The sequence below is a fragment of the Tsuneonella sediminis genome (genome assembly GCF_051912845.1).
In the GTDB taxonomy this organism is placed as follows: domain Bacteria; phylum Pseudomonadota; class Alphaproteobacteria; order Sphingomonadales; family Sphingomonadaceae; genus Tsuneonella; species Tsuneonella sediminis.
In genome coordinates this window covers 1-57158 of record NZ_JBNCBU010000002.1, presented here as the reverse complement: position 1 = coordinate 57158, position 57158 = coordinate 1, and the positions used below count along the sequence as shown (strand labels likewise).

48 protein-coding genes (1 of these 48 running past the window's edge) are annotated in these 57158 nt (G+C 67.5%); 24 read left to right on the top strand and 24 right to left on the bottom strand.

The features are described from left to right. Positions 1-466, top strand: the 3' end of a protein-coding gene (locus ACPV3N_RS10830) for a hypothetical protein (protein WP_440117641.1). It extends 530 nt beyond the left edge of the window; the window shows 466 of its 996 coding nt (coding positions 531-996); its start codon lies off the left edge, out of view; its stop codon occupies positions 464-466. Between the two features lie 61 nt (positions 467-527). Then, positions 528-2483, top strand: a complete 1956-nt coding sequence (gene uvrC / locus ACPV3N_RS10825; protein ID WP_440117639.1) for an excinuclease ABC subunit UvrC — start codon at positions 528-530, stop codon at positions 2481-2483. A 138-nt stretch (positions 2484-2621) separates the two neighbouring features. Here the strand turns inward: uvrC and ACPV3N_RS10820 are convergent, their stop codons facing one another. From ACPV3N_RS10820 to ACPV3N_RS10810, 3 genes are all read right to left on the bottom strand, one after another. After that, positions 2622-2924, bottom strand: coding sequence for a hypothetical protein (locus ACPV3N_RS10820; RefSeq protein WP_440117637.1), 303 nt, complete (start codon positions 2922-2924; stop codon positions 2622-2624). A gap of 82 nt (positions 2925-3006) precedes the next feature. Further along, positions 3007-5874, bottom strand: a complete 2868-nt coding sequence (locus tag ACPV3N_RS10815) for a M16 family metallopeptidase (protein WP_440117635.1) — start codon at positions 5872-5874, stop codon at positions 3007-3009. Positions 5875-5913: 39 nt separating this feature from the next. Further along, the gene (locus ACPV3N_RS10810; protein WP_440117633.1) at positions 5914-8097 is read right to left on the bottom strand and encodes a penicillin acylase family protein; all 2184 of its coding nucleotides are present in this window, start codon (positions 8095-8097) and stop codon (positions 5914-5916) included. 112 nt (positions 8098-8209) lie between these two features. Between ACPV3N_RS10810 and ACPV3N_RS10805 the strand changes: the two genes are divergently transcribed. Both ACPV3N_RS10805 and clpB read left to right on the top strand, forming a co-directional pair. Next, positions 8210-9778: a leucyl aminopeptidase gene (locus tag ACPV3N_RS10805; RefSeq protein WP_440117631.1), complete on the top strand. Its 1569-nt coding sequence runs from the start codon at positions 8210-8212 to the stop codon at positions 9776-9778. Between the two features lie 61 nt (positions 9779-9839). Then, on the top strand, positions 9840-12419 hold the full coding sequence (clpB, locus tag ACPV3N_RS10800) for an ATP-dependent chaperone ClpB (protein WP_440117629.1): 2580 nt from the start codon (positions 9840-9842) through the stop codon (positions 12417-12419). Between the two features lie 135 nt (positions 12420-12554). Here clpB and ACPV3N_RS10795 read toward each other — a convergent pair whose 3' ends face one another. Together ACPV3N_RS10795 and ACPV3N_RS10790 are read right to left on the bottom strand one after the other, a co-directional pair. Further along, positions 12555-15767, bottom strand: a complete 3213-nt coding sequence (locus ACPV3N_RS10795; protein ID WP_440117627.1) for a TonB-dependent receptor domain-containing protein — start codon at positions 15765-15767, stop codon at positions 12555-12557. 230 nt (positions 15768-15997) lie between these two features. Further along, positions 15998-16558, bottom strand: a complete 561-nt coding sequence (locus ACPV3N_RS10790; RefSeq protein WP_440117625.1) for a hypothetical protein — start codon at positions 16556-16558, stop codon at positions 15998-16000. 166 nt (positions 16559-16724) lie between these two features. On the opposite strand from ACPV3N_RS10790, the gene ACPV3N_RS10785 reads away from it, so the two are divergent. After that, positions 16725-16994: a hypothetical protein gene (locus ACPV3N_RS10785; protein ID WP_440117623.1), complete on the top strand. Its 270-nt coding sequence runs from the start codon at positions 16725-16727 to the stop codon at positions 16992-16994. A 47-nt stretch (positions 16995-17041) separates the two neighbouring features. Here ACPV3N_RS10785 and ACPV3N_RS10780 read toward each other — a convergent pair whose 3' ends face one another. The 3 genes from ACPV3N_RS10780 to ACPV3N_RS10770 all read right to left on the bottom strand — a co-directional run bounded on the left by ACPV3N_RS10780 (position 17042) and on the right by ACPV3N_RS10770 (position 23670). Then, positions 17042-18913 carry a tetratricopeptide repeat-containing sulfotransferase family protein gene (locus tag ACPV3N_RS10780; RefSeq protein ID WP_440117621.1) on the bottom strand — a complete coding sequence of 624 codons (1872 nt, stop codon included), beginning with the start codon at positions 18911-18913 and terminating at the stop codon, positions 17042-17044. A 10-nt stretch (positions 18914-18923) separates the two neighbouring features. Beyond that, positions 18924-20447 (bottom strand): putative 2OG-Fe(II) oxygenase, encoded by a 1524-nt coding sequence (locus ACPV3N_RS10775; RefSeq protein WP_440117619.1) that lies wholly within the window; start codon positions 20445-20447, stop codon positions 18924-18926. A gap of 91 nt (positions 20448-20538) precedes the next feature. Next, the gene (locus ACPV3N_RS10770; protein ID WP_440117617.1) at positions 20539-23670 is read right to left on the bottom strand and encodes a TonB-dependent receptor domain-containing protein; all 3132 of its coding nucleotides are present in this window, start codon (positions 23668-23670) and stop codon (positions 20539-20541) included. A 314-nt stretch (positions 23671-23984) separates the two neighbouring features. Here ACPV3N_RS10770 and ACPV3N_RS10765 point away from each other — a divergent pair, with 314 nt between their 5' ends. Then, complete coding sequence (locus ACPV3N_RS10765; RefSeq protein ID WP_440117615.1) at positions 23985-24788, top strand: 2OG-Fe(II) oxygenase; 804 nt, start codon at positions 23985-23987, stop codon at positions 24786-24788. Between the two features lie 26 nt (positions 24789-24814). Here ACPV3N_RS10765 and ACPV3N_RS10760 read toward each other — a convergent pair whose 3' ends face one another. Continuing rightward, positions 24815-25345: a hypothetical protein gene (locus tag ACPV3N_RS10760; protein ID WP_440117613.1), complete on the bottom strand. Its 531-nt coding sequence runs from the start codon at positions 25343-25345 to the stop codon at positions 24815-24817. Between the two features lie 307 nt (positions 25346-25652). Here ACPV3N_RS10760 and ACPV3N_RS10755 point away from each other — a divergent pair, with 307 nt between their 5' ends. Beyond that, positions 25653-28631, top strand: coding sequence for a TonB-dependent receptor domain-containing protein (locus tag ACPV3N_RS10755; protein ID WP_440117611.1), 2979 nt, complete (start codon positions 25653-25655; stop codon positions 28629-28631). 90 nt (positions 28632-28721) lie between these two features. On the opposite strand, the gene ACPV3N_RS10750 is transcribed toward ACPV3N_RS10755, so the two are convergent. Both ACPV3N_RS10750 and ACPV3N_RS10745 read right to left on the bottom strand, forming a co-directional pair. Next, positions 28722-30386, bottom strand: a complete 1665-nt coding sequence (locus tag ACPV3N_RS10750) for a tetratricopeptide repeat protein (protein WP_440117609.1) — start codon at positions 30384-30386, stop codon at positions 28722-28724. A gap of 9 nt (positions 30387-30395) precedes the next feature. Further along, entirely contained in the window at positions 30396-31136 is a 741-nt protein-coding gene (locus ACPV3N_RS10745; RefSeq protein ID WP_440117607.1) for a 2OG-Fe(II) oxygenase, read from the bottom strand. 153 nt (positions 31137-31289) lie between these two features. Here ACPV3N_RS10745 and ACPV3N_RS10740 point away from each other — a divergent pair, with 153 nt between their 5' ends. From ACPV3N_RS10740 to ACPV3N_RS10720, 5 genes are all read left to right on the top strand, one after another. Beyond that, positions 31290-32462, top strand: coding sequence for an acetyl-CoA C-acetyltransferase (locus tag ACPV3N_RS10740; protein ID WP_440117605.1), 1173 nt, complete (start codon positions 31290-31292; stop codon positions 32460-32462). A gap of 127 nt (positions 32463-32589) precedes the next feature. Next, entirely contained in the window at positions 32590-33372 is a 783-nt protein-coding gene (locus ACPV3N_RS10735) for an SDR family NAD(P)-dependent oxidoreductase (protein ID WP_440117603.1), read from the top strand. Positions 33373-33533: 161 nt separating this feature from the next. Beyond that, a complete protein-coding gene (locus tag ACPV3N_RS10730) occupies positions 33534-34406 on the top strand; it encodes a crotonase/enoyl-CoA hydratase family protein (RefSeq protein WP_440117601.1) in 873 nt (290 codons plus the stop codon). Further along, positions 34403-35281 (top strand): phosphorylase family protein, encoded by an 879-nt coding sequence (locus ACPV3N_RS10725; protein WP_440117599.1) that lies wholly within the window; start codon positions 34403-34405, stop codon positions 35279-35281. Before ACPV3N_RS10730 ends, ACPV3N_RS10725 begins: the two co-directional genes overlap by 4 nt. 52 nt (positions 35282-35333) lie before the next feature. Then, complete coding sequence (locus ACPV3N_RS10720; protein WP_440117597.1) at positions 35334-35822, top strand: MarR family winged helix-turn-helix transcriptional regulator; 489 nt, start codon at positions 35334-35336, stop codon at positions 35820-35822. A 28-nt stretch (positions 35823-35850) separates the two neighbouring features. Here the strand turns inward: ACPV3N_RS10720 and ACPV3N_RS10715 are convergent, their stop codons facing one another. The 7 genes from ACPV3N_RS10715 to ACPV3N_RS10685 form a co-directional block, all read right to left on the bottom strand. Further along, positions 35851-36852 (bottom strand): type II secretion system F family protein, encoded by a 1002-nt coding sequence (locus tag ACPV3N_RS10715; protein ID WP_440117595.1) that lies wholly within the window; start codon positions 36850-36852, stop codon positions 35851-35853. Positions 36853-36862: 10 nt separating this feature from the next. Then, positions 36863-37834, bottom strand: a complete 972-nt coding sequence (locus ACPV3N_RS10710) for a type II secretion system F family protein (RefSeq protein WP_440117593.1) — start codon at positions 37832-37834, stop codon at positions 36863-36865. 81 nt (positions 37835-37915) lie between these two features. Continuing rightward, a complete protein-coding gene (locus tag ACPV3N_RS10705; protein ID WP_440117591.1) occupies positions 37916-39196 on the bottom strand; it encodes a CpaE/TadZ family protein in 1281 nt (426 codons plus the stop codon). A gap of 4 nt (positions 39197-39200) precedes the next feature. Continuing rightward, complete coding sequence (locus ACPV3N_RS10700; protein ID WP_440117589.1) at positions 39201-39845, bottom strand: CpaD family pilus assembly protein; 645 nt, start codon at positions 39843-39845, stop codon at positions 39201-39203. Between the two features lie 14 nt (positions 39846-39859). Beyond that, positions 39860-41413 carry a type II and III secretion system protein family protein gene (locus tag ACPV3N_RS10695; protein ID WP_440117587.1) on the bottom strand — a complete coding sequence of 518 codons (1554 nt, stop codon included), beginning with the start codon at positions 41411-41413 and terminating at the stop codon, positions 39860-39862. A 68-nt stretch (positions 41414-41481) separates the two neighbouring features. Next, a complete protein-coding gene (gene cpaB / locus ACPV3N_RS10690) occupies positions 41482-42576 on the bottom strand; it encodes a Flp pilus assembly protein CpaB (protein ID WP_440117585.1) in 1095 nt (364 codons plus the stop codon). Positions 42577-42667: 91 nt separating this feature from the next. Next, positions 42668-43153: an A24 family peptidase gene (locus tag ACPV3N_RS10685; protein WP_440117583.1), complete on the bottom strand. Its 486-nt coding sequence runs from the start codon at positions 43151-43153 to the stop codon at positions 42668-42670. A gap of 3 nt (positions 43154-43156) precedes the next feature. Here ACPV3N_RS10685 and ACPV3N_RS10680 point away from each other — a divergent pair, with 3 nt between their 5' ends. Genes ACPV3N_RS10680 through ACPV3N_RS10670 form a run of 3 tightly spaced genes read left to right on the top strand, consistent with a single transcriptional unit; the run spans position 43157 to position 45532 of the window. Beyond that, positions 43157-44200 (top strand): alpha/beta fold hydrolase, encoded by a 1044-nt coding sequence (locus tag ACPV3N_RS10680; protein WP_440117581.1) that lies wholly within the window; start codon positions 43157-43159, stop codon positions 44198-44200. Then, the gene (locus ACPV3N_RS10675) at positions 44197-45312 is read left to right on the top strand and encodes an NAD(P)/FAD-dependent oxidoreductase (protein ID WP_440117579.1); all 1116 of its coding nucleotides are present in this window, start codon (positions 44197-44199) and stop codon (positions 45310-45312) included. Before ACPV3N_RS10680 ends, ACPV3N_RS10675 begins: the two co-directional genes overlap by 4 nt. Positions 45313-45355: 43 nt before the next feature. Then, positions 45356-45532 carry a YegP family protein gene (locus ACPV3N_RS10670; protein ID WP_440117577.1) on the top strand — a complete coding sequence of 59 codons (177 nt, stop codon included), beginning with the start codon at positions 45356-45358 and terminating at the stop codon, positions 45530-45532. Here the strand turns inward: ACPV3N_RS10670 and rnhA are convergent. Genes rnhA through ispH form a run of 3 tightly spaced genes read right to left on the bottom strand, consistent with a single transcriptional unit; the run spans position 45529 to position 47918 of the window. After that, positions 45529-45972: a ribonuclease HI gene (rnhA, locus tag ACPV3N_RS10665; protein WP_440117575.1), complete on the bottom strand. Its 444-nt coding sequence runs from the start codon at positions 45970-45972 to the stop codon at positions 45529-45531. The genes ACPV3N_RS10670 and rnhA overlap by 4 nt on opposite strands. After that, positions 45969-46928, bottom strand: a complete 960-nt coding sequence (gene thrB / locus ACPV3N_RS10660; RefSeq protein ID WP_440117573.1) for a homoserine kinase — start codon at positions 46926-46928, stop codon at positions 45969-45971. Before thrB ends, rnhA begins: the two co-directional genes overlap by 4 nt. Before the next feature lie 9 nt (positions 46929-46937). Next, entirely contained in the window at positions 46938-47918 is a 981-nt protein-coding gene (gene ispH, locus ACPV3N_RS10655; RefSeq protein ID WP_440117571.1) for a 4-hydroxy-3-methylbut-2-enyl diphosphate reductase, read from the bottom strand. 75 nt (positions 47919-47993) lie between these two features. Between ispH and ACPV3N_RS10650 the strand changes: the two genes are divergently transcribed. From ACPV3N_RS10650 to tatC, 9 genes are all read left to right on the top strand, one after another. After that, complete coding sequence (locus ACPV3N_RS10650; protein ID WP_440117569.1) at positions 47994-48644, top strand: hypothetical protein; 651 nt, start codon at positions 47994-47996, stop codon at positions 48642-48644. Positions 48645-48691: 47 nt separating this feature from the next. Continuing rightward, a complete protein-coding gene (gene argS, locus ACPV3N_RS10645; protein ID WP_440117567.1) occupies positions 48692-50437 on the top strand; it encodes an arginine--tRNA ligase in 1746 nt (581 codons plus the stop codon). Positions 50438-50439: 2 nt separating this feature from the next. Then, positions 50440-51117, top strand: coding sequence for an SPOR domain-containing protein (locus ACPV3N_RS10640; RefSeq protein ID WP_440117565.1), 678 nt, complete (start codon positions 50440-50442; stop codon positions 51115-51117). A gap of 81 nt (positions 51118-51198) precedes the next feature. Next, positions 51199-52215 (top strand): beta-N-acetylhexosaminidase, encoded by a 1017-nt coding sequence (nagZ, locus tag ACPV3N_RS10635; RefSeq protein WP_440117563.1) that lies wholly within the window; start codon positions 51199-51201, stop codon positions 52213-52215. Then, positions 52212-53015 (top strand): segregation and condensation protein A, encoded by an 804-nt coding sequence (locus tag ACPV3N_RS10630; RefSeq protein ID WP_440117561.1) that lies wholly within the window; start codon positions 52212-52214, stop codon positions 53013-53015. Before nagZ ends, ACPV3N_RS10630 begins: the two co-directional genes overlap by 4 nt. Then, positions 53012-53647, top strand: a complete 636-nt coding sequence (scpB, locus tag ACPV3N_RS10625) for an SMC-Scp complex subunit ScpB (protein WP_440117559.1) — start codon at positions 53012-53014, stop codon at positions 53645-53647. The genes ACPV3N_RS10630 and scpB overlap by 4 nt, the downstream gene beginning before the upstream one ends. 17 nt (positions 53648-53664) lie before the next feature. Continuing rightward, positions 53665-53931 (top strand): twin-arginine translocase TatA/TatE family subunit, encoded by a 267-nt coding sequence (locus ACPV3N_RS10620; protein ID WP_440117557.1) that lies wholly within the window; start codon positions 53665-53667, stop codon positions 53929-53931. Positions 53932-53964: 33 nt separating this feature from the next. After that, positions 53965-54360: a Sec-independent protein translocase protein TatB gene (gene tatB, locus ACPV3N_RS10615; RefSeq protein ID WP_440117555.1), complete on the top strand. Its 396-nt coding sequence runs from the start codon at positions 53965-53967 to the stop codon at positions 54358-54360. Then, the gene (gene tatC / locus ACPV3N_RS10610; protein ID WP_440117553.1) at positions 54360-55169 is read left to right on the top strand and encodes a twin-arginine translocase subunit TatC; all 810 of its coding nucleotides are present in this window, start codon (positions 54360-54362) and stop codon (positions 55167-55169) included. The genes tatB and tatC overlap by 1 nt, the downstream gene beginning before the upstream one ends. 21 nt (positions 55170-55190) lie before the next feature. On the opposite strand, the gene ACPV3N_RS10605 is transcribed toward tatC, so the two are convergent. The 3 genes from ACPV3N_RS10605 to ACPV3N_RS10595 form a co-directional block, all read right to left on the bottom strand. After that, positions 55191-55985 carry an enoyl-CoA hydratase-related protein gene (locus tag ACPV3N_RS10605; protein ID WP_440117551.1) on the bottom strand — a complete coding sequence of 265 codons (795 nt, stop codon included), beginning with the start codon at positions 55983-55985 and terminating at the stop codon, positions 55191-55193. After that, entirely contained in the window at positions 55970-57019 is a 1050-nt protein-coding gene (locus tag ACPV3N_RS10600) for an enoyl-CoA hydratase/isomerase family protein (protein WP_440117549.1), read from the bottom strand. The genes ACPV3N_RS10605 and ACPV3N_RS10600 overlap by 16 nt, the downstream gene beginning before the upstream one ends. Beyond that, the coding region (locus tag ACPV3N_RS10595) for an acyl-CoA dehydrogenase family protein (RefSeq protein ID WP_440118006.1) at positions 57016-57158 on the bottom strand (143 nt) is incomplete at its 5' end. The genes ACPV3N_RS10595 and ACPV3N_RS10600, both read right to left, overlap by 4 nt.

The window sequence follows — 57158 nt, the reverse complement described above, 5'->3', positions numbered from 1 at the left end:
TTGCTTTTTCGCGGCGGGCCTTCCCACCACCACGCTGCCAGATACCGACCTGCGCTACAGCGGGGTAGTGGATGGCATTGCCCAGATCGATGGCCGGGTCTGGCGCGTCTTCGATCCCTCGACCCACGGCGCCCGGATGGATTTCGATTTCGCCCGCGCGAGCGGCACGCTGTCGTTTCGGCTGCTGCGGCGCGCCGAGCCGTTCGGCGATTTCCAGGCCTCGTCCGCGGTCGACCTCGGTACGGTGACCGCAACCGTCGCGCTGGAGCCCGGGCAGACCACCTTTACCGCGCCGCTTGCGGGGGCGGGCTACGTGGGCACGGTCCGCGGCCGGTTCGTCGACAACGGGACAAGCAAGCTGGGCAAAGGGGTGGGAGGAGCCGGGGTGGCGCTGGTGTATGACCTGCGCTCGCCGACGGGCGATCTGGTCTATGGAGCGGTGGCCTATGCCGCCGATTTGATCTGACCCTGCAACCCGCTCGCTGAGCGTTTGCAAGCCGCGGGACCCGCGCCTATCTCCCCACGCGATGTCGCGCACCCCCGCCGGTACCCCGCCCGACCCCCGAGGCCAGGAGCGCTTTCTCGAGGAGCGCGCCACCTCGACGGTCAAGGGCGCGGGCGCGCAGCCTGACATCGAGGCCGGCGTCACCGCGATCCGCGAGACGGTGAAGACGCTGAAGCCGCGTCCGGGGGTCTACCGCATGCTCGATGCGCGCGGAGACGTGCTCTACGTCGGCAAGGCGCGCAGCCTGAAGGCGCGGGTGGCGAACTACACCCAGGTCAAGGCGCTTTCCAACCGGCTGAAGCGGATGGTGAGCCAGACCCGCCGGATGGAGATCGTCGTGACGAACTCCGAGGCCGAGGCGCTGCTGCTCGAGGCGCAGCTGATCAAGCGTTTCCGCCCCCCGTACAATGTGCTCCTGCGCGACGACAAATCGTTCCCTTTCATCCTCCTGCGCGCGGATCACGCCTTTCCGCGTATCAGCAAGCACCGCGGCGCGCGGCGGGCAAAGGGCAACTACTATGGTCCCTTCGCGAGCGCAGGGGCGGTCAACGTGACGATCAACGCGCTGCAGAAGCTGTTCCTGCTGCGATCGTGCACCGACAGCTTCTTCGCCCGGCGCGACAGGCCGTGTCTTCTCTACCAGATCAAGCGGTGCTCCGCCCCGTGCGTGGGCCGCATCGACGAGGCCGGCTATGCCGAGCTCGTCGCCGAGACGAAGGAGTTCCTCTCGGGAAAGTCTGGTGCGGTGCAGAAGAAGATCGAGACCCAGATGGCCGAGGCGGCCGAGGCGCTCGACTTCGAGCGCGCGGCGATGCTGCGCGACCGGCTCCGCGCGGCGACCGCGATCCAGGGCAGCCAGGCGATAAACGCGAGCGGGGTAGGCGATGCCGACGTCTTCGCGCTGGCGGCAAAGGGTGGGCAGATCGGCGTGCAGGCGTTCTTCATCCGGGGCGGGCAGAACTGGGGCCACCGCACCTTCTGGCCCACCCACACGGCCGAGATCGAGGAGGACGAGGTACTCGCCGACGTGCTCCTCCAGTTCTACGAGGAAGTCCCGCCTCCGCGCACGATCCTTGTCGACCGCGTCCTGCCCGAACAGGAGCTGATCGCCGAAGCGCTGTGCGAGAAGACCGGCCTCGGGGTCGACATCTCGATTCCCCAGCGCGGGACCCGTCGCAAGCTCATGGCGCAGGCCCAGCGCAACGCGGTCGAGGCGCTCGAGCGGCGACTGGCCGAAACCGGCACCAAGGCGAAAACGCTGCGCGAACTGGCAGAGTTTTTCGAGCTGCCCGAGCCGCCGCAGCGGATCGAGGTCTACGACAACAGCCACATCCAGGGCGCCAAGGCGGTCGGCGCGATGATCGTGGCGGGGCCCGAGGGCTTCGTGAAGGGCCAGTACCGCAAGTTCAACATCAAATCCGCGCAGACCAACGACGACTTCGCGATGATGCGCGAGGTGTTCACCCGCCGGTTCGCCCGCGCGCTGGAGCAGGACCCCGACCGCGCGCAGAGCGGCGAGAACGGCGTCTGGCCCGATCTGGTCCTGATCGACGGGGGCAAGGGCCAGATGTCGAGCGTGAAGGATGCGCTCGAGGAACTGGGAATCGAGGATGTGCCGCTGATCGCGATCGCCAAGGGGCCGCACCACGGGCGCGAGGGGCGCGAGGTGTTCCATTTCCCCGATGGCCGGGAAAAGACGCTGCCGGTGAACTCGCCGCTATTGTTCTACCTCCAGACGCTGCGCGACGAGGTGCACCGCTTCGCCATCGGCGCGCACCGCGCCAAGCGCAGCCGTGCGATCAGCGCCTCGCCGCTCGATGAGATCCCCGGCATCGGCCCGGGCCGCAAGCGCGCGCTGCTGCTGCACTTCGGCACCGCGGGAAAGGTACGGGCCGCCGCGCTCGAGGACCTGAAGCGCACCCCCGGCATCAGCGAAGGCGTCGCGCAGAAGATCTGGGATTTCTACCACCCGGCCTGAGGGTGGAAGGAAGATCGCGAGACGAACCAGTTGTCGGCCAGCCGTTCATTGGCCTGCCGCAGAGACACCTCTGCTCCGGACGGAGTAGGGCGCCGGATCGCTCCGACGCCCCCTTGGCGATCTCGTCTGGCGGCTTCGTCAGGCCTGGCGGGTGCCCGTCATCGGCATCGAGCCGAACGCGCCGGCGTTGACCGAGCCGGTCAGCGTGTCGCCCTCGATTGTCGCGCTGCCCTCGAGCTTCATCGGCATCGGCACGGTCATGTTCATCGTCCAGGTCAGCTGGTTGCCGTCGATCTTTCCGTTCTCGACGTCCATGCTGCCCATCGCGCCGGCGTTCTTGCCGGTGAAGGTGCCGTCGCCGCAGTCCTCGACGGTGAACACGCTCTTCTGGTCTCCCATCGGGGTCCTGGTGACGCAATCGTAGCTTCCGGCAACGCCCATCTCGATATCTCCTCGTGCTTGGCTTCCGCGGCCGTTCAATCGGCCCTGCTTACACTCCTGTCAATTCCCGCCCGGGTCCCGGTCAGAACTCGCTGGCGTCGCGGTACTCGACCGGCAGGCCGAGCGCCTTGACCTGATCCTCGATCTTCGACCGGTCGCCGACGACGATGATGACCATCTCCGACGGGTCCATGAATTGCCCCGCGGCGGCGTCGATCGCGGCCTTGTCGATGCTCCCGAAAACCTGCGGCAGGGTGCGCTGGTAATCGTCGGGACGCCCGCGGACCTGGTTCTGCAGCAGCGCGCCCAGGACCTGGCCGTTGGTTTCGAACCGGTTCGGGAGGCCGCGGATATTCCCGTCGGTCACGCGCTGGAACTCGGTATCGTCGACCCGCGCGCCGCCGCCGGCGAAGGCGGTCACCTTGTCGAGAATCAGCCGGATAGAATCGCCGGTCCGGTCCGACTGGACCGGCGTCATGACGTAGAACGTGCGCGGCCCCGCCTCTGCAGTGAGCCCGCTACGCACGCCGTAGGTCCAGCCCTTGTCCTCGCGCAGGTCCATGTTCAGCCGCGAGAGGAAGCCGCTGCCGATGACCTCGTTGGCGAGGTCGAGCGGCTCGAGGCCCGGCGCGCGGCCGGTGACCGGGAGCTGCCGGCCGAGCAGCAAGACCGACTGGGGCGAATTGGGCCGGTCGATCACGACGATCCGCTGCTTGGGCGCGGGGGTCGGCGCGGCGAGGTTCTTGGCGGGAACCGGCGCGGCAGGCGCGCGCCAGTCGCCGAATGCCGCTTCGAGCGCGGGCAGCAGTTGCCCCATGGTTACGTCGCCGACAACCGTGATCGCCGCGGTATCGGGCCGCACCCAGGTGTCGTGCACCTGCTCGAGGTCGGCGCTCGTCAGGGGGCTGATCGCCGAGGCGAGGCCGGCGCCGCCGACCGCGCCGTACGGGTGCTCGGTGCCGAAGACCAGCGGACCGAGCGCGCGACTCGCGATGGCGCTGGGGTTCGCCTGCGCCTGCGCGATCGCGGCCAGGCGCTGCGCTTTCACCCGCGCCACTTCGCCTTCGGCGAAGGCGGGGTTGCGCACGATATCGGCCATGAGAGCAAGCGAGGGCCGCAGGTTCGCGGTCAGTGCGGTCATCGAAACGCTGCTGGTATCGAGCGAGGCGCCTGTCCCGATCTGCGCGCCGAGGCGTTCCTGCGCCTCGGCGATCTCGATGGCGCTGAGCGTCTCGGTGCCTTCCTCGAGCAGGCTCATCATCATCGCCTGCGTGCCGGCGCGCGCCGGGCCGTCCGCCGCAGTGCCCGCGTCGAATGTGATCGCCATGCTGACCTTGGGGATCGAGGTGCGCCGGGCGAGCTTGACCGGGATGCCGTTCGACAGCCGCGCGGTTTCGACCGCGGGGAAGGTCAGTTCACCGACGGGTGCGACCGGCGGCGCCTCGCGCGGGGGGTTCTTCGCCAGCGGCGGGGCGGGCTTCTTCGCGTCGGGAGCGGGCGGGGGGACGGTGCCCTCGTCGCCCCAGCCGCCCATCAGGGCGCCGTCTTCGGTCCGCTCGCCGGGCTTGACGACCAGCGTGTAGGACGGGCGGGTGAGCCACCGGCCGAGCGCGTCCTTGACCGCGCCGGGAGTGAGCGCGGCGAATTCTCCCAGTTCCTTCTTGTACCTGGCCGGATCGTCGGAATAGAGCAGCCCTTCGGCAAGCGTCGCGCCCTTGCCCGAGAACCCGCCGACCAGCTCGAGCGCGCCTATCCGGTTCGATATGCTCAGGTTTACGGCGCGGAGAAGCTCGTCGGCGTCGGGTCCCTCGCTGACCAGTCTGGCGATCACCTCGTCGAAGCGTTTTTCGGCCGTCGCCGGGTCGATGCCGGGCTTGACGTCCATTTGCGCCTGCAGGAACGACAGGTTCTCGTGCTGCTGCGCGTACGAAGTCACGCTGACGGCGATCTCGTCGCCCTTCACCAACGCGTTGTCGAGCCGCGAGCTGCCGAGTCCGCCCAGCACCGACATGCCCATGTCCAGCGCCACCGCATCCGGGTGATTGATGTCGGGACCCGTCCACACCCGGATCACCCGGGTGACCGGGACCTGGTCGGTCATTTCCTCGCGAACGGGCGCGGCCAGCGTCACCGGCGGCGCGGTGACGGAGGGGACCTCCGGCCCGGACGGAATGTCGCCGAACCAGCGTTCGACCAGCGGACGCGCGGTCGCCGCATCGATGTCGCCGGTCAGCGCGAGCACGACGTTGTTGGGCGCGTAGTTGTCGGTGAACCACTTGCGCACGTCGGACAGGTTGGCCGCTTCGAGATCGGCCATCGAGCCGATCGTCGAGTGGCGGTAGGGGTGCCCGACCGGGAACAGCGCGTCGCCGATCTTGTATTCGACGAGACCATAGGGCTGGTTGTCGCCCTGCCGCTTCTCGTTCTGGACAACCCCGCGTTGCTTGTCGAGCTTGTCCTGCGTCACCGCGCCGAGCAGGTAGCCCATGCGGTCGCTTTCCATGAACAGGGCAAGATCGAGCGCGCCCGTCGGCACCGTCTCGACGTAGTTGGTGCGGTCATACCAGGTAGATCCGTTGGTGCTGGTCGATCCTGCCGCCTCGAGCGGAATGTCGAAGTTGGGCACGTTTTCGCTGCCGCCGAACATCAGGTGCTCGAACAGATGGGCAAAGCCGGTGCGGCCGCGCGGTTCGTGCTTCGATCCCACCCGGTAATAGGTTGTCACCCCGACGATCGGCGCCTTGCGATCGGTGTGGACGAGCACGGTCAGCCCGTTGTCGAGCCGGAACTGCTCGTACGGAATGTCGACCGCCGCGACCAGTTGTTCGACGGGTGCCGGCTCGGCCGATGCAGGTGCCGGAACGGGCGCGCTGGCGGTCTCGACCGGGCGGGCGGCACACGCTGTCAGCGAAAGCGCCAGCAGGCTGGCGACGGCGAAGCGACTGGTCATGAAAAAATTCCCGGATCCTCGAACGATATGGCCGGCACCTTAATCGGCGGGAGCGCGATGCGTCATCACTTTTCGACTGACTGCATTCCTCAGCGCATCGGCGCGGGTAAAATGAACCGGCTTCAGCTTGTGCTGGACGAACAGTGCGGCCTGGTCGGTATAGTGCACGCTGCCGGGCCGCGTGGTCGCCGCGCCGAACGGCTGGATCGATTCGCTCCTGACGGGCGTTCCCGCCGCCCATTCGACGAACATCACAAAGCTGTCCCCGTGCTTCACCGCCAACCGTCCGTCGGGCGCGACGTTCCAGGTGGTCGATGCGCGCAGGGTGTCGCTGCCGCCGTCGAGCGGCAGATCGACCGCGTGCGGGCCGGGACCGTGGCGGAGCCGGAGAAGCGACTGCATGGGCGGATCGAGGCGTCCGAAGTGGGTCATCAGGTGTTTCGCCGCGTCGTGCAGCAGCGTGCGGGGCGGGGTTAGCGGACGCTTGTTGTAGCTATCGGCCATGGCCGGTTTCAGGATCAGGAGCGCGAGCGAATCCGCGCGCCCCGCGCCGTCGCTGGTCATGTCCCAGTCGGCCATGATCGCCTGCGCCTGTGCCAGCATGGGGTCTCCCCGCGTGTCGAGCGCGGCTATCCCGTCGAGCACCTGCGCGACGTAATCCACCCGTTCCCATCCGGTATCGTACTTGATCCGCTCCAGCCGGGCGCGGTCGATCGGGCCTGGTTCGTCGAGCAGCCGCGCGGCGCGATAGGCCCTGTTGGTCATTCGCAGTTCCACGCCCATTTCGGGTGCGAAGTCCTTGTCCGCGAGATCGTCCGCCTTGCCCGCCGCCACGGTGGGCTTGTTGTTCGCGTTGAACACGAAACCCGAGCCCGGAGTGACCTGGTGCGGCAGGTCGCCGAACGGGACGAGCGCGTTCCAGATCAGGTCGCTCCGGTCGCCGGGCAGCACGCCGCGCCAGTCCGGGCCACTCAGCCGCTGCGGGATCGCCGCGTTGTACCACATGGCGATCGTGCCGGTCCTGTCGGCGTAGATGAAGTTGGTCGACGGGATCGCCTGCCGCGCCAGGACCGCCTGCCATTCCTCGAACGTACTGGCTTTGTTGAGGTCGTAATAGGCGTCGAGCTGCGCGATCGATCCCATGCCGCCATAGCGGAAGGCGAAGGCGCCGCGCTCGTTCATCACGACCGGCCCGTGCCTGCTGCGCCAGACCGGACGGCTGACCGGGATCACCAGCGGGCCGAAGCGGACCGGCAGGCGCACTCTCGTCTCCTCGAGCGGGAGCCACCTTCCGTCGAGGCGGTAATGTGTCCGCGCCTCGTTCAGGACGAGCTGGTAGACGTCGATCATGTCGGGCTGGTTGACGGTGTTGGTCCAGCCGAGGCTTTCGTTATGGCCGAGGAACGGGAATGGGCTGCCGGGGAAGGTCGCGCCCGCAAAGTGCCAGCCTTCCTCGCTTTCCACGACAAGCTCGTACCACGCGACACCGCCGGTCAGCGGCTGGTGGCTGTTCGACACCAGCCGCGTGACCCCGTCGCCCGAGCGGGCCGGCGCGATGGCGAAAGCGTTCGACCCCAGGTTCCCGGCCGCCTCTCGGTCGGGAAGCGGGCCGCGCAGCGCCGGTCCCTGATCGGGCAGCAGCGTATCGCCTTTCACCAGCGGCCCGATCGTGCCGTTGAGCCCGAAAAAGAACGGCTGGCGCAGTGCGAAACCGGTGGCGATGTCCTCGCCGTTCACCGGAAACAGGTTGCCGAGCTTGACCTCGCCCGGATGCGCTGCGGCGTAGTCGTTGAGGCCCATCGCATAGGCTTCGACGAGTGCGCGAGTGCGCGGGTGCAGCTTGGCATACTCGCGCCGCGCGGTGCCACGGGCGTCGAGCAGCGCCAGCGCATAGTCGAACTGCGCTCCGTCCTCGCCGGCGATCGCGCCGTACCGCCCGCGCGTCATCGCAACGACATCCTGCAGGGTGAAGAAGTCGTCTTCGGCGTGCGCCACCGCCACACCGTAGGCGACGTCGGCATCCGTTCTTCCGTATACGTGCGGCACGCCCCACTCGTCGCGTACTATCTCGGCGCGGTAGGCGCGGGAGGCGGGCGGGGCGCCGGGGGAAGCGGCGAACGGTTCCCAAGTCATCAACCCGATCAGGATCGCAACGCCCGGGACCCCCAGGATCCCGAGAATACCTAGTGCCCATTTCCTGCGCGATGTGCGTGCAGCGTCCATCAGACCCCGTTCCCCGTTCGTCGACCCGCGGCTTGCGTTGCGGAAGGCTCCCGGTCAAGCGACGCGCGACAACGGCACCCGGGCAGGTGCCAGGGCAAAGAGGGACAAAATCATGCGTTCGATTTCCGTTTCGCTGCTGCTGGCGGCGTCCGTCAGCGCGCTGCCGGCGTTCGCGCAGGACACCATCGGTCATCAGGTGGCGGCTGCAACAGCGGGCAACAGCGCCGAACGGCCCATCGCCTTCGACGGCTCCGTGCCGAACGACGCAACGCTGGTCATGTTCGCTTCCGGCGCGGAGCTGCCGCCCGGTCCCAGTCTGTCCGCAATCGAGCGGGAGGGTATATCGGCTGCGATGTCTGCCGGTGGGTTCACCGGAAAGCCGGGCGAGATCCTGTCGCTCCGCGGCATCGGAACTCGGCCACGACTGCTGGTCGTGGGGACAGGCGCCCAGCCTTCCGCAACCGCGATCCGCGACGCTGCAGGCAAGGCCGCGCAGGAGCTGAAGGGCGAGAATGCGCCCGTCGCGCTGGTTGGAGCGGGAGAAGACGCCGCGCTTGCCGAGGCCGCTCTGGGCTACGCGCTCGGCCAGTACCGATTCGACCGCTACAAGACCGAAGTGAAGGCTCCGCCGCCGGCCGCGCCGGTTACCGTTGTGGGCGCAAGAGCAGAGGGGGCGAGAGCGGCCTGGGCCGCCCGCCACCGCGGCATCGCCGAGGGCACGCGGTTTGCGCGCGACCTCGCCACCGAGCCCGCCGGTGCGGTCTGGCCCGAGCGCTTCGTGGAGCGCACGCGCGCGGCCTTCGCCGGCGTGTCCGGCGTGACCATCGAAGTGCTCGACGAAGCGGCGATGAAGCGCGGGAACATGGGTGCGATCCTCGGCGTCGGACAGGGCTCACGCCGCCCGCCGCGCATGATGCTGGTCCATTATCGCGGCGCGGGCGGCCAGCCGGTCGCGCTGGCGGGCAAGGGGATCACCTTCGATTCGGGCGGAATCTCGCTCAAGGACGGATCGGGCATGTCGCGCATGAAGGGCGACATGTCGGGCGCGGCAGCGGTCGTGGGAACGGTGCTCGCGCTTGCGACGTCGCGCGCGCCGGTCAATGTCGTAGCGGTCGCCGCGCTCGCCGAGAACATGCCGGGCGGCAATGCCCAGCGACCGGGCGACGTGGTCCGCACGATGAGCGGCAAGACCATCGAGGTGCTGAACACCGACGCCGAAGGGCGCCTCGTGCTGGCGGATGCGGTGGAATATGTCGCCGCGCGCCACAATCCGGCCGCCCTGGTCGACATCGCTACCCTGACCGGCTCGGTCGTCGGCGCTCTGGGTGACGAATACGCCGGACTGTTTTCCCGCGACGATGCGCTCGCTTCGGCGCTGGAGGCCGCCGGCAAGGCGAGCGGCGAGGCGGTGTGGCGCCTGCCGCTCCACCCCAATCACTTCACCGATCTCAAGTCGGATATCGCCGACCTGCAGAACGTGGTCGAGGGCGGTGGCCCGGGCGCCAGCCTCGGCGCGGCGTTCATCGGCAGCTTCGTGCCGGAGAACCTGCCCTGGGCCCACGTCGACATGGCTGGGACCATGTGGGCATCGAGCCCGCAGCCGACCGTGCCCAAGGGCGCAACCGGCTACGGCGTACGGCTGCTCGAGGAATTCGTGCGGAGTTACGCTGCCGGTCGATGAACCCTCTTGTGTTGCGGCTACGCAACAATATCTCTGGGTGTAACAGGAGGCTGATACACCCATGAACCTCGAGAAATTCACCGATCGCGCGAAGGGGTTCATCCAGAGCGCGCAGACCGTCGCCATCCGCATGAACCACCAGCGGATCACGCCCGAACACCTCGCCAAGGCTCTCCTGGAAGACAGCGAGGGTATGGCTGCCGGGCTGATCACGCGCGCGGGCGGCAACCCGGCGCAGGCGGTGCAGGGCATCGACGCGGCGCTCGGCAAGATCGCGGCTGTGTCGGGCGGCGGTGCGCAGGCGACGCCCGGGCTCGACAACGACGCGGTCCGGGTGCTCGACCAGGCCGAGCAGCTCGCCACCAAGAGCGGCGACAGCTACGTGACGGTCGAACGGATGCTGCTTGCTCTGGTGCTGGCGACGACCACCGCGGCGGGACAGGCGCTCAAGTCGGCAGGGCTGACGGCGCAGGGTCTGGAAGCTGCCATCACCGATCTGCGCGGCGGACGCCAAGCGCACTCCGCCAGTGCCGAGGAAAGCTACGACGCGCTGTCGAAGTACGCGCGCAACCTCACCGAGGTGGCGAAATCGGGCAAGCTCGACCCCGTGATCGGCCGCGACGAGGAAATCCGCCGCACGGTTCAGATCCTTGCCCGCCGGACGAAGAACAATCCGGTCCTCATCGGGGAACCCGGGGTCGGCAAGACCGCGATCGCCGAAGGCCTCGCCCTGCGCATCGCCAACGGCGACGTGCCCGACAGCCTGAAGGACCGCAAGCTCATGGCGCTCGACATGGGCAGCCTGATCGCGGGCGCGAAGTACCGCGGCGAATTCGAGGAGCGGCTGAAGGCCGTGCTCGACGAAGTGAAGGGCGCCGAAGGCGACATCATCCTGTTCATCGACGAGATGCACACCCTGATCGGCGCGGGGAAGTCGGAAGGCGCGATGGACGCCGGCAACCTGCTCAAGCCCGCGCTCGCCCGCGGCGAACTGCACTGCATCGGCGCGACCACGCTCGACGAATACCAGAAGTACGTCGAGAAGGACGCCGCGCTCCAGCGCCGCTTCCAGCCGGTGTTCGTCGGCGAGCCGACGGTCGAGGATACCATCAGCATCCTGCGCGGGCTCAAGGACCGCTACGAGCTGCACCACGGCGTGCGGATTACCGACGGCGCGATCGTGGCCGCCGCGACGCTGTCGAACCGCTACATCTCCGACCGTTTCCTGCCTGACAAGGCGATCGACCTGATGGACGAGGCGGCGAGCCGAATCCGCATGGAAGTGGAAAGCAAGCCCGAGGAGATCGAGACACTCGACCGGCGGATCATCCAGCTCAAGATCGAGGAGCAGGCGCTGGGCAAGGAAACCGACCAGGCGTCGAAGGACCGGCTCGCCGCGCTGCGCGACGAGCTTGCCAACCTCGAGCAGCAGTCGAGCGAGCTGACCACGCGCTGGCAGAACGAGCGCGACAAGATCGCCGCCGAGGGCAGGATCAAGGAACAGCTCGACCAGGCGCGGATCGAGCTGGAGCAGGCCCAGCGCGAGGGCGACCTCGCGAAGGCGGGCGAACTGTCGTACGGCCGCATCCCGGAGCTCGAGAAACAGCTCGCCGCCGCCGAGACCACGTCCGAGAACGCGTTGCTGCGCGAGGAAGTGACCGAGGACGACATCGCCGGCGTCGTCAGCCGGTGGACCGGCGTGCCGGTCGACAAGATGATGGAAGGCGAGCGCGAGAAGCTGCTCCAGATGGAGCAGGTAATCGGCAAGCGCGTGATCGGGCAGGAGCAGGCGGTCCAGGCCGTCTCCAAGGCCGTCCGCCGCGCGCGGGCGGGGCTGCAGGACCCGAACCGGCCGCTGGGCAGCTTCCTGTTCCTCGGCCCCACTGGCGTCGGCAAGACCGAGCTGACCAAGGCGCTCGCCGGGTTCCTGTTCGACGACGACAGCGCGATGGTACGCATCGACATGTCGGAATTCATGGAAAAGCACGCTGTCGCCCGGCTCATCGGCGCGCCTCCGGGCTATGTTGGTTATGAAGAGGGCGGCATTCTAACCGAAGCGGTTCGTCGTCGCCCTTATCAGGTGGTTCTGTTCGACGAGGTCGAGAAAGCCCACGCCGACGTGTTCAACGTGCTCCTCCAGGTGCTCGACGACGGCCGGCTGACCGACGGGCAGGGCCGCGTGGTCGATTTCTCGAACACCCTCATCATCCTGACCTCGAACCTGGGCAGCCAGTATCTTTCGCAAATTGAAGAGGGCCAGGACGTCGAGAGCGTCGAGCCGCAGGTGATGGACGTCGTGCGCGCCCACTTCCGGCCCGAGTTCCTGAACCGGCTGGACGAGATCATCCTGTTCCACCGCCTTGCGCAGGAGCACATGGCGCCGATCGTCGATATCCAGGTCGGTCGGGTGCAGAAGCTGCTCAGGGATCGCAAGATCGAACTCGCGCTGACCGACGCGGCGCGCCGGTGGCTCGGGCGGGTGGGTTATGATCCCGTCTATGGGGCGCGGCCGCTGAAGCGGGCGGTCCAGCGTTACGTGCAGGACCCGCTGGCCGAGAAGATCCTCGGCGGCGAGATTGGCGACGGCACGACGGTCACCATCGACGAGGGCGACGGCGAACTGGCCTTCGCGGTCAGCTGACCGCGCCGTTCCACCGGGGTTCGCGAGAGCGGCAGTCCGCGTCGCCTCACCGCCCTTCGTGCAGATGAGCGGACAAAAAAAAGGGGCTCCGGTTTCCCGGAGCCCCTCTTGCTTGGTGCCTAGGCCCCTACGGGATCACATGTTGATCCGGAAGCCGGCGTAGAAGTAGCGACCGAACGTGTCGTACGGATCGCCGCCACCGGTGCCGAGCTGGCCGAACGGCGGCTTCTTGTCGAAGATGTTGTCCGCCCCGACGTAGAACGAATACCGCTTGTCGTCGGTTTCCCAGTTCAGGCGCAGGTTGTGGTACGTCACCAGCGGGAACCAGGGATCCTCGAACTGGTCGTTGTTCGCACCGTCGAGCCTGGTGAGTTCGCCCGGAGTACAGGTGTTCCGCGTGAACCCGGTTGTCCCGGCGGTCGGACCCGTCGACGGGCAGCGACCGATGTACGAGTTCTGGTTCTCGTACGAGCTCTTGGTCATGCGGCCGAGCAAACGCATCGAGTACGTGATGTCGAAGTTGCCCATGTCGTAGTTCGTGTTGAACGACGCGGCCCATTCGGGATCGCCGAGTTCGCTCTTCTGGCGGTTCGGCAAGTCGGGATCGGTCGGGCTGACGAAGTTGTCGAGACGCAGGAGATACGTCGCGATACCGCGCAGGCGCAGCCGGTTCCCGTTGTCGAAGGTGTGGCTGTACTGCAGGTCGAAGTCGATGCCCTCGGTCTTCTGGCGGGCAAAGTTCACACCGCCCGAAACGACCGCCGGCTGGACGAACAGGCCGGTGGCCGGATCGCGATTGACCGTCGCGCAGAACGGATTGCCGAAGCCTTCCGGGCTGCTGTAGCACTGATTGACGATCGTCTGCGCCGAGAGCGCCGAGATCAGGTTGGTCACCTCGATGTTGTAGTAGTCGACCGTGAGGTTCAGCCCCGGGATGAACCGCGGCTCGAGCACGACACCGAGCGTGAGGCTCTTGCCGCGTTCTTCGACGAGCGAGATGTTGCCGCCCGAGACGAACCCGGTCGACGACGTGCGCGCCGTGCAGTTCGTGAACGGAGCGCCCAGCGCCAGCGGAAACGCCGTGCTGGCGCACGCGGCAACCAGCGCTGCGTTGGCAGTCGTCGGAACCCCGCCGGCCGCGCAGTTGGCGACGCGGTTGGGATCGTTGTTGATCGCACCCGTCCCGCGGTCGCACGGATCCGCCAGCTGGGTGAAGTTCTGCGAGAGCGGCGAGTAGAGGTCGCTCTGCGTCGGGGCGCGAACCGAGGTTGCGTAGGCGGCGCGGAACCGGATGTCCGAGATCGGCGCGTAGATGCCCTGCACGTTGTAGGCGTACACGGTGCCGGTGTTGGTGTTGTAATCCGACACGCGGCCCGCGGCGCTGACGGTCAGCTCGCGAGCGAGCGGCATGTCGGCGAGCAGCGGGATCGAGATTTCGCCGAACGCTTCCTTCACCTTGAGCGGCGGGGGAGCGAACGGCTGGATCGCGTTGAGGAACGTCGCCCCGCTTGCGGTAAGGGCGTCGAACTCGCTGTACGCCTTCTCCTCGCGGTATTCGCCGCCGAGCGCGAACGCGACCGGGCCGCCGGGAAGCGAGAACAGCTGCGACATGTCGCCGCTGAGCGATGCCAGCGCAACGAACTGGCTCGCCGTTTCCTTGCGGTTGCCGGTGACGTTGACGTAGTCGAGCGCGGCCTGGCTGGGCTGGCCGTAGCCGAACAGGTTGATCGGCACGCACGCCGGGTCGTTGTTGTTCGGGTTGGTGTCGGCGTTGATCCGGCAAGTCGGCACGCCGTTCACGAGAACCGCGTCGGCTGCGTTGTTGAACCCGGCGAGGCTGTTGCCGTCCTGCGAGAAGAGCAGGAGATTGTTCAACGAATTGAGGTTGGTCTTGAGCTTGCCGTAGTTCAGCGAGACCTCATAGCGCCAGTCCTCGTTGAACGTGCCCTCGACACCGCCGACGATGCGGTAGGTTTCGCGGGTGTGATATTCGCCGCGGCCGCCGAAGTCGACGTTGAAGCGCGAGAGCGGGATCGACTGGGTGTTGGTCCGGCCGCGCGAACAGATGCCGTAGCTCTGCAGGACGCCGAGCGCCTGCCCGGTCAGGAAAGCGTTGTCGCACTTGATCGACGGGCCGCCCACGAACTGCGGGCCACCGACGAAGAAGCTCGGCTGGCCTTCCTGGATCGCGTTGATGTGGACGTACTTCGCCTCGACGAACGGGCGGAACGCGTCCGAGACGTCGAAGTGCGCGAGGACGTTCGCGTTCCAGCGGTCGAGACCAGCGGCGAGCTGGCCGGTGTTGCGCAGGGTCGAGCCGTTGCCGCCCACCACGTTGCCGCTGAACGGCAGGAACTGGTCCGGAGTGTCGACGAACAGGTTGCCCTGCGGATCGAAGCGCAGGAACCGGCCCTGGCCAAGACCGCCCACGGTGCCGCCGTCCGAGATCGAACCGTTGCGGATGCCGCAGATCGGCTCGAGATCGGTCACGCCGTCCGTGCCGTAGATGCCTTCGTCGGCCTGGCTGTCACTGACGACGTTGTACTGGCAGCGGCCGCTGTAGGCGCCGGTCAGGTAGTCGCGGTCGCGGAAGTAGAGCGGGTCGGTCTTGGCATATTCTACCGCGACCGCCACATTGCCGCGGCCGTCGGCGAAATTCTTGCCGAAGGTGCCGGCCACGAAGTAGCCGTTGCGATCGCCGCGCTCGGAAATGCCCTGCTGGCCCTTGATCGAAAGTCCCTCGAAGTCGCGCTTGAGGATGAAGTTGACCACGCCGGCGACGGCGTCGGAGCCGTAAACGGCCGAGTTGCCGCCGGTGACGACATCGACGCGCTCGAGCAGGTCGACGGGTATCGTGTTGACGTCGACGAGGTAGTCGCCCGGCGAGGCGGTCACGTGGCGCTTGCCGTTGACCAGGACCAGCGTGCGCGAGGTGCCGAGACCGCGAAGGTCGAGCAGGTTGAGGCCGGCGGTGCCGATGAAGCGGGTCGAGTTGCCCTGGCTGAAGGTCGAGCGCAGCGACGGCAGGTCGTTGAGCGCGTCACCCAGCGAAAGATCGCCCTGCTCGGTCAGTTCCTCGGCGGTCACGCTGGTGAGCGGGACGGGCGAGCTGAGCGTCGGACGCGCGATGCGCGAACCGGTCACGACGATCGAGGTGCCGGTGTTGGTGGTGTTGGGAGCGACATCGTCGCACACGCCGTCGGAATTGGCATCGACGCACTCGGTGGTCGGAGCGTTGGGATCGGGTTCGTCCTGCGCCATCGCCGGCGAAGCGAACAGCGCGCCGAAGGCGACTGCCCCGGCGATTGTGGTTGAGCCGCGAAGGGCGGCCTTGAAGGTCTTGGTCACGGTCATTTGTCCCCTATGACGAAAAAAAGCCGGTGCGACCCGGCGCATTGCGTACGATCTTCCGGAATTGCCCTTGCAGAACGCGGCGGACTACCCAGTAGGCCGCCATACCTGCCAAAGGAGGTTAGCTTTCGACAAGGGCTAAGCCGCCTGTCGGCGTCTTTAACTGACACCGTTGCAAACAGGCCACAAGGTTGATGTTACGCAACCCTGCAGGAAGAGGGCTTGGCTCAGCGAACGCGGGCGGCCTTTACCCCCGGCTGGCCGTTCACCCGCACGAAATAGCTGCTGAGCGAGGCGGACCTGATTTCCATCGGCTGACCCACTTTGGGCGTCATCATCCGCCGCGGCACGTCCTTCAGTTCCCATACCGCGCCTTCGGATGTCGTCAGCAGCCAGCCCGGCGTGCGCGAATCGGTGCGCCGCACCGACGCGATCGAAGTCACGAGATTGTCGATCTTCTCCTCGTCGCGCGTGCCCTTGTCCCTGAAGATCGAGAAATCCGGCAGCGAGAACCCGAACAGCTTGCGGCGGGTCTCGCGCACTTCGGCCCGGTTGACGACGCGAAGGTCGCCCGCATCGGTGGCCGCGATGATGGCCCTTGCCGCGCGGTCGTAGCAGGCCAGGCGCGCGCTGTCCGACTGTTCGGCAAGGCACGCACGCAGCGCATCCATCTGCGGGTCCGCCGCGTCCGCCCCCTTGTCCTGGGCAATCGCCGGACCCGAAGCCGAAAGACACGCCGCGGCGAGAAGCGCAAATCGGGAGGTAAGCAGGCTTGTGCGACGCGACATTGACGACCTCCGATATCCTGTTCGAGCGAGTCTATCCGCGCGACCGTCAAATGCAATCTGCGCGGGCCGGCGGTGGGGGCCGCAGGGGCATGGCAGGACCATGTTGCGGGGATCCTCCGGCGTTGATACGCTCCAGCTATCTATCGAAATGTCCTCGGGGATTGCCATGCTGAAATTCCATGCGGCCATGGCCGCCGCGCTCGCCGTCCTTGCCGCGCCGGCGGTTGCAGGGCCCGTCGGCGAACGCGAGACGGTTGCCAACTCGCCCGACAACCCTTCGTCGGAGAAAGTGATCTGCCGCACGATCAAGGTTATCGGGTCGCGCCTGAAGGGCGAACGGATGTGCAAGACCGCCACCGAATGGGCACGCGACCGGACCGAACAGCGCAACGCGGTGGAAAAGGGTCAGAACCAGCGGACCCTCAGCGGAGGCTGAGCGCGACCACGCCGCGGCCGCTTGCTTTTCGCCCGCGGCACGCGGCATCACTCGGTCGGGTAGCCCATTTTCCGGGCCCACGGGGCGAGGATGGGAAGCACCGGGGCGAGGTGGTCCGCATAGTTGCGCCAGCGATAGCTCGCCCGTGTGTAGAGCTCTTCCCTGATCTGCGAATAGCTCGCCGTACGCACCCGCCCTCTGCCCTCGGCGGTCGCGCGATGGTCGACAATCCGGTCGCTCCACGACAGCCCCAGCCAGTCGATCACAGGCCGTAGCTCGCCCTCGGCATCCTGCACCAGGCGTTCGTAGCGCACGGCGCGGACATCGGGCGCGAACAGGTCGCAGGCGCGCTCCCAGGCACGGAATACCGCGTCGTAGGTCAGCGCGGCCTCTTCGAGCGAGGTGAAGCTGCGCATCGCGAAATTGAGCTGGAAGTTCGCCATGAAGCAACTGAATACCGCGTCATAGGGATGGCGTTCGGCCAGAATGAAGCGGGCGTTCGGGAAGATCCGGTGGATAGCGGGCACTCGCTGCATGTTGAGCGGGTGCTTGTCGACCAGCCACTTGCCGGTTTCCCAGCCGAACCCGCGCGCGATGTCGAAATAGGCGGCGCGAACCTCGGCAACGCGTTCGCCCGACATCGTCGGCAGATCGTGCTGGTCGAGCATGTCCGCGACGCGGCTCATCATCGGGCGTTCCTCCAGCACCGACAGCTCGTCCTGCCCCATCAACATGGTGTCGAGCAGCGTCGTCCCGGATCGCGGGAAGCCGACGAGGAAGATCGGGTCGCGTGTCCCGTCCGTGGACCCGGCGGGCTGCCACGAACCGGCCCAGTCGTCCGTCCAGACAGACAGTTCGTCTTCCACTTGCTGGCGGAAGGTCCTGCCGACCCGGGGCGGCGCAGCGGCGAGCGTCTCGCGGTTCATCCTTTCGAACGCGGCAAAGGCAGTCTCGTATTCGCCCAGGCGATCGGCGATGCCGCCCAGCAGGTGAAACCGCCTGCGCGGGTTGATCGTGTCGGGGATGCGCGCGGCGAGCCGGCCCGCTTCCTCGAAATCACCCTGGCGGCGCGCGGCCCAGGCGAGCAGGAAGTTCGCCTCGTCAGGCGCGCCGTCGCGGTCTACGCTTGCCGCCAGCGCCACGAGTTCATCGACCCGGTTGAGGTTCTCATACAGCAGGCCCAGTTCGACGTGCGCCTCGCTGAAACCGTTCGCCAGATCGACCGCGCGGCGCATCGCGGCGATCGCCTCGTCGGTCCGGTCGAGCCGCGCGTACACCAGCCCGAGCGCGACAAGCACGTCGCAGTTGTCGGGATCTACCCTGTGCGCATCGAGCAGCACCTTGAGGCCGGCCTCGTTGCGATCTTTTTCACGGAGGAGCTCGGCAAGATTGAGGTAGACCGGAATGTCTGCCGGGGCGAGGGTGATCGCGCGTTCGTAGGCAGCGATCGCCTCCTCGTGCTGCCCGAGCTGGACTAGGACGTTGCCGAGGTTGTTCCACGCGGCGAGATCGTTTTCGTCGGCCGCGATCGCCTGGCGGTATGACTGCGCCGCGGTCTCGAGATCTCCGATCTGCTGGCGGGCGAACCCCACGATGCGGGCCAGCCGGGGATCGTCGTGCCCCTCGGCGAGCTTAAGGGCACCGTCGGGGTCTCCGAGGGCGAGCCGGGCGTTAGCGAGGTTGACCCGGGTCGCCGTGTCGCCGGGGTTCGCGTCCAGGATCGCTTCCAGGTGCCCGACCGCTTGTCCCGGCCGGTTGAGCCGCTGGGCGGCAAGTCCCGCGATGGCGTGGAGCGGCATCGGGTCGGCCGACTTCCCGGCGAGCGCCTCCTCCGCCATCCGCAGGGCGGCCGCGTTGTCGCCTTCGCGCAGTTTCATCATTGCCGCCATGATCGCGGGCGAGGGCTTCAGGACTGTCATCGTAATCCGGCTATTGTTGTCGGGGACGGGCTATGTCGAATGCGACCGTGAGCCGCTCGCCCTCGGGGAAGGCGCGGGTACCATGCCACATCGTCGATGGGAACAACACCAGCCGCCCGGGCCTGGGTTCGACCAGGCGGACGGGAGCAAGCTGGGGGGCGAGGTCGCGGCATTCGCCCAGCGAAAGCCAGCCGGCGTGCCGTTCTCCGGAGCCGCCCTCTGGCGACTGCGACGCGGGAAGGCCGACGTAGAAGACGGAACTGTACCAGCCTTCGCTGTGGACGTGATCGGCGTGAAAGCCGCGGTCGGTAAGCCTGACCGACCAGGCGCCGGCAATCCTGCGCGGCTTGCGCCGCTCGATCAGGGTGGGGTGGCCGGATACGGCGCGCGGCAGCTTGTCCACGTGGCGGTCGAAGGCTGCGGTCAGCGCGCGGCGCAAGCGGCGAATGGGAGGATCGAGGCGCAGGAGGAGATTGCCGTCGGTTTGCGTTCCGCCCCGCACGGACTGGTCGAGGGGAGGGTGGGTCGCGAAATGCAGCGCGCGCAGATGCGTGGCCAGCGTCTCGAGGTCTCCCGCCGCCGTGCCTATGTCGTGGACGCTCACCAGGCCGGGGTCGCCTTCGAGCCACTGCCAGCGGGGATCGCCGGCCATCCGCCATGCAAGCGAGAGATAGGGCCACAGGTGATGCCCCGAATCGCGGACGATCAGCGGCTCCAGAAGCGCAGAGGCGATGGCGGGCCGGTTGGCGCGGACAAGGTGGCGGGCATACAGCGAGGCGTCTTCGGCCGAGGTGGAGCAATCGAAGCCCTCGAACATCGCGTCGGCCCGCGAAAGGTCGCCGCGCTCGGAGGCCACGTGGGCTGCCAGCAGGTCGAGCCACCGTGCGGCAGGCAGAGACGCCCGGGCCGAGGCTATGGCGGCGTCCGCGGCGTCTAGGTCTCGGGCCTCCAGCGCGAGCGTGATACGCATCCGGTGCAGGTGCTCGGAGCGGGGGGCGGAAATAATCGCCGCGTCGAGAGCGGCCAGCGGGTCCAGGCCCATCTGCCCTCGGATCCGCGCGAGGTCGCGGTGGCCGTCGAGCCATTCCGGGTTCGCGGCGACGAGGCGTTCCAGACGCTCGATCGCCTCGGCCGCGCGCCCTTTGTGGACCAGCGCCGCGCACAGGCCGAGCAGGACGCTGCCATCGGCCGGTGCGAGCGCGGCGGCACGCTCGAACAGGTCGAGCGAGGGCTCTCCCGCCTCGAGCGCGGTGCGGGCGTGGGAATGCGCGATCAGCGGATCGGCCGGAGCCAGCGTCGCGGCCTTCGCGAAGCTGTCGAGCGCGCCGCGGCTATCGCCCGCCGCGCGCGCGGCCAGCCCGGCAAGCTGGTGCAGCCGATGGTCGCGGGGGTATTTTCGGACCAGCGAGCGCGCCGCGGGCTGGAGCAGTTCGGGATAATCCTGGCGCAGGAGTTCCAGCCCGGCGGCAAATGCGGCGGACGGGTCGGACCGCGGAAGGCGGGCGAGCAGCTGGCGTGCTTCGGTTTCGTCCACTGTATCCAGCCGGGATTGCGGCGCGCGGGTTACCCCATACGAAAATGGCGGGCCTTTCGGCCCGCCATTCCGTGTCTAGGCTGACCGACGCTTAGAATTCAAGCGTCACGCCGGCGTACAGGTAACGACCGATGGCGTCGTAGACCTGCGCGAAGACGTTGCCGTTACAGAAGCCCGCGGGGCAGGCCTGCGAGCCGGTAACCGGCGGCGACTTGTCGAGCAGGTTGTTCGCACCGAGACGGAAGTCGAAGTGGTCGCCCACCTCCCAGTTCAGCGCGAGGTCGAAGTAGTCGACCGACGGGAACCCGGCGATGCCCGGACGCGAGGCGACCGAACCGTCCAGGTCGACGCCGTCGAAGTGGCGCCAGCGCACCGAAGCTCCGAAGCCGTCCTGGAAGTCGTAGCCCACGCGCATCGTGTGACGCCACTTGGGGTTCGGCGTGCCGCACTGGTTGCCGTAGAGGCCGACGCACTCGAGGTCGGGGCCGACGCCCGGGTTCGACAGCAGCTTGTCGAGCCAGGTGCCGACGAAGCTCACCGTTGCACGGCCCGGACCGATTTCGCGGGTGTAACCGGCCTGGACGTCGATACCGGCAGTCTCGAGACGACCGATGTTCTGCGCCAGATCGACCACGAAGCCGTTCGAGGTCCGCCACAGCGAGCCCGACGGGTCACGATTGACCAGGTTACAGAAGAACGGATCCGCCGTGGTGCGGTTGCACTGCGACAGGATGGTGTCCGCCCCGATGCCCTGGATGGCGCCTTCGACCTTGATGTTGAAGTAGTCGACGCTGGCGCTGAAGCCCGGCAGGAAGCGCGGGGTCAGGACCGCACCGACCGTGTAGGTGTCGGCGATTTCGGGCTGCAGGTTGGGGTTGCCGCCGATGAGGCCGTTATACTGGCTCGCCGGATTCGGCGCGACGATCTGGCCGACGCGGAGACCCGTGGCGAGACAGCCCACGTCACCCGCGGCGATCGGCGCACCCGAGCACGGATCGGTCGACCCGTCGAGCGCGACGCGCTGCGGTGCGAACAGGTCCTGCACCGTCGGCGCCCGGACCGCGCGGTTGTAGCCGCCGCGGAAGCGGATGTCGCGGACCGGAGCCAGCTCGGCCTCGATCTTGTAGGTGTCGGTCGAAGCACCCGTGCTGTAATCCGAATAGCGGTAACCGCCGGTGACGGTGAACTCTTCGAAGAACGAGTCGCGCACGATCGGCAGGCGGACCTCGGTGAAGACCTCCTTCACGTCGAACGAACCGGCGACCGGGAGCGTCGGCGCGCCCTGGCCGGCGAGGTCGCCGGTCTGGAACGCGGTGTCGGCGGAGAATTCGAGGTTCTCCTTGCGGTATTCGGCACCGAGGACGATGCCCACGCCTTCGCTGGCCCACGGCGACTGGATGCCGTAGCCGCCCAGCGCGCCCGAGAGGTACGCCGAGGCGACCTGCTCGCTGACAACGCCGCGCGAGAAGCCCGGAGTCGACAGATAGCTGGTTGCCGCCGCCGACGGGGTCGTGCCGCCCGGGTTGAAGATGTCCCACGGCACGCAGTTCGGGTCGGTGCCGTCGAGCGTCGAACGGCAGACGATGTTGCCCTGCGCATCGCGCACCGCGTCGATGGCGCGGGTGATGCGGGTCACCGAGAGGTCGTTGAAGTAGGTCTGGGCGAAGTTCGTCCGGCCGTACTGGTAGTAGGCGTCGTACGACCACTCGGGGCTGATGTCGCCCCGCATGCCCATGACCGCGCGGTAGCTCGTGTGCTGCAGGTCGTCCTGACGCGGGCCGCCTTCGACGTTCCGGCGCAGGATCTGCGCGAAGCCGCGCTGGTAGGTCCGGCCGTCCGGGCTGATGAAGTTGTACGGCGTGGTCGGGAGCAGCGGTTCGCCGAGGCCACGGGCCTGACGGGCTGCGTTTTCTGCCGCGACGTTGCCGACGACCGTGAAGGCGTCGCCCGGCAGCGGGCTGACCAGCAGGTTCTCGTTGGCGCACAGCGTCGCCAGCTGGTTGGCACCGAGGTACGGGTTGTCGCAGTTGATCGACGTGGTGTTGCCGAAGTTACCCGAGAACGCGATCTGGGCGACCGTGCGGTCGTCCATGAACATGAACTCCATGTACGGGTGCAGCGCTTCGGAGATCTCGTAGTCCGCGAACACGCCGGCGATGTAACGCTCGTCCGGACGCTGGAAGTAGTTCGTCGGCGCGAAGTTGAACGGGGTGAAGCCCGGACGCACCGTGCGGCCGGTGCCGAACTGGCCGATCGTCGAGGTGAACGAGTCGGCAACGCCGTCGCCATTCGCGTCGGTCGGGTTGCCGAACGACGAGTAGTAGAACACGGTGCCGGTCGGCGAAGTTGCCGAACCGCCGCACGAGTAGAGACGGCTGCCGCCGTTTACCGCTGCGGTCGTGTTGGCCGAAAGGGCGCACGCCGAGTAGTCGCGGGTGGCCTGGGTCACCGGGTTGATCTTGCGGTAGCCGACGTAGCCCATCGCGTGACCGCGGCCGTCGTCGAACGACGAACCGAACGCCAGCGTGGCGTCGATCGTGCCGCCGTTGGTCGACATGCCCTTCGGGTTGCCGAAGCCGCGCGCGTCGAGCGCACCCGAGATGTCGTCACCGGCGCGGTTGTTGTGGTTGTAGACCGAATACTGGGTGTCCAGCTTCACGCCTTCGAACTGGGTGTCCATGATGAAGTTGACGACGCCTGCGACGGCGTCGGCGCCGTACACCGAGCTGGCACCGCCGGTCAGCACGTCGACGCGCTGCAGCATGGCGGCCGGAATCACGTTGATGTCGGCGGCCGAGGTGCCCGGGTCACCCGGGACGAGGCGGCGGCCGTTGACGAGAACCAGCGTGCGCTCGGATCCGAGGCCGCGCAGGTTCAGCGTGGCGGTACCCGACGCGCCGTTCGAGATGTTCGAGCCCTGGGCGGCGAACACCTGCGGCAGCGAGTTAACGAGGTCCTCGACGCGGGTCGTGCCGGTGTTGGCGACTTCCTCGGAGGTGACGACGGTAACCGGGCTGGCCGATTCGAGGTTCGGCTGCTTGAGGCGGGTGCCGGTGACGATGATCGGCGCGCCGCTGGTGGTGTCGACATCAACCCCTGCGGCCGGAGTCACGGGGGGAGTCTGTTCGGTGTCGGTCGACTGCGCGAAGACCGGCGAACCGGCCAGTGCCAGGCCGATGGCCATCGGCGCAGCGCCGGCCTTGAGCAACGAAAGATGCTTCATGAGTAAGGTGTCCCTCTTCGATGACGGGGCTTCTCCGGCCCCCTCTCTGCGGAATTCAGGCAGAATCTGCGCGGTGCGCACCTCTGTGCTGATGCTGGCCGCCATGCGTAAACTCGCCTGTCCGGGCAACGCTAAAGAGCCTCCGACTTAACTTTAGGAAAGGCGCTGTGACTTACCTGCAACAGTGCTTCAAACCTATCGATCGAAACTCATTTCCCGTCGTTGCTTGACGATCCCGCGAACTGCCGCCAACGCCGGCCCGATCGCGAGGAGGCACGGGGCGAAATACGCGTGCGAGGAACTTGGTGGCGAGCATGGCCGGGAGGGGCAAAATAGAGGCGCGCGGAGTTTCCCGGCCGGCCGGCAATCGCGCGACGGGGGCACAGTCGCCGACGCGGTTTTCGCTTGGCCGGATCGAGGATTCCGCATCGCTGAAGGCCGAGTTCGGGCAAAGGGGCCGCATCCGCATCCCCGGCTTCCTCGACGGCGCTGCTGCAGACGAAATGCTGGAGTCGCTGGCCCTATCGAACGACTGGAAACTGGTTCTCAACTCGGGCGAAAAGCTGTTCGAACTGGACCGCAAGGCGCAGGCCGCGTTGACCGCGCCGCAGCGGCAGCAACTTGACGAGGCGGTTTACGCGCAGGCCCGCTACGGCTTCCAGTATCGCTATGAAACGATCCGGGTTTCCGATTCCGCCGCCGAGCGGAGCGCGCGGGGCATGTTGATCGACGAGTACGCCGAGTTCCTGTCGGGGGAACCCGTGCTCGACCTTGTCAGGGTCCTGCTGGACGAGCCGGAGATCGCGTTCGCGGATGCCCAGGCGACGGCGTATGGTCCCGGCCACTTCCTGACTGCGCACGACGACGGCGTGCAGGGCAAGAACCGCGTGGCGGCCTATGTCCTCAACCTGAGCCGGGACTGGCGGCTGGACTGGGGCGGGCTGCTGGCCTTCCACCCCGAGGGCGACGGGTTCGCAGAAGCGCTCGTGCCCGCATTCAACACGCTGAATCTGTTCGCCGTTCCGCAGCCGCACAGCGTGACGATGGTGGCCCCCTTCGCACCGCGCCGGCGGTATTCGATAACCGGCTGGTTCCGCAAAGGGCCCAGACCGGCCTAGGCGGCTTTGCCAAAGGCGCAGCGGCGCTAATCGATCCGCCGCCCCTTGACCCCGACCTGGTCGTTGATGCGCACGAAGTAACTGCCCAGCGTGGCGCGCTTGAACGACACCCGGTCGCCAGCCTTCGGGCCGATGAAGCGCGCCGGCGCTTCCTTGATCTGCCAGGTTGCATCGCCGTCCCGGATCTTGAACTGGTAGGTCTTCGCATCGATCCGGCGCGCCGCCGTGACGACCGATTCCAGCGTCTCGAGCGGTTCCCTTCCGTCCTCGCGATCGGCTTCGAACAGCTTGATCTTGGGTAGCGTGAATCCGAACAGGCCCCTGCGTGTCTCCTCGACGTCTTTGCGAGTGACGATCCGGATTTCGCCGCGCTCGGCGGCATCGACGACGTCGCCGCTGACCCGGTCCAGGCAGGCAAGTCGCTCGGTATCGTCAGGTATCGCGCGGCATTCCTTGAGCGCGGCGATACGGTCGCGCGGTCCCTCCTCCTGCGCCGATGCCCCAGTTCCGAGCATTGCCGCCCCAAGCCCAACCGCGACCCAAACCGAATACCGCATCAAGACTTCCTTCCGCTTCGCCGGGAGTAAGTGCCACATGCCGGGTGCCGTTTCGACTCCGAATCTGTGTCCGGCAAGGCGCCGGAAAGCGCGCTCCCGACGCACCGTTTAACTGCGGCAGAATTGCCACAGCGAGGGTGAAAAGCCCCTCGGGCTTAACTTTAGATGAGATTTCGCGGAGGCCCGTTTCCCCTAGCGCGGGACCAGGACCCGATCTTCGGAAAGGGGGGTCCGGGATCACCGGGCGCCGCGGCGCCCAGATACGGGTTTTAACTCCTTGATCACATTAGGGAATGGGACTTCAAACATGAGCGTCAAGTTTAGCAAGGCGTACCTGCTTGCAGGTACGGTGATGATGTCGGCGGTTGCCGCGCCTGTCTTCGCGCAGGAAACCGAGCAGTCCGCGCCGATCGCCTCGGGCGGTTTCACCGGCGGTGAAGATGTCGGCGGTGCGATCGTCGTCACGGGTTCGCGCATTCAGCGCAAGGACCTCACCTCGACCAGCCCGGTCGCGGTCGTCCAGGCCGAGGAGTTCGAGCTGAGCGGCGCGGTGAACGTCGAACAGGTGATCAACACGCTGCCGCAGGTCCTGCCCGGCGTTACCGGCTTCTCGAACAACCCCGGCAACGGCGCGGTCACGCTGAACCTGCGCAACCTCGGCTCGACCCGCACGCTGGTGCTGGTGAACGGCCGCCGCTGGATGTTCTACGATACCAACCAGGTCGTCGACCTTAACACCATCCCGCAGTTCCTGATCTCGGGCGTGGACGTCGTCACCGGCGGCGCATCGGCCGTTTACGGTTCGGACGCGGTCGCGGGCGTCGTCAACTTCCGCCTGCGCGAAGTCGACGGCATCGAGGTCGGCGCGACCTACTCGCTCACCGAGCGCGGCGACGGCGCGCGCTACTCGGCGAACGTGGCAGTCGGCACGGACTTCGGCGACAATCGCGGCAACGTGACGATGTTCGCCAACTACACCCGCCGCAAGCCGGTGTTCCAGGGCGCCCGCGACTTCTCGCGCACGGCGGCTGGCGACGGCTGCATCGTTCCGGGCAGCACCAACCCGCAGACCGAGATCGGCACGCCGTTCCCGTCGGGCATCACCGTCAGCACCTGCGCCACGCGCGGCGGCGAAGTCGGTTTCGTGCCCCAGGGTTCGGCCACCGGCCCGATCGGCACGATCACGCTGGGCACCAGCTCGTTCATCTTCAACCCGACCGGCGGCGGCGTGCGTCCGTTCCAGGACCCGGCCGACCTCTACAACTTCGCCCCGGCGAACTACCTCCAGCTGCCCCAGGAACGGTACCTCATCGGCGCCTACGGCAGCTACGAGATCACCGACGGAATCCAGTTCTACAGCGAACTCAGCTACGTGAACAACCGCGTGGCGCAGGAACTGGCCCCCACCCCCACGGGCGTTACTGCAAACCTGCAGATCGCCAGCCCGTTCTTCGATGCGGCCACTCGCACGCGCCTTCAGCAGCAGGACGCTGCCGAATCGAATGCGGCCACTCGCGGCGACGGCTACGCGACCACTCCGGTTCAGTACCGTTTCCTCTCGGCCGGCTCGCGTAACCAGGAGGCAACCCGCCAGGCGTTCCGTGTCCTTGGCGGCTTCCGCGGTGAGATCACGCCGACGCTGAACTACGATCTGTTCTATTCGTACGCCCGTACGAGCAATACCCAGATCCAGCGCGGCAACGTCTCGCGCAGCCGGTACATCAACGCCCTGCAGACCAGCTTCTCCAGCACCGGTGCCCTCCAGTGCCTCGATGCCAGCGCGCGGTCTGCCGGGTGCGTTCCGATCAACGTGTTCGGCTCGGGCCTCGCCGATCCGGCCGCGGTCCGGTACGTCCAGGTCGATTCGACCAACCTCGAGAACTCGGACCTCCAGAACATCGTCGCCTCGCTTTCGGGCTCGCTGTTCAACCTGGGCCTCGGCGCGGACGACATCGGCTTCGCGCTGGGCGGCGAATACCGCAAGATGAGCTCGCGCTACATCCCCGACACGTTCCTCGCCTCGGGCGACGTGCTGGGCTTCAACGCGGGTCAGCCGACCGGTGGTTCGTACGACGTGAAGGAAGCCTTTGCCGAGCTTCGCGTGCCGGTCATCGAAGACAACATGATCCACAGCCTGTCACTCAACGGCGCGGCCCGTTACTCCGACTATTCGCTTGCGGCGGTCGGCGGCAACTGGACCTACACCGGGGGCATCGATTTCGCCCCGATCCGCGACATCCGCTTCCGGGCGCAGTACGCCCGCGCGGTGCGCGCGCCGAACGTGCAGGACCTGTTCGGCGGCCAGTCGACCGGCTTCCCGGCGGCGACGGACCCCTGTTCGGATCGTGGCAGCGCCGCGACCCGCACGCAGACGCTGCGTGACCTGTGTATCGCCAACGGTGTGCCCGCGGCGAACGTCTTCACCCGCGCGGTGCAGCCGAACGCGCAGATCCAGGGCTTCTTCGGCGGCAACCCGAACGTGCGCCAGGAGACGTCGGATACCTACACCGCGGGTATCGTCTTCTCGCCGTCGTTCATCCCGCGCCTGAACATCACGGCGGACTACTTCGACATCAAGGTCGAGGACACGATCGGCACCCGCTTCGGCGGCCTGGCGACCGCGCTGTCTCTGTGCTTCAACACGGTCCAGAACCTGTCGAGCCCGATCTGCCAGCCGTTCATCGGCAAGCGCGGGGCGACCGGTGCGCTGGGTGAAACCGCGGGCGGCCAGAACCCGATCTTCATCCAGGACAACGTCGGTTTCCTCGAAACCAGCGGCGTCGACGTGCAGGTCGATTACAACATGCCGATCGGTCCGGGCCGGGTGAGCTTCTTCTACCTCGGCACCTACCTCGACAAGTACCGCAATACCCCGATCGCCGTGCTTCCCGAGCGGGAGACCATCGGCGAAGGCACCTTCGGTCTGCCGAAGTACCGCCACACCGCACGCCTGACCTATTCGCAGGGTCCGGTGCAGGTGTCGGGCCGCTGGCGGTTCGAGGGCAAGACCCAGGACGGCCGCATCGACAACGTCTTCAACGGACTGACCCGGATCGGCACCGACCCGGCGCTCCTGCCGAAGCCGTACCTCGGTGCGATCAGCTACTTCGACCTGTCGTTCGGCGCCGACGTGAACGAGAACCTCTCGCTCACCGCCGGTGTGAACAACCTGCTCGACAAGAAGCCGCCGGTCCTCGGTTCGGCCGCGGAGCAGGCGAACACCCTGCCGAGCTTCTACGACGTTCTTGGTCGCGACTTCTTCGTGTCGGCGAAGCTGAAGTTCTAATCGGCTAGTCCGCGAAAAAAACGGGGCGGCGGTTTGCAGAAACCGCCGCCCTTTTTTTGTCCGGCGTTCCGAACCGGGCTTCGCGCCGGGTTATGCGGTGACGTCGAACGCCACGGTCATGCGCCGCCCCGCGGCGATCGCGCGCGTGCCGTGGAACAGGGTGCTGGGGAACAGCACGCAATGGCCTTCGACGGGGCGAATGGTTTTCAGGGGCGCAAGCCCGGTCCGCATCCCTTCCGGAGGAGATCCGAGTTCCAGCCAGCCGGGCTTGTCCGCCCGGTCGATGCCGCCGGGCAAGGTGAAATAGGCCGCCGACGAAAGAACGCCGAGCGGGTGGATGTGGGCGGCGTGATGGCCGGCGCCCTGCAGCAGGATCGACCAGCTCCCGGTGATCTGCCACGGCGCATCCCGGAATGCGAGCAGGGGGTGGCGCGGGTCGGCGGGCGGCAGGCCGGCGCGGTAGGTCTCGAGCGCCGCCAGCACCGCGCGCCCGATCGCCGCGATGCCCGGTTCGGTGCGGGCGAACAACGCGCCGCGAGTCTGGCTGCCTTCCTTGACCGACTGCCCGATCGGCGGCGCCGAGTGGGCGTGAATCCGGTCGAGCAGATCGCGTGCATCGGACAAGTCGGGCAGGCCGAGCGGCAGCATCCGGATCAGTCCGTCCTGGCCATGAAGCCATGCGTGGCGCGCATCCCCGGTCATCCGCCAGGCGAGATCGCGCAGCGACCACGCCGCGACGTTGCGCAGGTCTGTCTCGGCGACCGGGGCAAGCAGCGCCTCGGCGCGCTGCGGCTCGTCCAGGCGCAGCAGGTTGCGGGCGCGTTCGACCGCCCATTCTGGCGCGGGGTCCGCCCCCCCTGCTGCAAAGAGCGCCTCAGCACGTGCGGCATCGCCGCTTTCGGCGACGGCGATGGCCTCGGCGAGCGCGAGCCGCTGGTCGTCGGCCCAGCGGCTGCGCGCGGCGGCGAGGACTTCGGCCGCGCGCGAATGCCGGTCGACCCCCGACAGCGTGTTGGCCCAAGCAAGGTAGATGTCGGGCGTCGCTCCGCTCCTGGTAGCGGCGGCGAAGTGGTCGTCGAACTGGTCCCGCTCGCCGGCGGCCCACCGCATCGATGCCAGCAGGACCAGCCCGTCGGGCCAGCCCGGTTGCCCTTCGACCAGCAGCGATGCGACCGTGCGCGCCTCGTCGTGGTGCCCCGCCTCGCGCAGCGCATGCGCATAGTCGTGGACGAGGTCCGGATCGCCCGGATTGCGGGCGAGCGCCCGTTCGTGGTCTTCCGCCGCCCGCGCCTCTCCCTGTTCGAGCGCGACGCGCGCGCGGCCCTTCAGGGCGGACGGGTGTGCGGGATCGATCCCGAGCGCGCGCGAGAAACTGGCCGCCGCCCGGTCCAGAGCCCCGGAAAGCCGCTCGGCATGTCCTCGCACGGACCAGTACTTGGGGTCGCTCGCAAGGGCGTTCTCCCGTTCGTGCAGACGCGCGGCAGCCTCGCCCGCCCGATCGAGGTGCTGGAGCGTGATGGCCGCGTTGATGGCCGCCTCGTGCAGCGCCGGATCGATGCTGAGCGCCCTGTCGAACAGGTCGAGCGCGCGCTGCGCCCGTCCGGCCTGAGCGTGGAAATTGCCCGCGCTGTTGTGCAGCCGCGCATCGGCCGGAAAGCGGCGCAGCGCGTCCTCGAAGGCGCGCTCGGCACCCGCGTCGTCACCGCTGGCGGCGAGCGCCGCGGCGCGTGAGGCAAGGGCAGCGGCCTCGGTCACGGCGAGCGGTCAGCGGTCCAGCAGCCAGCCGCTGATCGCCAGCCGCGTGGCCGGGGCGAAGGGCGGGACAAAGGTGACGGAATGCGCCTGCGGCACGCGAAAGAGATTGAGCGAATTGAACCGCGGCCTGAACCCCTCGACGATATCTCCATCGGCATCGAAGAAGACGAGGTAGCCGCCCCAGTCGGTGTACCAGTCGTCCGGAGCGAAATTAAGGACATAGGCGACCCGCCGGCCTTCGCCCGAATGTTCGTCGAGGTGGCTTGTGAGGAAGTGGCCGGGCGCAAACAGGCTCGCGTGGGCATCGGCCTTGACGATCTCCGGGATGCCCGTGAGCGCGCGCAGCGGATCGAGGAAATCCGGCGTGTTCAGGTGTTCGAGCAGGATGTCGTGGGCGCCGTCCGGGTTCCACCGGCCGAGATAGGCCTCGACAAGCGAATAGCGGGCATGGACGAACGCGAACTGCCCCGCGCCCGCCGCGCGGTGCGCCTCGCGGGCGCGGTCCGCGACGCGACGGCGAACGGCAGGGTCGGCTTGCAACTCATCCGCCCGCACCTGTTCGGGCGGGTCGGATTCGCCGGCCTGGACTGACAGGCCCCACGGCGTCCCGTCCTCCAGCAGCGACCGGATTTCCCGGGCGGCCCCGGGCATCAGGAAGTCGCGCACCTGCGCCCGTCCGGTTTGCGAAAAACGCGCGCGTGCCCCCGGCAGGTCGGCTTCCGGGTTCACCGCGAACAGCGTCTTGGACATGCGGGCGGACCCTCTCTTCCCGAGCGTTGGTCTCCGGCCTTACGGCAGCGCCCTGTCGCCGCCAAGACACCACGCGAGGGGGCGAACGGCCGATTGCCGCCCGAGGGGCGCTCCACTAGGAAACGAAGAAAGCCAGTCTGAAAGGTACACGCGATGCCCACTGCCTATATTGTCGATGCCGTCAGGACCGCAGGTGGCCGCCGCGGCGGGCGCCTTGCCGGAATTCACCCGGTCGATCTCGCCGCTACGGTCCTCGACGCTCTCGTCGAGCGCACGGGGATCGACCCCGCGAAGGTCGACGACGTCGTCATGGGCTGCGTGACCCAGGCTGGCGAACAGGCGATGCAGGTGGGAAGAATGGCCGTACTGGCCAGCACGCGCCTGCCCCGTTCATGCCCGGCGGTCACGATCGACCGCCAGTGCGGTTCCTCGCAGCAGGCGATCCAGTTCGCCGCGCAAGCGGTGATGAGCGGTACCCAGGACGCGGTCATTGCCGCCGGCGTCGAGAGCATGACCCGGGTGCCCATGGGCACGAACCTGACCTTCCACATGAAGGAGGGCATGGGCCACTACAAGTCGCCCCGGCTCGAGGAAGAGTTTCCCGGCGTGATGTTCTCGCAGTTCGCCGGCGCCCAGATGATCGCCGACAAGTACGGCATGACGAAGGAGGAGATCGACCGCTTCGCGCTGGCGAGCCACCAGAAGGCGGCGGCGGCGACGAAGGCGGGTGCGTTCGAGCGCGAGATCGTGCCGATCACCGTCGACACGCCCGAGGGGCGGGTCGAGCATACCGTGGACGAGGGCATCCGCTTCGACGCCACGCTGGAAGGCATCGCCTCGGTCAAGCTGCTGCAGGAAGGCGGCAAGCTGACTGCCGCGAGTTCGAGCCAGATCTGCGACGGGTCGAGCGCCGCACTGATCGTATCCGAAACGGCGCTGAAGGAACTCGGCCTTACCCCGCGGGCGCGAATTCACACGCTGACCGTGACCGCGGGCGATCCGGTCATCATGCTCGAGGAACCGCTGTTCGCGACGGACAAGGCGCTTGGCCGGGCTGGCCTGAAGATCGGCGATATCGACCTTTACGAGGTCAACGAGGCGTTCGCGCCGGTGCCGATGGCCTGGCTCGAGCACACGGGTGCCGATCCCGACAGGCTTAACGTCAACGGCGGGGCGATCGCGCTCGGTCACCCGCTCGGCGCGAGCGGGACCAAGCTGATGGCGACGCTGCTGAACGCGCTCCATGCGCGCGGGCTCAAGTATGGCCTGCAGACGATGTGCGAGGGCGGCGGCATCGCCAACGTGACCATCATCGAAGCGGTCTGACAAGCCAATTCACCGCGGCCCGGCACAGTGGCCGGTTGCAATCCGAGACCTGTCGGGTCATGCGGGAATGCGAGCCGCATTCACTTCGGGCCGAAGCCGCGCGGACAGTTACGGGAGTAGGAACAGCATGAAAGTCGACAGCAACACCGCAGCCGTGGTCACCGGCGGGGCATCGGGTCTGGGCGCGGCGACCGCGCGCGCGCTCGCGGCCAAGGGCGCAAAGGTCGCGATCTTCGACCTGCAGGAAGAGAAGGGCAGGGCGGTCGCCGACGAGATCGGCGGCGTGTTCTGCGAAGTCAACGTCACCGACGACGCCTCGGTCGATGCCGGTTTCGCCAAGGCGCGCGAGGCACACGGCCAGGAGCGGATCCTCGTCAACTGCGCAGGCACCGGCAACGCGATCAAGACCGCCAGCCGTTCGAAGGAAGACGGCAGCATCCGCCATTTCCCGCTCGAGGCGTTCAACTGGATCATCCAGATCAACCTCGTCGGCACTTTCCGCTGCATCGCCAAGTCGGCCGCCGGGATGCTGACGCTCGACCCGATGGACGACGGAGAGCGCGGCGCCATCGTCAACACCGCCTCGGTCGCGGCCGAGGACGGCCAGATCGGGCAGGCCGCCTATTCGGCATCGAAGGGCGGGGTGGTCGGGATGACGCTCCCCATCGCGCGCGACCTGATGGGCGAGGGCATCCGGGTGAATACCATCCTGCCCGGTATCTTCGACACGCCGCTGATGAATGCCGCGCCGCCGCAGGTAAAGGAAGCGCTCGCCGCCTCGGTGCCGTTCCCCAAGCGGCTCGGCCGGTCCGAGGAATATGCCATGCTCGCCATGTGCATGATCGAGAACGGCTATTTCAACGGCGAGGACGTGCGCCTCGACGGTGCGATCCGGATGGCTCCGCGCTGATGGACTTTCCTACACGGCCAGGCCCGCGCTAGGCCTGTGTCGATGACGAATCCGGGCGCCTTCCTTCCTGCATTTCCAAGCGGGGCGGAGGGCGCCTGTTTTTTTGATCCAGGACTGTGTGACATGTGTGACAGGGCCTGGGCGAACGGAGAGATGCGACCATGACCGGCTACACCCAGATCAGCTACGACGTGCAGGGGCCGGTGGCGCTGGTCACGCTGAACCGGCCCGAGAAGATGAACGCCTTCACCCGCACGATGATGGCCGAAATCATCGACGCGATGGACGAGGCGGACGGCGACGACCGGGTCCGCGCGGTGATCTTTACCGGCAGCGGCGACCGCGCGTTCTGCGCCGGGGCGGACCTGACGCCGGAGGGCGGGGGCCACGTGTTCTCCGACCCCAACCCGGTCGAGGATCTGTCGGACGAGCGCGTGCGCGATGGGGGCGGGCGGCTGACGCTGCGCCTGTTCGATGCGAAGAAGCCGCTGATCTCAGCGTGCAACGGGGTCGCGGTGGGCGTGGGGGCGACGATGCAGTTGCCGATGGACATGCGGCTGTGCGCGGACACCGCGCGGTTCGGCTTCGTGTTCGCGCGGCGCGGGATTACCCCGGAAGCCGCATCGAGCTGGTTCCTGCCGCGCCTCGTGGGCATGCAGACCGCACTCGAATGGTGCATGACCGGGCGGATATTCGACGCCGGAGAAGCGCTGGCGAAGGGCCTCGTGCGCTCGGTCCACCCGCAGCAGGACCTGCTCGGAGTCGCGCTCGGCCTCGCGCACGAGATCGCCGAAAACACCTCCGCGGTGTCGGTCGCGATGACGCGCGCGATGCTCTGGCGGCTTTCCGCGGCAGATCACCCGATGATGGCGCACCGGGTCGACAGCCGGGCGATCTACCGGCTGAGCCGCAGCGCCGACGCGCGCGAGGGGATCGCGAGCTTCCTCGAGAAGCGAGCGCCCGCCTATCCGGATACGGTCAGCGCCGACATGCCTGATTTCTATCCCTGGTGGGACGAGCCGGAATACCGATGACGGGCTGGCACATCGGGGTCATCGGCGGTTCGGGCCTCCATGACGGCCTTGCGCTCGACGAGGCGCAATCGATCGCCGTGCGTTCGCCGTTCGGCGAGCCGTCGGGGCCGGTGACCACCGGGCTGCTCGAAGGAGTACGGTTCAGTTTCCTCGCGCGGCACGGAACCGGACATGTCCTGCCGCCGGCGGCGGTGAACTACCGGGCGAACGTCGACGTGCTCAAGCGCGCGGGCGCGACGGACCTCGTGGCCCTGTCAGCGATCGGCTCGCTACGCGAGGAACTGGCGCCGGGCCATTTCGTGGCGGTCGACCAGTTCATCGACCGGACTACGGGCCGCGAACGCAGCTTTTTTGGCCACGGAATGGTCGCCCACGTCAGCCTGGCAGATCCGATCTGCCCGCGCCTGTCGGATTTCGTCGCAGGGGCGGGCGAGGCAGCCGGCGCCACGGTGCACCGCGGCGGCTGCTATGTCGCGATCGACGGCCCGCAATTCTCGACCCGGGCCGAAAGCAGGCTGCTGCGCGAGTGGGGCGGCGACGTGATCGGCATGACCGCCATGCCCGAGGCGCGCCTCGCCCGCGAGGCCGAACTGCCGTACGCGCTGCTCGGCATGGTCATCGACTACGACTGCTGGCGCGAGGGGCCGCCGGTCGAAGCGGCCGAAGTCTTCGGGGTGATGAAGGCGAACGCGGCGCTCGCGCGCGGGGCCATGGCGGCGCTGGCCAGGGCCTTGCCGGCCGAACGAACGGCGTCGCCGATCGACACCGCGCTCGACAACGCACTCGCCACCGCGCCTGCCATGCGCGATGGGCGGCAGATCGCCATGCTCGACGCGGTCGCCGGGCGCGTCCTGCGCAGGCAAGGGCAGGCGTAGTCGGGGTCATCGGCTTGCCACGCCAGCCGGTTTCTATAGAAACTTGTCGGCAATGACCGAGAACGCGACCAGCACCCGCCTTGCCGATTTCCTGCCCTACCTGTTGTCGGTGACCTCGAACGCGGTCTCGGGACGGGTTGCCGACGCCTATAGAGCGGCCTTCGGGCTACGCATCGCGGAATGGCGCGTGATGGCGGTGCTGGGGGATGCCGGCGCGCTCACCCAGCGCGATCTGACCGAGGCGACGCTGATGGACAAGGTGGCGGTCAACCGCGCGTGCAAGGAACTCGAGGATCGCGGTCTCGCCGCGCGCACCGCGAACGAGCGCGACGGGCGCTCGCACCATCTCGAACTCACCCCGGAGGGCCGGGCGATGCATGGCCGGATCATGCCGCTAGCGCTCGAGATGGAGGCCAAGTTGTTCGAGGGGTTCAGCGCGGGCGAGCGCGAGACCTTCCGCACCCTGCTCGCCCGCCTGCGCGCGGCGGCCGGCGATTTCGAGCACGAAGGGCTCGACGGCGGGGTCGACTACGGGTCCTGAGACCCGCGGCCGAACCCGCCCGCGATGCCTACTGGCCGGGCTTGGCGGCGAATGCGTCGCTGATCGAACACGCCGCAGGACCCAGAATGACGACGAAAAGCGTCGGCAGGATGAACAGGATCAGCGGCACGGTCATGATCGCCGGAAGGCGCGCGGCCTTTTCCTCGGCGCGCATCATGCGTTCGTTGCGAAACTCCGCCGACAGCACGCGCAGGGCGGAAGCCAGCGGCGTGCCGTAACGTTCGGTCTGCACCATGGTCGTCACCACGCCCTTGATGCTGTCGAGGTTGACCCGGTAGGCAAGGTTGTCGAACGCCATCTTGCGTTCGGTCAGGAACGAGAGCTCGATTGCGGTCAGCGCGAACTCGTCGCCAAGTTCGGGATAGGCGCGGCCGAGTTCCTTCGCCACCCGGTTGAATGCGGCGTCGACGGTGAGGCCGGCTTCCGCGCAGATCACCAGCAGGTCGAGCGCGTCGGGCAGGCCCTTGCGCACCGCGTCGGTGCGCTTGCCGGCCTTGTTCTTGAGGAAGATCTCGGGCGCCTTGTAGCCGAAACCGACCGCGGCGGTGAGGCCGAACAGCTTCTTCATGCTGCCCCATTCGGGCATCACGTTCATCACGTAGAGCGCGAGGAATGCCGTGAGGCCGAACACGATCGGCAGGACCATCCGCGCGCCGATGACGTAGACCGCCAGTTCCTTGTTGCGATAGCCCGCCCAGGCCAGCTTCTGCTGGATCGTCTCGATCTGGCTCTGCTGCAGCACCTTCATGTTCGCCAGCGCTTCGCGGACGCGATCGGTCTGGTCGGTGCGCCGGACCAGGCTGGTGCGCTTGCGGGCGTTGGTCTTGACGATCCCCGCCTTGAGCTCCTCGCGGCGGGCGTTGAGCGCTTTCACGCGCTTCGCCATCGGGTCCTTGACGGTAACCGCGGCGTAGATCGCCATCATCATCGCCAGCGCGGCCACGGCGGCGAGCAAAGTGCCGACGAGGATGACGTCGAAACCGAGAAGGGTGGGTCCTGAAGGGGTCATGTCTACCTGCTCAGATTTCGAAGCTGACCATCTTGGCCATGATGAACACGCCGATGCCCATCCAGACCATCCCGCCGAGGCCTGCGACGATCAGCCGGTCGTCGGAGAAAAAGCCGGAAAGATAGGTCGGATTGATCCACCAGATCATGAAGAACACGATGAACGGCAGCGAACCCACGATATAGGCCGAGGCCTTCGATTCCGAGCTCATCGCCTTGATCTTGAGCTTCATCTGGCCGCGCTTGCGCAGCACGTCGGCGAGGTTCGACAGCGTCTCGGCAAGGTTGCCGCCCGTTTCGCGCTGGATGGCAAGTGTGATGCAGAAGAAGCTGAATTCCGCGATGCCGAGCCGGTCGGCGGTCACCTGGAGCGATTCCTCCATCGTCCGCCCGACCTTGATCCGGTCCACGATGCCCTTGAACTCGACGCCCACCGGACCCTCGATCTCGGTCGCGACGACCGCGAGGGTCTCGGTCACGGGCAGACCTGAGCGCAGGCCGCGCACGAGAAGCTCGATCGCGTCGGGAAACTTCGCGTTGAACTGGTTCGTCCGCCGCTTGATGAAGAAATTGACGGCCATGTGCGGAATGCCCGCGCCGGCGAACAGCCCGACCCCGAGGCTCAGCATCGCCGCGCCGGACTTGAGGTAGATGATGACCATCACGACCACCGCGACGCCCAGCGAGGCGTAGAGGTAGTTCATCAGCGTCCAGTTCTTGCCCGTTCGGTCGAGCCGAACCGCGAGGGCTGCGATCCGGGACCCCGAGCCGGCGACCTTGAAGGCCTTGGGCTTGCGGGCCGCGATCGCTTTCTTGAGCTGGGATTCGACCTTGGTATCGGTGCTCTCGGAATGGCGGTAGCGCACCGCCTGGAGGCGGCGATTGCCTTCCTTCGCGGGCGATGGACCCGAGAGCGCGGAATAGCCGAGGACCATGATGGCCATCAGCCCACCGGCGAACAGCAGAAGCTGGAGAGTGCTCATCGGACCGGTCCGTCCCCTTGTACCTGTCGTTCAGCGGCCAGCACCCGGCCGCGGGAGCGCCCCGCGACCGCGTGCCGGACGTCAGGCCTCGGCTGCCGCCGGGGCCTTGGATTTCTTGGCCAGCAGCGACTTGAAGTCGAAGCCGCCGAGGAGCGATTTCTTCGCCGTCTGCTCTTCGCTCTGCGCTTCCTCGTCGGACGTGCCGATGATGCGATCGGCGAGCTGGCGGATCGTGGTGCTCGCCTTGCTTCCGCGGTTCGCGTCGGCAAAGGTCTGGCCCAGCTTGGCGGCGTTGGCCGCGGCCTTGAGATCGTACGGGATCGTGAAGTCGATTTTGCGCTCGATCGAGGCCTCGAAGTCGGCCTTACTGATCTCCGCCACGCCGGTCTGGACCTTGTTGGCGACGATCAGCGGATGGGCATGCGTCGCGTTGGTTTTCAGCCAGCTCAGGATGCGGATCGTGTCGCGCGCACTCGCCAGCGTCATCTCGGTGGCGAGCACCACGACGTTCACATCCGAAAGGAGGTGCGGAAAGTTGATCAGCATGTTCCGCGGCAGGTCGATCACGGTCATCTCGAACGCGTGACGGAACTCCTCTTCGAGCTGAACGAAGGCGCTGCCGTCGGTCATCAGCGGCGAGTTGATCGGAGCCTCGGCCGAGAGAATCGCGAGATTGTCGTTCGCGCGGATCATGGCCCGTTCGATGAACAACCCGTCGATACGGCTGGGGTTGTCGATCGCGTCCGTCAATCCGCGGCCCGGCTCGAGATCGAGCGCGAGAGCGCCGGTTCCGAAATGCACGTCGAGATCGAGCAGCGCGGTCGGCAGCTTGTGATCGGCCGAGAACATCCACGCCAGCGACGTCGCCAGGGTGGAGGCGCCCACGCCGCCACGCGTTCCGACGATCGCGGTCGAGATGTGCCGCTTGACCGCGTCGGGATCATTTGCCTTCGGGGCCGCGAAGACCGCCTGGGCCTGGGTCAGCGCGTCGCGCAGCTGGCCGGCCGACAGCGGCTTGAGCAGGTAGTCGTGGATGCCGCTCGCGAGCAGGTCGCGATAGAGGCGCACGTCGTTGACCTGGCCGACCGCGACTACGACCGTTCCCGGCTCGCAGACCTCGGCAAGGGCGTTGATGTCGTTGAGCGGGTCGCCGCTTTCCGACAGGTCCACCATGAGGATGTTGGGACTGGCCGACACCGAGAGCGACTGCACGGCGTTGCGCAGTCCGCCCTTGGCGCACTTCTCCGGCTGCCAGCCCATCTCGATGACGACCGGACGCAGCGTGTCGAGCGCGGTTTCGTCGCAGATGAAGGCGGCGAACGGATCGCGGCCACCCGGGCCTGGTTTCCAAGGGGCATTCATCGTCTTAGTTCCCTCCGCCAGTGCTGGAAGCCTTGAGCTCGCCTTCGCCCGTCGGGGCGCGCTTGCGATAGCTCTCGATGGCCTTCGTCGAACTCATGATCACGGTCTCGCCCGTGCCGGCCTGGCCTGCGATCAGATCTTCCGGATTGGCGACCATCGCCGCCAGGTTGCCGTTGATCGCGCAGCCGTAGCCGGGCGAGGTCGCGTTGGCGTAGTTCATGTCGCTCCTGCGCTCCCAGTTCGGGCAATTCGGCACCGAAGCGGTCGAACGGGTGATGACCACACGCGCCGTCCCGGGCTGCACGTGACCCTCGGTCACGGGAGCGCCGTCGGCCAGAAGGATCCCATGGCGTGCCGCGATGGCGGCAACTGCAGCCTTGGTGGCACCGCTGGCAGCGGGATCCTCGATCGATACCCGGTCGCCGTAGCGCAGGTTCATCGCGTCGAACCAACCGGCCAGACGCTGTTGCTCCGGAATCGACAGCCCGTCGTAGCCGCTGGCGACATCGAGCGTGTAGGTCGTGCGCTCGATCACCGGCTGGCGCACGCTGTTGAGGCTGGCGTTGTCCCAGGCCGGTCCGCTGCAGGCAGCGGTGGAGAGGCCAAGGCTGAGGGCGAGAGCGCCCGCGATATGGCGTTTGATGGTCATCACTCTCACCTTCCTCACTGGATGCTGAAGCCGGGCGCGGGCACGTCGGCGTCGTTCTTGGCGGTGCGGCGCTTCTTGCGCTTGCTCGATGCGTTGGGTGCAGCGTCAGGCATCAACTGCGAGATGCCGGGGGCGGCCGGAACCTGGCCCTGTACCGCGGTCGGACCTGGTCGGCCCTCTCCGGTAACCCCGGCGTTGTCCTCCATGCCGAACAGGCGGGTCGCCTCGTCCGCGGCGCGGAAACCATCGGTCGGGAGCTTGATGTCGCGTTCGTTGACCGGCTGGACAAGGTAAGGCGTCACCACGATCACCAGTTCGGTCTCGCCCTTGCGGAACGAGGTCGAGCGGAACAGGTTGCCCAGGATGGGCACGTCTCCGAGGCCCGGCGTCTTGTCGATCGAGTTCTGCGCGTTGTTGCTCATCAGGCCGGCGATCATGAAGCTCTGGCCCGAGCCGAGCTCGATCGTCGTCTCCGCCCGGCGGATCGTCAACGCGGGAATCTGGAAGCCGTTGATCGAGACCGCGCCCTGGCTCGACAACTCGGAAACCTCGGGCCGGACGCGCAGGCTGATCCGCCCGTTCGCCAGCACCGTCGGGGTGTAGGCAAGGCTGACGCCGTACTTGCGATACTCGATCGAGGTCGAACCGAGGCCCTGGCTGATCGGGATCGGGAACTCGCCGCCGGCAAGGAAGTCGGCGGTTTCGCCCGACAGCGCGGTCAGGTTGGGCTGCGACAGGGTGCTGATCAGGCCCACACGCTCGGCAAGGTCGAATGCGCTCGCGATGTCGAGGCCGAACAGCTTGCCGAAGCCGGCAAGGGTCGACCCGCTGCCGTTGCCGCGTACCAGGCTGCCGCCCTGCGGAGCGGAGGTAAACCCGACGCCGAGACCCGCCGGGCTGCCCGGCGCGTAGGTCGTGGTCGCCCCGCGACCGGTCGTCACGCCGAACTTGAAACCGCCCGTCGTATCGACGGTCTGGAGGTTCGAGCCGATCTCGCGGACGAGCGAGCGACTGACTTCGGCGAAGCGGACCTGCAGGTTGACCTGAAGCGGCGTCGCGGTCTTGAGCCGGGTGATGACGTTCGCTTCCTCGCCGACGAAGGCCTGGACGAGGCGTTCGGCCTCGGCAGCGTCTTCGGGCGCGGCGACTGTGCCGGTCAGCAGGAAGGTGTTGGTCCCCATCGTGGCGACGTTGACCTGCGCCTCGGGCATCGCCAGCGCCAGCATCTGGTCGACGCTGTCGATGTTGGAGCCCACGCGGACGTTGGCCGACCAGATCACCGCGCCGGCCTTGTTGCTGGCGTAAACGGTGGTCACCCCGCCGGACTTCCCGAAGAGATAGAGCTGCCGCTCCGACTTGATCTGGACGTCGGCGACATTGTCGTTGGCGATGAATACATCGGACATGTTGCCCGGGATGTTGATCAGTTCGCCGCGGCCGATCGACAGGTTGATGTCGCGGGTCGGTGCGATCGCGTTCTGCGCGGCCGCAGGCAGGGCGCTGATCCCGGCGAGCGGGCCGGCGGCCAGGCTCGCGAGCAGCAGCGTGGCAGTCAGTCGGCGTTTCATTGTCGTGCCCCTCGAATGGCTCGGTTCGGTGCCGGAAAAGCGGTTGCGCGTGCGCGGTGCGGTGATCATCACGGCACCATCAGCACGGCGGGAGTGGCGGCCCCGATGGTGCGGCCGGCGGAATCGACGCCCGCGGAGACACCCTCGAGCACCTGCCCGTTCTTCGAAATCGTGACCGTCGTCGACGCCTTGCCCCGGGTCACAGTCACGCTCGAGCGTGGCGGAGGCGGAGGAGCGTAGGCGCGCGGTGCATCGCCCGGTCCGCCCTGCATCTGCGTGGCGGGGGGCGCGGCCGGCATGGTCCGGCGCTGGAAGCGCGAGACGTCGCCGCCGGTCTGGTAGGTGGTCGCTCCCTGGGTGGGGCGGTTGAGCGCGGCGCGGAGGATCTTTTCCTCTTCCTGCGGGGTTACGCCCTCGGGGATCTTGACGTCGCCCTGGGCGATCGCGCGCTCGAGTTCCGACTGGCTGTCGGCGATCGAGCGGAGCGACAGGCTCAGCGTGCCGATCGTCTGCGCGACCGAGACCTGCTCGGCGATCTTCGGGGTGACCTCGAGGGTGACGGTGCTGAACTGCTTCACCACGGTCTTGCCCTCGACGGTTTCCTGCGTGGTGTTCTGGTCGGTCGCCAGCACGCGAAGGTTGCGCAGGATGGTCTCGGATGCCTTGAGGTCGCCGTCGGCACCCTCTGCCTTGACCGTCTGGGTCAGGACGAGATCGACCCGGTCGCCCGGGAAGATGAAGCCGCCGACACCGGTCTTGGCCGACACGGGCACGGTCACGGCGCGCATGCCGGGACCGAGCGCCGCGGCGAGGAAGCCGCGGTCACCGGGCTTGACGAGCGAGCCCTGGGTCACGGGTTCGCCCGCGGTCACCGGGAACCGGACGACAGTGCCCAGAAGCTTCGATACGTCGGATTCGCCTTCGATGAAGTAGGCGTCCTTGACCAGCTCCTTGGGCCACGGCTGGAAGCCGATCGCGTCCGCGGTGATGATCGTGCCGGTCGGCAGCACGCGCTGGGCGACGAGGACCTTGGGTCCCTGCGGCACGGGCGCGGCCTCGGCCTGCGGGGCGGATGCCCCCGCGAACATGCTCCGCGCCATCATGGCGGTCACGACGGCGATCACCAGAGCGCCCACCAGCAGCAGCAGCTTCTTCCTGTCCATGGCTATCAAAGCCCCCTCAAAACGCTCGCCCGATCCCACGGGCGGGAATGGTTGCCGTGGTTAAGCGGCGAACGGTTAAAATCAGGTATCATCACGCCAGCGCGGCCTTCGCGGCGGGAAAGTAGTGCGCGCCGAGCACCCACAGCCCGGCAATCGCGATCGCCACCCCGTACGGGATCGCCAGCTTGTCGCGCTGACGGCGGGCGATGTGCCAGGCGCCCATGACGAGCGTCAGAAGACCGCCCACCAGCGCCATCATGACCAGGAGCTGCAGGAATCGCTCGGGTTCGATCCACAGCGCAAGCGCCGTCAGCAACTTGACGTCGCCGCCGCCCATCCACTTCATCGCGAACATCGCGGCGAATACCGCGAAGGCCGCGATGCCGATGCCGAGCTGGATCGCGATCCCGGGCCACAGGTCCAGCCCGCTTGCCCACCAGTAGAGCGGAGCGGTCAGGGCGATCGCGGCATTCAGCCAGTTGTCGATCTGCCGCCGGCGCCAGTCGGTGAACGCCGCCACGACCAGCGCGATTGCAAGGGCAAGGAGCAGCCCGTAGTGCAGATAGTCGGCCAGCATTGAATGTACCCCCACGGTCCCCGTTGCCGTGGTGCTAGCGGGCAGTGCTTACCAAATAGTAACCAAGACCGGAGCCTGATCATTAGCCATGCACGCGAAGCCGCCGGAAGCCCTGACCGGCGCCGCGCGATCCCCGCTGGCGCGCGTGAAGGCAGGTGGTCGGCGCCGGACGGCCACGCGATCCGCCGCTTCGACTGGCCAGCGGGCCATGCGGCGGAACGCGGAGCGCTCCTGTTCCTCGGTGGCCGGGGCGACTTCTACGAGAAGTACCTGGAGGCCTTTGCCGACTGGCGGGAGAAGGGCTGGAGGGTCACCGCGATCGACTGGCGCGGGCAGGCAGGGTCGGGGCGGCTCGGCAACGACGCGGTCACTGGCCACATCGGGGATTTCTCGCAATGGACGGGCGACCTTGCAGCGTTCTGGGGCGATTGGACTGCGGAAGCGACCGGGCCGCGCGTCATCGTGGCCCACTCGATGGGCGCCCATATCGCGCTTCGCGCGGCGGCCGAAAGACTCGTCGCGCCCGATGCCTTCGTGCTCGTCGCCCCCATGCTGGGCATTGGCCGCCTGCCTCCGGCCGTGATGCAGACGGCCGCCCGCGTGATGGGCCGCCTTGGCGATCCGCGTCGCCCGGCGTGGAAGTGGAGCGAGAAGCCGGGCGAACCCCCGGCGGCACGCGGGGCCTTGCTGACGCACGACACGGATCGCTACGCAGACGAATTGTGGTGGCGGGCACAGCGGCCCGAGCTCGTCATGGGACCTGGAAGCTGGGGTTGGGTCGAGCGGGCCTACGCCTCGATGCGCGCACTCTCCGCGCCCGGTCTTCTTGAAACAATTACCATTCCTACTTTGATCCTGGCGACGACGGCGGACCGGCTGGTCTCGTATCGCGCGATCGCCGCCGCGGCCGCCCGCCTGCCGCTCTCCAAGATGGTCACTTTCGGCAGCGAGGCGAGCCACGAGATCCTGCGCGAGGCCGATCCGGTGCGCGATCGCGCGCTTGCCGCGATCGACCGATTTCTCGACGAAACGGTTTCCCCGCAATGACGCAGCGCTGTGCGATAGCCGTCATCGGCGCGGGCATGGCCGGGGCCAGCCTTGCCGCCGAACTCGCGGCGCTGGGCGCAGGGCCGGTCGTGCTGCTCGAGGCAGAGGACCGGCCAGGGTATCATACTACGGGTCGCTCCGCGGCATTCTGGGAGGAATGCTACGGCGGTCCCGACGTGGTTCCCCTGACCCTGGCCTCCGGACGCTGGCTGCGTGAGCGCGGATTTCTCAGTCCGCGCGGCGCGCTCTACGTCGGGCGGGCCGCGCACGAACAGGCGCTCGGCGCCTTCATGGAAACTTTTGCCGGCACCGGGGTGACTATCGAGCGACTGGGGCGCAGCGGGCTGGAAGAACGCCTGCCGGGCGTGCGCCCGGCCTATACCGGTGCCGTCTGGGAGCCGGCCTGCGCCGACATCGACGTCGCGGGTGTCCACCAGCATTACCTGGCAGCCGCAAAGCGAGGCGGCGTCGAGCTTCGCACGCGGTGGCGCGTGGTTTCGGCGCAGCGCGAGCGCGAAGGCTGGCTGCTCGAGAACGACCGCGATGAAACGCTGCGCGCCGATGTGGTGGCCAACGCGGCGGGCGCATGGGCCGATACTTTCGCCGCGCTCGCCGGTGCCGGTCCCCTCGGCATCCAGCCGCTTCGCCGCACCGTCACGCAATTGCGCACCGACCCCGTGCCGCCCGCCGACCTGCCGCTCGTACTCGACATCGAGGGCAGGTTCTATTTCAAGCCCGAGAGCGGGCGGTTGTGGCTCAGTCCGCACGATGAGGAGCCGTCTCCCCCGTGCGATGCCGCGCCGGAAGAACTTGCGGTGGCGCAGGCCATCGACCGGTTCGAGCGCGTCGTGGACTGGCGCGTCAGGGCGGTCGAGCGCAAGTGGGCGGGCCTGCGCAGCTTCGCGCCCGATCGCCTGCCCGTCTACGGGTTCGACAGGAGTGCGCCCGGGTTTTTCTGGTTCGCGGGGCAGGGCGGCTTCGGAATTCAGACCGCGCCGGCCGCGGCCCGCCTGGGCGCCCAGCTGCTGCTTTCCAGGCCGCGCGACGCCATGACCGAGATGCTCGACGCCCGGCTTTACGATCCGCGCCGCTTCGACTCGACAGGCGGCTGACAGAAGTTAAGCTGGTCCCGCCACGCAAACGGGAGACGCGGGGATGGGCCACCATTTCAAGATCAAGAAGAACAAGGGCGGCGAGTACGTCGCTTATTTCATGTACAATTCCGAGACCATGTTCTGGACCGAGGGCTACAGCTCGAAGGCGAGCGCGAAGAACGCCATCGAATCGATCAAGAAGAACGGGCCGGGCGCGGAAACCGTCGACGAGAGTTAGGCGTCGGCCGCGACCGCATCGGCCGCCGCGCAGGCGAGCGCATCGGCACGCTCGTTTTCAGGATGACCATCGTGGCCCCTCACCCATATCCAGCTGACCTGGTGCGGCTTGGCCGCGGCGATCAGCTCGTGCCACAGGTCCGCGTTGCGGACCGGTTGCCTGCTCGCATTCTTCCAGCCGTTCTTCTGCCAGCCGTGAACCCACTTGGTGATTCCGTCGAGCACGTATTTGCTGTCGGAATGCAGTGCAATCTCGCACGGTTCGATCAGCGCCTCGAGCGCCTTGATCGCGGCAGTCAGCTCCATCCGGTTGTTGGTCGTGTCGCGCTCGCCGCCCGACAGCTCCTTTTCGTGGCGGCCCATGCGCAGGATCGCGCCCCAGCCGCCGGGACCCGGGTTTCCCTTGCAGGCCCCATCGGTGAAAATCTCGACCTTCTTCATGATTCGAAGGCCGTTTGCCCCGCGCCCCTGTAGAAATGCAAGCGGCGCACGAAGGCCATCGGGTCCTTTCGTGTCACAAGTGCGTCGGCCGGAGTGGCGATCCAGTCCTCGGCGCGGCTGGCAACGAAACGCAGGCACGCTCCCTGCGCCAGAACGGGGAGCGCGGCGCGTTCCGCGTCCGACAGCGGCCGAACGCTCTCGTATCCCTCGACGAGCGCGGCGGCGACCGCGGGGCTGTACTGCGTGCCGTCGAGCGCGAATGCCCAGGCAGCGTGAGTGACCGCGAGGTCGTAGGCCATCGCCTCGGTGCAGGCGAAGTAGAAGTCTATCATGCCGGTGACCCGGTCGCCGAGCATGAGCACGTTGTCCGGGAAGAGATCGGTGTGACAGACTGCTTCGGGAAGGTCGCATGGCCAGGCGCTCGCCAGCCGTCGGGCGATGCTCGCGGTCTCGGGGAGTGCCGGATCGATCGCCGCCAGGGCGTCTTTGCCGCAGGCTTCCAGAGCCCGCGCGCTGTGGGCGATGTCAAGGGTGTTGGCCCGCGATGCGATGAAGTCCGCCGCCGCGAGATGGGTCTGCGCGAGCGCCGCGCCCACCGCGTGCGCCTGTGCGGGGGTGGGACGGTCCACCGAAACGCCGGGAAGGAACTCGATCAGCGCGACCGCCTTGCCCCCGACATGGCGAAAGGCCGCGCCGTCACGATCGTGGATCGTGCGCGGGACCGCGCATCCGCGCGCCGAAAGATGGTCCAGCAAGCCCAGGAAGAAGGGCAGGTCGCTTGCCTCTATCCTTCGTTCGTACATGGTCAAGATGAACCGCCCCGCGCCGGTCTCGACGAGCCAGTTCGAGTTTGAGACGCCCTCGGCGATGCCCTTGGCGGAGATCAGCTCCCCGACGTCGTAGGCGGCAATGAGCGCGGAAAGATCCTCGGCGGCAAGATGGGTATAGACCGCCACGCCTTCGCCCTAGTCGATGAGCTGGCGGGGTAGCTTGAAAACCATCTTCTCCTCGGCCGAAACGATCGTCTGCTCCTCGATTTCGCGCCACTGCGAGAGCCTGGCGACGACCTCGCGCACGAGGCTTTCCGGCGCCGAAGCTCCCGCCGTGAGACCCAGCGTACCCACGCCTTCGAGCCATGCGGGATCGATGTCGCCTGCCCGCTGGATCAACTTCGCGTCGGTGCCCATCCGTTCTGCCACCTCGACTAGCCGGAGCGAATTGGACGAGTTGGGGGCACCGATCACCAGCACGAGGTCGCTGCCCGGCGCGATCGCCTTGACCGCTGCCTGCCGGTTCGAGGTCGCGTAGCAGATGTCCTCCGCCTTGGGGCCGACGATATGCGGAAACTTCGCCTCGAGCGCGGCGACGATCTCGCGCGTGTCGTCGACCGAAAGGGTCGTCTGGGTGAGGAAGGCAAGCGGTTCGTCAGCGGCAAAATCGAGCGCGGCCACGTTCTCGACGGTCTCGACGAGTGAGATCGAACCGGCCGGTACCTGGCCCATCGTGCCAATCACTTCGGGATGACCGGCATGGCCGACGAAGACGATATGGCGTCCGGCCTCGATCTGGCGTTCGGCCTGGCGATGAACCTTGCTCACCAGCGGACAGGTCGCGTCGACCCACATCATCTCGCGGCGGGTGGCCTCGGCGGGCACGCTCTTGGGCACTCCGTGGGCGGAGAACACGACCGGGGCGCCGTCGGGCACCTCGTCGAGCTCCTCGACGAAGATGGCGCCCTGCGCTTTCAGCGAATCGACGACATACTTGTTGTGGACGATCTCGTGGCGGACGTAGACCGGTGCGCCGTAGCGTTCGATCGCGCGCTCGACGATCTCGATGGCGCGGTCGACCCCGGCGCAGAATCCCCGCGGCGCCGCGATCAGCAGCGTGAGCAGCGGCTTGCCCGCGGGCTCGGCAATCGGGCGTTCCTGAAAGGGGGCGTTCATACCCGGCCCCCTAGCGCTTCGCTGCGAGCGCCGCTAGGGCGGCGGCTCAGAGATTTGATCGGGACCGAACCTGCCATGACCACCCGCCTTCGCCTTTCCGCCATGCTCATGTTGGGTGCCGCCCTCGCGGGCTGCAAGTCCCAGGGAGAACTGGTGGTCGACCAGGGTGTGGGCATCACCGCGGTGCGGACCGCGTGTCCGGCGGTTGGCGTGCCCGATTACACCGGCGACGTGACGACCTTCCGCGTGCCCGGCGATACCTCGGCCGCGAACATGGACGTGACCGCCGCGATCACCAACGTGCGTTCGACCTGCGACGATGGATCGCCCCGGATCTACACCAACGTCACCTTCGACGTTCTCGCCCGCCGGACCGACACCCGGGGCGCGCGCACCGTGACGCTGCCCTATTACGCGGTGGTGCTGCGCGGGGGTTCGTCGGTGGTCACCAAGCGGGTCGGCGAAGTGACGCTGAGCTTCGCCGACGGTCAGGATCGCGCGCAGTCAAGCGCGCAGGCCGGCGCCTATGTCGAACGCGCCGAAGCGACGCTGCCGTCCGATATCCGCGACCGGATCACCCGGAGGCGCAAGGCCGGCGACGAGGACGCGGCGATCGATCCGCTTACCGACCCCGAGGTCAAGGCCGCGGTTGCGCGTGCGACTTTCGAGGTGCTGGTCGGATTCCAGTTGACCGAGCAGCAGCTGGCTTACAACGCGACCCGGTGATTCTTCCCGGACTTGCGCTTTGGCCCTGATGGGCTAGTCGCGCCGCCATGTCCGATCCCCAGACTCTCCACGCCGCCTTCGCGGCGCGCATCGCCGCCGTTCTCGGGGCGCTCGAGGCCGAAGGCGCGCTGCCGCCCGGGTCCGCGAGCACCGCGGTGACCGTCGAGCCGCCGCGCGATCCCGCGCACGGAGACCTTGCCACCAACGCCGCGATGGCGCTGGCCAAGTCCGCGGCGACCAATCCGCGCGCGCTGGCGGAAAGGATCATCGACCATCTCAAGCGCGATCCGGCGGTTACCAGCGCCGAGATCGCCGGTCCCGGCTTCATCAACCTTCGGCTCGCCGACGCCGAATGGCTCGGCGAACTGCGGGTCATGGCGCGCCTCGGTGCCGACTACGGGCGCTCGAAGAAGGGCGCGGGACGGCGGGTCAACGTCGAATACGTCAGTGCCAACCCGACCGGTCCGATGCACATGGGGCATTGCCGGGGCGCGGTGGTGGGCGATGCGCTGGCGAGCCTGCTCGAATTCGTGGGCCACCCGGTGACCCGAGAATACTACGTCAACGACGCGGGCAGCCAGGTCGACACGCTCGCCCGTTCGGCACACCTTCGGTACCGCGAGGCGCTCGGCGAGGATATCGGCGAGATTCCCGAGGGCCTCTATCCCGGCGACTATCTTGTGTCCGTGGGCCAGGCGCTCGCGGAGGAATTCGGCGACCGGTTCGTGGGCGCGCCCGAGGCCGACTGGTTGCCCGAGTTCAAGGCAAGAGCGGTCGCCGCCATGATGGACATGATCCGCGACGATCTTGCGCTGCTCGGCATCCGGCACGATGAATTTGCCAGCGAAGCTGCATTGCAGGCAGCGGGCAAGCCAGACGAAGCCGAGGCCTGGATGCGCGCGCACGACCTCGTCTACGACGGCGTGCTCGAGGCGCCCAAGGGCAAGACTCCCGAGGACTGGGAGCCGGTCGAGCTGCCATTGTTCCGCGCCACGAGGTTCGGTGACGACCAGGATCGTCCAATCCGCAAGAGCGACGGCAGCTGGACCTATTTCGGCGCCGATCTCGCCTATCACATGCAGAAGGCCGCCGACGCAGACGAGCTGATCGACATCTGGGGCGCCGATCACGCCGGAACGGTCAAGCGGATCAAGGCTGCGGTCGCCGCGCTCGCGGAAGGGCAGGGGCGGGCGATCCCGTTCGACGTCAAGCTGGTCCAGATGGTCCAGCTGCTGCGGGGTGGCGAACCGGTCAAGATGTCCAAGCGCAGTGGCACCTTCGTGACCCTGGCCGACGTCGTGCGCGAGGTCGGCAAGGACGTCGTTCGGTTCACGATGCTCACCCGCAAGCCTGACGCGCAGATGGAATTCGACTTCGCCAAGGTGGTCGAGGCCTCGAAGGACAACCCGGTCTTTTACGTCCAGTACGCCAGCGCGCGGATCCATTCGACTCTGCGTAAAGGGGCAGCCGAAGGGATAGAACCCGGACCGGCGGCGCTCGGCCGGCTTGGGCAGGAGGAACTGGCGCTGGTGAAGCTCGCCGCGCAGTTCCCGCGCGCGGTCGAGGCCGCGGCAGCGGCGCGCGAGCCGCACCGGATCGCGTTCTTCCTCTACGACCTTGCAGCCGCCTTCCATGCCTACTGGAACCTGGGCAACGACGCGCCGGACAAGCGGTTCATCGTTGCCGACGACCGCGAACTGACGGCGGCCCGGCTGTTCCTTGCCGCACAGATCGGGTTAGTTATCCGTAACGGTCTTGCGCTATTGGGGGTCGAGGCCGTCGAGGAGATGTGACGATGATCGCAGGCGAAAAAGACGATTACGCCGCCGACGACCAGCTAACACTGGCCGACGACGACGAGCGTTTGCCCTGGCTCGAATCGGGTGACGAGGACGACGAGGACGAGGGCGTCGACAGCGGGCGCATAATCGGCTTCGCGATCCTTGCGCTGCTGGCGCTCGCGGCTTTCATCGGCGGAATCTGGTGGTTCGGGAATCGCGGCGACACTTCCGAGGTCGTCGCCGACGGCAGCACGATCGAGGCGCCCGACAGCCCGTACAAGACCAGGCCCGCCGAACCGGGCGGCAAGCAGTTCGAAGGGACCGGCAACCTTGCCCCGGCGGTCGGCGAGGGCCGCGAGACTGAGGGCCGGATCGCGGATCGCAAGCCGGCTCCCGCTGCCACGCCCGCCGCCAGCCAGTCGCCAGCGGCCGAACCCGCAAGCGCACCCGCAGCGGCGAGCGGAACCGTGGTCCAGGTAGGCGCCTACTCGAGCAAGGCCGATGCCGAGGCCGGCTGGCAGAAGCTGCAACGCCAGACCGAGCACCTTGCCGGCGTCTCGCACCGCGTCGTCCAGGGGCAGGCCGACATCGGCACCGTGTACCGCTTGCAGGCGCTTGCAGGCGATGCGGCCGCCGCAAGCCGGCTGTGCACCGCGCTCAAGGGTGACGGGGTGGCCTGTCAGGTGAAATGAGCCGATTTCCCTTCGCGCTCGAAGGGGGATAGCGCTGCCGGTCTGCTTGCGGCGGGTTCGCTTTCCTGCGAATCTCGGGCCATGACACCGGCGATATTCGGCCTTTCGGGACTGGGACTGACCGCTGACGAGCGGGCGTTCTTCCGCGAGAGCGATCCGGCGGGCTACATCCTGTTCGGCCGCAACATCGACACGATGGACCAGGTCCGGGCGCTTACCGACGACCTGCGTTCCCTCCACGGCCGCGATCGTCTGCTGGTCAGCGTCGACCAGGAGGGCGGCCGCGTCGCGCGGATGCGCCCCCCGCACTTCAGCGCTTTTCCTGCCGGCGCGGCGTTCGACGCACTCTACGACGTCGCCCCGTCCTCGGCGATCGCCGCTGCTCGCGCCAATGCCCAGGCGATGGGGCTGGAGCTCGCCGAGGCGGGGATCACCGTCGATTATCACCCACCGCTCGACGTTCGCCATCCCGGTGCGCACGATGTGATCGGCGACCGGGCATTCGGCAGCGAGCCGCTGCGGGTGGCGGCGCTGGGCCGCGCGACGCTTGAGGGACTGGCACTCGCCGGCGTCGCGGGATGCATCAAGCACATGCCGGGACACGGGCGTTCGACGTGCGACACGCACAAGGAACTGCCCACCGTTACCGCGAGCGAAGCCGAACTGGAAACCGACATTGCCCCGTTCCGCGCATTGAAGGATGCGCCTATTGGAATGACGGGCCACCTTGTCTTCACCGCGTGGGACCCCCATCGCCCGGCAACCCAGTCGCCCACCGTGATCCGGGAGGTAATCCGCGGGAAGATCGGTTTCGAAGGACTGCTGCTGACCGACGATCTCGACATGGAGGCTCTGACCGGCAGCGTGCCTGAGCGGGCCGAGACCGCGGTGCGGGCGGGATGCGACCTCGCGCTCAACTGCTGGGCGAAGATGGACGACATGGTGGGGATCGCCGACCGCCTGCCGGCGCTGTCCCATGAGGCCGCGGCCCGCCTCGACCGCGCGCTGGCCGGGACCGGGACTAAGCCGGAAGGCGACAAGGCCGAACTGCTTGCCACGCGCGACACGCTCCTTGCCCTCGTCGGAGCGAACGCGTGACCGAAGATGCCCTGATCCTCGACCTGGGCGATCAGCCCGACGGCGACTGGAGCGGGCCGGGCGCCGCGCCCGCCGACGAGACCGCGCTCTATCTCGAACTCGACAACTGGGAAGGGCCGCTCGACCTCCTGCTCGATCTCGCGCGGCGGCAGAAGGTCGACCTGAAGGCGATCTCGATCCTCGCGCTGGTCGACCAGTACATCGCCTATATCGAGCGAGCCGAGGCACTCAGGCTCGAGCTCGCCGCAGACTATCTCGTGATGGCCGCGTGGCTGGCCTATCTCAAGTCGGCCCTGCTGCTGCCCAAGGACGAGCAGGAGGATCCAAGCCCGGAAGAACTCGCGCTGCGGCTCCAGTTGCGGCTCGCACGGCTCGCCGCGATGCGCGAGGCTGCGGCCCGGTTGATGGCCCGCGACCGACTGGGGCGCGACGTGTTCCGGCGGGGTGCGCCCGAAGGCCTCCGCACCGATCGCAGAACGCTGTGGCAGTGCGACTGGTTCGCGCTCGTGCAGGCCTATGGCCAGGTCAACGCGCGCACCGCGCCGGTCGTCCACATGGTGCGTGAGCGTCCGGTGATGACCCTCGATTCGGCTCTCGACCGGGTTTCGGCGATGCTCGGGGTCACGCTCGACTGGATGGAGCTTCGCCAGTTCCTGCCGCCGCACGCCGAGCCGCGGCTGCGCAGGTCGGCGCTCGCCTCGAGCTTTGTGGCCGCGCTGGAACTCGCTCGGCTGGGCAAGGCGGAACTGGCACAGGATACGGCGTTCGGCCCGCTACGTCTGCGTCGGGTTTCCGCGTGACCGACACCGCGCCTGCCCGGCCCGGCGAACTCGAGCGGGCGATCGAAGCGACCCTGTTCGCCGCCGAGGAGCCAATGACCCTTGCCGCGCTGGCGAGCCACCTCGGAGGGGCGGCCGCGGGCGATGTTCGCGATGCCCTGAAAGCTCTTGCCGCTCAATACGACGGGCGAGGGGTGAACCTCGTCGAGCGCGGCGATCGCTGGCATTTCCAGACCGCGCCCGATCTCGCCCACGTGCTGCGGCGCGAGCGCGAAGCGGTCCGCCGGCTCAGCCGCGCGGCGACCGAGGTTCTTGCGATCGTGGCCTATCACGAACCGGTCAGCCGGGCCGAAATCGAGGCGATCCGGGGGGTGCAGACATCAAGCGGCACGCTCGACGTGCTGATGGAAGCAGGCTGGGTGCGCGTCGCGGGCCGGCGCGAAGTTCCCGGCCGCCCGGTAATCTACGCGACGACGCCAGACTTTCTCGACCACTTCGGCCTGTCGTCGCGCAAGGACCTGCCGGGTATCGATGAGCTGAAGGCGGCCGGCCTGCTCGATCCGGTGGAAGATGCGTTCGAGGCGCTCACCTCGGGCGAAGACGAGGAAGCCGATGCCGAGGCTGGCAATGAAGCGGCCGATCCCCTAGATTAGCGCCCAAGGAGATTACCATGGGTTCGTTTTCCATCTGGCACTGGCTGATCGTGCTGCTGGTCGTCCTCGTCCTGTTCGGAAAGGGCCGGGTGGGCGACATCATGGGCGAGTTCGGCAAGGGCATCAAAAGTTTCAAAAAGGGCATCGCCGACGACGAGGCCGACGCGAACGCCAAGGCCGCGGCCGCCAAGCCCGTCCACAGCCTCGAAGGGCCGCACCACGACGCGAAGCCTGCCGGTGAGGCGACCAAGGAGCCGCACCCCGGCGCCGAACACCGCGACTGACCGGCGGCTGCTGCGCGCGCGAAAGGCTGATCCATGTTCGGAATAGACTGGCAGGAACTGCTGGTCATCGTGTTCGTCGCGGTGCTCGTGATCGGTCCGAAGGACCTGCCGAAGGCGATGCGAACCGCCGGGCGCTGGATCGGCAAGATACGCCGCACCTCGAACCATTTCCGTGCAGGGGTCGAGGCGATGATCCGCGAGGCCGAGCTCGAGGAGATGGAAAAGAAATGGGCCGAGCAGAATGCCCAGATCATGGCGCAGGTGCCGCAGGTTGACCTGTCCGATCACGAGATGAAGCCGCTGCCGGGGGCCGTCGATCCGTCGTCCGCCGGGTCGGCAGAAGCAGCGCCGACACCGCTGCTGCCCGAAGATCGCTCGGCCGGCGACGAGCCGCCTTCGAACGACGAACCCCAGCTACCGCTTCGCTGATGGCCTTCAAGCTTTCCGATATCGACGAGACGCAGGCCCCGTTGCTCGACCACCTGATCGAGCTTCGCACCCGGCTGCTGCGTGCCTTTGCGGCGTTGATCGTCGCCTTCTTCGCATGCTTCTATTTTGCGCAGGACATCCTCGCCTTCCTCGTCCAGCCGCTGCTCGACGCCGGGCAGAACAAGCTGATCTACACCAAGCTCTACGGCCAGTTTTTCGTCGAACTGAAGGTGGCCCTGTGGGCGGCCTTCTTCATCGCCTTCCCGGTGATCGCGAACCAGCTCTGGGCGTTCATCGCGCCCGGGCTCTATGCGAAGGAGAAGAAAGCCTTCCTGCCTTTCCTGCTGGCGACGCCGGTCCTGTTCATTGCCGGCGGCGCGCTCGCCTATTTCGTGGTCATGCCGACCGCGTTCCACTTCTTCCTGGGGTTTCAGGGGACGCAGGGCGGCGTGGAGATCGAGGCGCTGCCGAATAGCGAGGATTACCTCAGCCTGGTGATGCAGTTCATCCTCGCCTTCGGGCTGGCGTTCCTGCTCCCGGTGCTGCTGCTGCTGCTCAACACGGCCGGAATCGTCAGCCGGGCAAGCCTCGTCAGCGCGCGGCGCTACATGATCGTCGGCGCCTTCGTGATCGCCGCAGTCGCCACGCCGCCCGACGTCATCAGCCAGCTGATGCTCGCCGGGCCGCTGATCCTCCTGTTCGAGGGCGCGCTGCTGGTGATGCACTTCACCGAGAAGCGGGCGACCGCTGACCGGGACGGCGGTGGCATCCCTCGCGAGCCTGCGGAAGACGCCGCTCCTCCCGCGTAGGGGACATAGACCGTCAGGGGGTCAGCGCCCCTTCCACTGCCCTTCGCGCTTCTCGATGAACGCCGCCATGCCCTCGGCCTTGTCCTCGGACGCGGCGAGGATCTGGAAGATGCGGCGTTCGATGACCAGGCCCTGGTCGAGCGTGGTCTCGAACGCTGCGTTGACCATTTCCTTGTTGGCGATCGCGGCCATCGGCGGCATCGCCGCGATCGTCGCGGCGGTCTTCAGCGCTTCGGCCAGCAGATCGGCATGCGGCACCACGCGCGCGACGAGGCCGCTGGCTTCCGCCTCCTCGGCATCCATCATCCGGCCGGTAAGGCACATTTCCATCGCCTTCGCCTTGCCGACCGCGCGGGTCAGCCGCTGGCTGCCGCCCATGCCCGGCGCCACGCCCAGCTTGATCTCGGGCTGGCCGAACTTCGCCTTGTCCGATGCGATGATGAAGTCCGCCATCATCGCGAGCTCGCACCCGCCACCCAGAGCAAAGCCGTTCACCGCCGCGATCCACGGCTTGCGGGTCGCCTTGACGAGATGGCTGGTCCAGCGGGCGAAGAAATCGTCGAGGTAGAATTCGGCCGACGGCTTGTCAGCCATCTCCTTGATGTCGGCCCCGGCTGCAAACGCCTTGTCGCCCGATCCGGTCAGCACCGCGCAGCGCTGTCCGTCGTCGGCTTCGAACGCCGCGAACGCCGCGATCAGGTCCTCGAGCACCTGCGAGTTCAGGGCGTTCAGCGCCTGGGGACGGTTGAGGGTGATCAGCGTGACCGCGTCGCGCTGCTCGGCGGTGATCGTTTCGTAAGTCAAAGCGGCTTCCATTCCTCTTCGGGGGGGAGGGGGGCGAAGATTTCGTCGAGCAGCTCCTCGCTCACACCCTCCGGGGTTGCCGGGCTCCACTTCGGGTCACCGGTCTTGTCGACGATGACCGCGCGCACCCCTTCGGCAAAATCGGGACGCATCAACACGCGGCTGGCGATGCGGTACTCCATCGCCATGTTGTCGGCGAAATCGGTCATCTGCGCGCTGGTCGCTAGCTGGCGCAGCGCGACCTTGCAGGTCTGCGGGCTCTTGGTTCCCAGCGTGTCGCGCTCCTTCTGGGCCCAGTCGCTATCGTCCGCCTCGAGGCTGGCGAGGATGTCCTCGTAGCGGTCGGAGCGGAAATGACGCGCGATCTTGTCGGCGTTGTCCTCGATCCGCGCCCTGGGCGGAGTGCCCGGCATCTCGGCGAGGATGCCGGAAATGCGGCCCGGCCTTTCGATGATGCGCGCCTTGGCATCGGCGATCATCTCGCTCGGGAGGTAATGGGTCGCGATCCCCGCCCACAGGCACTCCGCCCCGTCGAGCCGCGCACCGGTGAGCGCCAGGAACTGTCCCAGCCGCCCGGGCAGCCGCGAAAGATGCCAGCCGCCGCCCACGTCGGGAAACAGGCCGATGCCCGTTTCCGGCATCGCGAAGCGGGTGTTCTCGGTCGCCACCCGGTAGCGGCACGGCAAGGCAATCCCGACGCCGCCGCCCATCGTGATGCCATCCATGAACACCGCGATCGGCTTGGGATAGGTCATCATCTGGTGATTGAGCTGGTATTCGTCGTGGAAGAACCTGCGGCCCGACACCCCGCCGTCGTTGAGCGCGGAGTGGCGCAGCAGGTTGATGTCGCCGCCGGCGCAGAACCCGCGACCCTCGGCGTGATCGAGGATGACAGCCTCTACTCCGTCGTCGCTCGCCCATTCGGCCAGCGCCGCGCTCATCGCGTGGCACATGTCGAGGGTGAGCGCGTGCAGCGCCTTTGGCCGGTTGAGCGATATGTGGCCCACCGCGCCGTGGCGGTGGATCAGGATGTCCTCGGTATTCATTGCCGGATCAGGTCCCGGCCGACGATCATGCGCATGACCTGGTTGGTTCCTTCTAGGATCGAGTGGACGCGCAGATCGCGCCAGAAGCGCTCGATCGGGTAGTCCTTCAAGTAGCCGTAGCCGCCGAACAGCTGGAGCG

Bases quoted from the DNA above. Each gene is read 5' to 3' on its own strand.
- uvrC (WP_440117639.1), top strand. From the start codon at position 528: ATGTCGCGCACCCCCGCCGGTACCCCGCCCGACCCCCGAGGCCAGGAG.
- ACPV3N_RS10820 (WP_440117637.1), bottom strand. From the start codon at position 2,924: ATGGGCGTTGCCGGAAGCTACGATTGCGTCACCAGGACCCCGATGGGA.
- ACPV3N_RS10815 (WP_440117635.1), bottom strand. From the start codon at position 5,874: ATGACCAGTCGCTTCGCCGTCGCCAGCCTGCTGGCGCTTTCGCTGACA.
- ACPV3N_RS10810 (WP_440117633.1), bottom strand. From the start codon at position 8,097: ATGGACGCTGCACGCACATCGCGCAGGAAATGGGCACTAGGTATTCTC.
- ACPV3N_RS10805 (WP_440117631.1), top strand. From the start codon at position 8,210: ATGCGTTCGATTTCCGTTTCGCTGCTGCTGGCGGCGTCCGTCAGCGCG.
- clpB (WP_440117629.1), top strand. From the start codon at position 9,840: ATGAACCTCGAGAAATTCACCGATCGCGCGAAGGGGTTCATCCAGAGC.
- ACPV3N_RS10790 (WP_440117625.1), bottom strand. From the start codon at position 16,558: ATGTCGCGTCGCACAAGCCTGCTTACCTCCCGATTTGCGCTTCTCGCC.
- ACPV3N_RS10785 (WP_440117623.1), top strand. From the start codon at position 16,725: ATGCTGAAATTCCATGCGGCCATGGCCGCCGCGCTCGCCGTCCTTGCC.
- ACPV3N_RS10780 (WP_440117621.1), bottom strand. From the start codon at position 18,913: ATGACAGTCCTGAAGCCCTCGCCCGCGATCATGGCGGCAATGATGAAA.
- ACPV3N_RS10770 (WP_440117617.1), bottom strand. From the start codon at position 23,670: ATGAAGCATCTTTCGTTGCTCAAGGCCGGCGCTGCGCCGATGGCCATC.
- ACPV3N_RS10765 (WP_440117615.1), top strand. From the start codon at position 23,985: ATGGCCGGGAGGGGCAAAATAGAGGCGCGCGGAGTTTCCCGGCCGGCC.
- ACPV3N_RS10760 (WP_440117613.1), bottom strand. From the start codon at position 25,345: ATGCGGTATTCGGTTTGGGTCGCGGTTGGGCTTGGGGCGGCAATGCTC.
- ACPV3N_RS10755 (WP_440117611.1), top strand. From the start codon at position 25,653: ATGAGCGTCAAGTTTAGCAAGGCGTACCTGCTTGCAGGTACGGTGATG.
- ACPV3N_RS10745 (WP_440117607.1), bottom strand. From the start codon at position 31,136: ATGTCCAAGACGCTGTTCGCGGTGAACCCGGAAGCCGACCTGCCGGGG.
- ACPV3N_RS10740 (WP_440117605.1), top strand. From the start codon at position 31,290: ATGCCCACTGCCTATATTGTCGATGCCGTCAGGACCGCAGGTGGCCGC.
- ACPV3N_RS10735 (WP_440117603.1), top strand. From the start codon at position 32,590: ATGAAAGTCGACAGCAACACCGCAGCCGTGGTCACCGGCGGGGCATCG.
- ACPV3N_RS10730 (WP_440117601.1), top strand. From the start codon at position 33,534: ATGACCGGCTACACCCAGATCAGCTACGACGTGCAGGGGCCGGTGGCG.
- ACPV3N_RS10725 (WP_440117599.1), top strand. From the start codon at position 34,403: ATGACGGGCTGGCACATCGGGGTCATCGGCGGTTCGGGCCTCCATGAC.
- ACPV3N_RS10720 (WP_440117597.1), top strand. From the start codon at position 35,334: ATGACCGAGAACGCGACCAGCACCCGCCTTGCCGATTTCCTGCCCTAC.
- ACPV3N_RS10715 (WP_440117595.1), bottom strand. From the start codon at position 36,852: ATGACCCCTTCAGGACCCACCCTTCTCGGTTTCGACGTCATCCTCGTC.
- ACPV3N_RS10710 (WP_440117593.1), bottom strand. From the start codon at position 37,834: ATGAGCACTCTCCAGCTTCTGCTGTTCGCCGGTGGGCTGATGGCCATC.
- ACPV3N_RS10705 (WP_440117591.1), bottom strand. From the start codon at position 39,196: ATGAATGCCCCTTGGAAACCAGGCCCGGGTGGCCGCGATCCGTTCGCC.
- ACPV3N_RS10700 (WP_440117589.1), bottom strand. From the start codon at position 39,845: ATGACCATCAAACGCCATATCGCGGGCGCTCTCGCCCTCAGCCTTGGC.
- ACPV3N_RS10695 (WP_440117587.1), bottom strand. From the start codon at position 41,413: ATGAAACGCCGACTGACTGCCACGCTGCTGCTCGCGAGCCTGGCCGCC.
- cpaB (WP_440117585.1), bottom strand. From the start codon at position 42,576: ATGGACAGGAAGAAGCTGCTGCTGCTGGTGGGCGCTCTGGTGATCGCC.
- ACPV3N_RS10685 (WP_440117583.1), bottom strand. From the start codon at position 43,153: ATGCTGGCCGACTATCTGCACTACGGGCTGCTCCTTGCCCTTGCAATC.
- ACPV3N_RS10680 (WP_440117581.1), top strand. From the start codon at position 43,157: ATGTACCCCCACGGTCCCCGTTGCCGTGGTGCTAGCGGGCAGTGCTTA.
- ACPV3N_RS10675 (WP_440117579.1), top strand. From the start codon at position 44,197: ATGACGCAGCGCTGTGCGATAGCCGTCATCGGCGCGGGCATGGCCGGG.
- ACPV3N_RS10670 (WP_440117577.1), top strand. From the start codon at position 45,356: ATGGGCCACCATTTCAAGATCAAGAAGAACAAGGGCGGCGAGTACGTC.
- rnhA (WP_440117575.1), bottom strand. From the start codon at position 45,972: ATGAAGAAGGTCGAGATTTTCACCGATGGGGCCTGCAAGGGAAACCCG.
- ispH (WP_440117571.1), bottom strand. From the start codon at position 47,918: ATGAACGCCCCCTTTCAGGAACGCCCGATTGCCGAGCCCGCGGGCAAG.
- ACPV3N_RS10650 (WP_440117569.1), top strand. From the start codon at position 47,994: ATGACCACCCGCCTTCGCCTTTCCGCCATGCTCATGTTGGGTGCCGCC.
- argS (WP_440117567.1), top strand. From the start codon at position 48,692: ATGTCCGATCCCCAGACTCTCCACGCCGCCTTCGCGGCGCGCATCGCC.
- ACPV3N_RS10640 (WP_440117565.1), top strand. From the start codon at position 50,440: ATGATCGCAGGCGAAAAAGACGATTACGCCGCCGACGACCAGCTAACA.
- nagZ (WP_440117563.1), top strand. From the start codon at position 51,199: ATGACACCGGCGATATTCGGCCTTTCGGGACTGGGACTGACCGCTGAC.
- ACPV3N_RS10620 (WP_440117557.1), top strand. From the start codon at position 53,665: ATGGGTTCGTTTTCCATCTGGCACTGGCTGATCGTGCTGCTGGTCGTC.
- tatB (WP_440117555.1), top strand. From the start codon at position 53,965: ATGTTCGGAATAGACTGGCAGGAACTGCTGGTCATCGTGTTCGTCGCG.
- tatC (WP_440117553.1), top strand. From the start codon at position 54,360: ATGGCCTTCAAGCTTTCCGATATCGACGAGACGCAGGCCCCGTTGCTC.
- ACPV3N_RS10605 (WP_440117551.1), bottom strand. From the start codon at position 55,985: ATGGAAGCCGCTTTGACTTACGAAACGATCACCGCCGAGCAGCGCGAC.
- ACPV3N_RS10600 (WP_440117549.1), bottom strand. From the start codon at position 57,019: ATGAATACCGAGGACATCCTGATCCACCGCCACGGCGCGGTGGGCCAC.